This window comes from Massilia sp. Root335 (genome assembly GCF_001425685.1).
GTDB classification, from domain to species: Bacteria; Pseudomonadota; Gammaproteobacteria; order Burkholderiales; family Burkholderiaceae_D; genus Telluria; species Telluria luteola.
Genome location: NZ_LMCY01000003.1, coordinates 203,555 through 250,810, shown reverse-complemented (window position 1 = coordinate 250,810; position 47,256 = coordinate 203,555). Strand labels below are relative to the sequence as shown.

Sequence of the window (47,256 nt, the reverse complement as noted above, 5' to 3'; positions counted from 1 at the left end):
CAGCGCCCGCCGCAAGTCGTCCACGCTGGCCGGCTTGGTCAGGTGCAGGTCGAACGCGGCCGCGTCGTCCGGCGAGTGGGCGACGACGCCGGCCTGGCGGCCGTAGCCGGTGAGGGCCGCCAGCCGCAGCGGCCGGTGCGCCGCGCGCCGCATGGCGGCGGCGAGGGCGTAGCCGTCCAGGTCGGGCAGGCCGATGTCCAGGATCGCCGCGTCCGGCGGCCAGGCGGCCTGCACGTCCAGCGCGGCCAGCGCCGTATGCGCCGTCCTGACGTCGTGGCCGAGCTGGCGCAGGACGGCGGCCGTGAGCGTGGCCGCGTCCTCGTTGTCGTCCACCACGAGCACGCGCAGCGGCCGGCTTTCGGCGCGCACGGCGGCCGGCGCGGGGGCGGCCGCGGGCGTGCCCAGCGGCAGCCGGATCTCGAAGCGGCTGCCCATGCCGGGACCGTCGCTGTGCGCGCTCACGCGGCCGCCGTGCAGCTCGACGATGCGGTGCACGATGGCGAGGCCGAGTCCGAGGCCGCCGTGGCGCGCCAGCGGCTGCGGCGCCTGGTAAAACGGTTCGAACACGCGCCCGGCGAGCCCGGCCTGCATGCCGACGCCGTTGTCGCTGACGACGAGGCGCGCCGCGCCGTCGGCGCCGTCGAGGACGACGTGCGTGTCCGTGCTGCCGAAGCGGGCCGCGTTCGACAGCAGGTTGCCGAGCACCTGCGCGAGCCGGTGTTCGTCGCCGTCGACCCACAGCGCGTCCGGCGCCTGCAGCCGGATGGGCTGGTCGGGCAGGGCGGCGACGGCGTGGCGCGCGACGGCCGCGAGGTCCACCGGCGCGAGGTCGATGCGCAGCTTGCCGGACGCGATGCGGGAGACGTCGAGCAGGTCGTCGACGAGGTGCTTGAGGTGCGCGACCTGGCGCCGCATGATGCCGCGCTCGCGCCGGCTGCCCTCGTCGTTGCGCAGGTCCATCAGGTCGAGCGCGCCGGCGATCGGGGCCAGCGGATTGCGCAGTTCGTGGCCCAGCACGGCGAGGAATTCATCCTTGGCGCGGCCGGCCCGGCGCGCCTGCTCCAGCGCTTGCTCGCGCGTGGCGAGGGCCTGGGCCAGCGTGTCCATCAGGCGGCCGCGTTCCTGTTCGTGCGCGGCGCGGTGCCCGGCCGCCGCCCGCAGCGCGGCGCCCATCGCGTCGATTTCGCGGATGCGCGAATGGGGTACGGCGAGATCGGCACCGGCGCCCAGCGCGGCGGCGCCCGTCTCGAGGGCGGCGATGCGGCGCACGATCCGCCGCGCCAGCATGGACGCGAGGCCGATGCTCAGCGCCAGCGACAGCACGATGCCGGCCGCGTACCAGATGAATCCCTGCGCGGCGGCGCCGGCCCAGCCCGCGGGCGGCGCGCCGACGGCGACCGTCCAGCCGTAGCGCGACAGCCGGGTATAGGCCGTCGTCAGCGCGTCGCCCTCGATGGTGACGGTGGGCCCGACGCCTTCCGGGCCGTTCAACCGGGCCAGCCGCGCCAGCGTCGGGGCCGGCGCGGCGCCGACGTCGTCCTGGCCGCGCGAGCGGGCGACGAGCGTGCCGTCGCTGTCCAGCACCGTGATCATCGAGCCGGCGGGCACCCGCTGCCGCTCGACCACGCGCATGATGCGGTCGGGCCGGACGACGGCCGTCAGCACGTAGGAATGGCCGGCCGCGTCGCTCACCGGATAGCGCACGGGCACGGCGGGACGGCCGCCCTTGCCGCGCGCGACGTGCCCGATCACGGGACGGCGCAGCGCGAGCGCCAGGTGCAGGCTGGAGGGATCGGCGATGGGTTGCGCCGGCGCATCGAACGGCGCCGTCGTGCGGAACAGCATGCGGCCGGTGCCGTCGGCCAGGATCACGCCCAGCCATTCCTGCTGCGCCAGGGCCTGGTCGCGCGCGATGGGGTAGAACGCGCGCACGTCGCCGGTGTCGAGCGCCGGGGTGCGCGCCATGCTGGCGAGCGTGGCGACGGTGCCGTCCAGTTCCGCGTCGACGGCGCTCGACAGCGCCCGCGCCAGGTCCAGCAGCGCGCGTTCCTGTTCGCTCTGGTGGTATTCCGCGGCCAGGTGCACGCTCCAGGCGCCGAGCGCGGCCAGCGGCAGCAGGCCGATCGCGGTCAGCAGGATCAGCAGGTGGCGCAGCGACAGCGTGGGCCCGTGGTGAGCGCGCATGGGGGTGTCCGTCAATACCAAGTGATCCATTATACGTGCGGCAGCGTCCGGCCGGACGGCCGCCGCCGCTTGCACATCCCGCGCCGCGGCCTATGCTGCAAGAGGGCGCGGGCCGGATGGCGGCCGCCATCCGCCGGGCGCGCCGGTCGGAGGCCGCGATGATGCAGTTGAAACCTGAAGTGCTGGACGGCCTCGCGGCCGCCCTGCGGGGACCGGTGCTGCAGCCGGGCGACCCGGACTACGACGCCGCGCGCCGGATCTGGAATGCGATGATCGATCGCCGGCCGGCGCTGATCGTGCGCTGCGCCGGCACAGCCGACGTGTGCACGGCCGTCGCGTTCGCGCGCGACCACGGCCTGCCGCTGGCCGTGCGCGGCGGCGGCCACAATATCGCCGGCAACGCCGTCTGCGACGACGGCCTCGTGATCGACCTCTCGGGCATGCGCGGCGTGCACGTCGATCCGGACGCGCGCCTCGCCTACGTCGACGGCGGCGCGCTGCTGTCCGACGTCGACCACGAGACGCAGGCGTGCGGACTGGCCGTCCCCCTCGGCATCAATTCGACGACGGGCGCGGCCGGCCTCACGCTGGGCGGCGGCTTCGGCTGGCTGTCGCGCATGCTGGGGCTGACGGTGGACAGCCTCGTCGGCGCGGAAATCGTCACGGCCGACGCCCGCCGCCGCCACATCGGGCCGCGCCAGGAACCTGACCTGTTCTGGGCGATCCGCGGCGGCGGCGGCAACTTCGGCGTCGTCACGCGCTTCGAGTTCGCGCTGCACGCCGTCGGGCCGCAGGTGACGGCCGGGCTGCTCGTGTTTCCGGCGGCGCAGGGCCGGGATGTTTTGCGCCAGTACCGCGATTACGTCGACACGCTGCCGGCCGACGTGTCGATCTGGGCCGTGCTGCGCCAGGCGCCGCCGCTGCCGTTCCTGCCGCCGCCCGTGCACGGCCAGGACATCGTCGCGCTGGCCGTGTGCTCGCCGCGCACGCCGGAAGACGCGGCCTCCGTGATCGCCCCCGTGCGCGCGTTCGGGCATGTGCTGGGCGAACACGTCGGCGCCATGCCGTACGCGGCGTGGCAAAAGATCTTCGACCCGCTGCTGGCCCCGGGCGCGCGCAATTACTGGAAGTCGCACAACTTCACGACCCTGTCCGACGATGCGATCGACGTCGTGCTGCGCTATGCCGCCAGCGTGCCGACGCCGCAGTGCGAGATCTTCATGGGCCTGATCGGCGGCCGCGCCAACGAACCGGCCGCCGATGCGACGGCCTACCCGCACCGCAACGTGACGTATGCGATGAACGTGCACGGCCGCTGGAACGATGCGGCCGACGACGCCCGCTGCGTGGCCTGGGCGCGCGAATTCTTCGCGGCCGTGACGCCGTACGCGGCGGGCAGCGTGTACATCAACTTCCTCACCCAGGACGAGACGTCGCGCATCCGCGAGGCATACGGGCCGAACTGGGACCGGCTCGTGCAGGTCAAGCAGCGCTACGACCCGGACAACCTGTTCCGCTTCAACCACAACATCGCGCCGGCCGGGTGAGCGTCAGCCCAGCGCCAGCTCGACGGCCGCCGCCGCGTGCAGGCCGGTCGTGTCGAACAGCGGCACGGGGCTGTCTGCCGGCGTCACGAGCAGTACGAGTTCGGTACAGCCGAGGATGACCGCCTCGGCGCCGGCGGCGACGAGCCGTTCGATCACGCCGCGGCAGGCCGCGCGCGACGCCGCTTCTATCCGGCCTTTTACCAGCTCGTCGTAGATGATGCGGTGGACCGTGGCGCGGTCCTCGGCGTCGGGCACGAGCACGTCGAGGCCGTGTTCGTCCGCCAGCCGGCCCTTGTAGAAATCCTGCTCCATCGTGAACGCGGTGCCGAGCAGGCCGACGCGCCTCAAGCCTGCCGCTCTGATGCGTTCGGCCGTCGGGTCGGCGATGTGCAGCAGCGGCAAATCGACGGCGGCCTGCAGCTGCCCGTAGGCCTTGTGCATCGTGTTCGTGCAGATGATGAGGAAGTCGGCGCCGCCCCGTTCCAGCCGCTGCGCCGCCTCGATCATCAGCGCGGCGGCGGCGTCCCAGCGGTCGCTGCGCTGCAGCACCGCGATGTCGTCGAAGTCGAACGACCACATGAGGCAGCGCGCCGAATGCAGCCCGCCGAGGCGGTCGCGCACGCCCTCGTTGATGAGGCGATAGTATTCGGCCGAGCTGGCCCAGCTCATCCCGCCCAGCATACCGATGATCTTCTGCGTCATGCACGCCTCCTGTCGATGTCGAGCCGTCCAGTATAGCCAGAATGTCAGCGGATCACCGCCAGCGCCGCGAATTCCGCCACCGCGAAATCGACGAACGCGCGCAGCCGCGGCGCCATGTGGCGGCTGCTCGGCAGCACGAGGTGCACGGGCGCCGGCTCCGGTTCGTAGTCGACGAGCAGGCGGCGCAGCAGGCCGGCCCGCAGGTCCGGCTCGACCTGGTACGACATCGCGCGGGCGATGCCGAAGCCGTCGCGCGCGGCCGCCAGCACGGCCTCGACGTCGTTCATGCGCAGGCGCGGACCGTAGCGCACGACGTGCTCGCGGCCGTCCGCGCGGAAGCGCCACTCGGCCATGGTGCGCACGGACGTCGACATGATCAGCTCATGCCCCGCGAGGTCGGCGGGCACGTGCGGCGTGCCGCGCCGGTCGAGGTAGGCGGGGCTCGCGACCGTCACCTGGCGCACCTCGCCCAGCCGGCGCGCGACGAGGCTCATGTTGGACAGGGCGCCGATGCGCAGGCCGGCGTCGATGCCTTCCTCGATCAGGTCGACGTTGCGGTCCGAGAGCGTCAGGTCGACCTGGATGTCCGGGTGGAGCGCGAGAAAGCGCGTGACGACGGGCGCCACGTGGCGGCGGCCGAACACGGTCGGCGCCGTCAGCCGCAGCAGGCCGCGCGGCGCGCCGGCGCCCGGCGGCTGCAGCGCGGCGTCGTAGTCGGCCAGCAGGCGGCGCGCCTGTTCCGCCAGGCGCAGGCCAGTCTCCGTCGGGGTCAGGCGGCGCGTGCTGCGCTCGAACAGGCGCGCGCCGGCGCGGGTTTCGAGCAGGGCGAGGATGCGCGTGACGGCGGCCGGCGAGCGCCCCAGCTTGCGCGCGGCGGCGGCCATGCTGCCCGCGTCGAGGATGGCGATGAACACGTGCAGCTCGTCGAGTCGGTCCATGATTATTTCGAAAACTGAAATGCTGAATTGCCATTATGCCGGATTCCGGTGTGAATGGAATCGCATTACGATGCAAGCAATCCCCACCCACCACGAGACGACCATGCCCCAGACCCGCATCCTCCACGGCACCCGCCTGTCCGGCCACACGCACCGCGTGATGCTGTTCCTGCACCTGCTCGACCTGCCGTACGAGTTCGCCGACAGCCCGGCCGACGTGCGCCGCGCGCCGGCGTTCCTGGCGCTCAATCCGCTGGGCCAGATTCCCGTGCTGCAGGATGGCGACGTCGTGCTGGCCGACAGCAACGCCATCCTCGTCTACCTCGCGAAGCGCTATCCGGCCGGCGCGGCCTGGCTGCCGGAAGACCCCGTCGGCGCGGCCCGCGTGCAGCGTTGGCTGTCGCAGGCGGCGGGCGAGATCATGTTCGGGCCGGCCGCCGCGCGCGTCTCCGCCCGGTTCTACGATACCGGCGTGCCGGCGGGGCTGTCGCAGGCGCTGGCCGCGCGGGTGCTGGGCCTGATGGAAGGCGAGCTGGCCGCGCGCGACTGGCTGGCGGCGCCGACGCCCACCATCGCGGACGTCGCCTGCTACAGCTACGTCGCCCACGCGCCGGAAGGCGGCATCGCGCTCGATCCGTATCCGCGTGTGCTGGCCTGGATCGGCCGCGTGCAGGCGCTGCCGGGTTTCGTCGCGATGCCCGCCGAGTGAGGCGATCATGGACGGAGACCGCATTCCCATGCCGTTCCACGCGGGCGAGCTGCGGGCGCAGGAACTGGCGGGCATCGAGCCGTTCAACGCGCCGATCCGCAACCGCATGCCGGACCAGCACCGCACCTTCTTCCCGCTGCTGCCGTTCGTCTGCGTGGCCGTCGCGGATGCCGACGGCTGGCCGCTGGCGACCGTCGTGCAAGGCCCGCCGGGCTTCGCCAGCTCGCCCGATCCGGCGCGCCTGGACGTCGCGGCGCTGCCGCCCGCCGACGACCCGGTGCGCGCGCGCATCGTCGATGGCATGGCGACCGGTGCAGCGGTCGGCTTGCTCGGCATCGACCTCGGCACGCGCCGGCGCAACCGCCTGAACGGCTTCCTCGCGCAAGTGGGCGATACCGGGTTCGGCGTCGACGTCGCGCAATCGTTCGGCAACTGCCCGCGCTACATCCACGTGCGCTCCCTGGCGCCGGTGGCGCGCACGCCGGGACCGGCGACGGCGTTCGGCGCCGACCTGCCGCCACGGGCGCGCGCGCTGCTGGCGGCGGCGACGACGCTGTTCGTGGCCAGCGCGAGCGGCGCGGACGCGCCCGATGCCGCGGCCGGCCTGGACATCTCGCACCGCGGCGGGCCGGCCGGCTTCGCGCGGCTGGACGGCGACGTCCTGTGCGTGCCGGACTACGCGGGCAACCGCTACTTCAACACGCTGGGCAACTTCGTCGCGGAGCCGCGCGCGGCCATCGTGCTGGCCGACGTGGCGACGGGCGACGTGCTGCAGCTGCAGGGCATCGTGGACATCGACTGGACCGCCGCGGACCCGGACCGCGTGCCGCCGGTGGAGCGCATGTGGCGCTTCCGGATCGTGCGCGGCTGGCTGCGTCCCGGCGCGTTCGGGCTGGCGGAGCGCGCCGCGTAGTCAGGCGGCGCGCCGCTTGACCGCGAGGTCGGCGTGCGCCGTCTCCTGCGCGAGGCGCCGCTCCAGCATCGCGAGCACGGCCGCTTCCTCGGGTTCGAGCTCGCGCAGGTCTTCGACGAGGCTTTCCTCGGCGCGGGCGCGCAAGCCTTCGAGCATCGTGCCGTCCAGGTAGGCGTCCAGCACGGCCGGGTGCACGTAGCACTTGCGGCAGACGGACGGCGTGTTGCCGAGCCGCTGCGCGACGGACTCGATGGCGCGCACGATGTTCTTCTTGGCCTGGGCGTCCGAATCGACGGCTTCGAATTCCTGCAGCGCCATCGCCGCCAGCACCGTGCCGGACCACGTGCGGAAATCCTTCGCGGTGTAATCCTCGCCGGTGATCGTGCGCAGGTAGTCGTTGACGTCGCTCGACCCGACCGTGTGCCGTTCGCCGGCCTCGTCGAGGTACTGGAACAGGTCCTGGCCGGGCAGGTCGCGCGTGCGCTGGATGATGCGCGCCAGGCGCCGGTCGTGCACCTTGACGTCGTGGTACACGCCGCTCTTGCCGCGGAAGCGGAACTCGACGTCGCTGCCGTCGATCTTGACGTGACGGTTGCGCAGCGTCGTCAGGCCGTAGGACTTGTTCTCGCGGGCGTATTCGTCGTTCCCGATGCGCATCATGGTCGCTTCCAGCAGGTAGACGATCGTCGCCAGTACCTTGTCGCGCGGCAGGCCGGGGAGGGCGAGGGCGCGGTCGACTTCCTTGCGGATACTGGGCAGCGCCTTGCCGAAGTTGATCATGCGCTCGTACTTCACCTCGTCGCGCACTTCGCGCCACTTGGGGTGGTAGCGGTATTGCTTGCGGCCGCGCGCGTCGCGGCCGGTCGCCTGCAGGTGGCCGTTGGCCTGCGGGCAGATCCAGACGTCGGTCCACGCGGGCGGAATGGCGAGCGACTTGATGCGCTTGAGCGTGGCGTCGTCGTCGACGGGCGCGCCGCCGGCGTCGAGGTAGCGGACACTGTCGCCGGCCGCCTCGCGGCGGATGCCGGGACGGTCGTCGTGGACGTAGCGCAGGCCCGCGGCCTTCGCGGCGGCGGGCGGATCGGTGTTCGGCACCGGACTCGCCGGCGCGGGGTCTTCGCTCTTCATCGGGTGCTCGTCGTTCGCAAGAGTGGGCTGGCGCCAGTCTACGCCGGCGCCCGGCGCGCACCGTTCGGGAACTAACGTTGGCCGCGCCCGTTACAATGGCGCCATGCCCGGCAAATCACCCATCTTCCCCGGCCCGCGCACCGCGCGCGGCATCGTGCTCGCCGTCCTGCTGTCGAATGCCGACCAGGCGGGCGCCGAACCGTTGCGCGGCCGCGTGACCCTGGCGGCCATCGTCCGCGCCCTCAAGCGTAAATATCACTGGCCCATCGAGACGACGAGTTTCCCGTCGAACGCCGCGGACGGGCGCGCGACGTGGGCCACGGTGTACAGCCTGCCGGCCCACGTCATCGACAAGGCGCTCGATGCGCGCGGGCGCGACTGGCTGCGCAGCAGCCTGGGGGGCCAGGCTGCCCGTTGAGCCGTCAGTGCACGGCGACGTAGCGGACCGCGCCGCTGGCAAGGACGTCGTACACCGATGTATCGACCGTGTGCGTGCCCGCAATGCGGGGCGCGCCCTGGATCTTCTTGAGGTCGATGACGGCGAGCCAGCTCGGCGTGCCGGTCGCCCAGTCGGCGATCACGCCATAGGCGCGGCCGTCGTTGGGGCTCGTGTAGGCCGTGATGGTGTGCGGGTCGAAACCGGCCGTGAAGGACGCGCCGTCCGGCGTGTTCGGCAGGGTGTTGACGACCGCGTAGTCGACGAGGGCCGGGACCGTGCCGCCCGTGGCCGGCGTGGCCGGCAGCTGGAACACGGCGAAGCTCTGGCCGCCGAACTCGCCGGTCAGGATCCCCATGTGCTGGCCGCCCGGCGCCACCGAGATGCCGGAGATGCCGGCCGCGAAGGAGCCGTCGAGCGTCACGACGTTGTGCGGCGACGTCCAGCTGCCGATCCCGCTGCCGGAACCGGGTATGAAGCTGGCCTGGTTCAAGTCGGCCATCGACACGTTCGACGTGAACTCGTTCGACGCGAGCGCGATGCCGGTCGTGCAGTCCGATGCGCTCGAGTCATATTCGCCGCCGCCGCCGATCGTGCTGTTCTCGAATTCCGTCAGCAGGTCGCCCGCGCTGGAGAGCCGCACGAGGCCATAGCTGTTGTCCTCGCCCGGGGTCAGCAGCAGGTTGCGGCCGGCGTCGACCGAGATGTTTTCGGAGACGATGTGGCGCAGGCGCAGCGGCGTGCCGAACGCGTTGGTGGCCAGGTTCAGCGCCTGGATGCCCGAGCCGGACGCGCTGTCGGACAGGCCCACCGTGATGTAGGCGGTATTCGTCAGGCCGTTCACGGCCACGCCGCAATTGCGGCAGCCGCCGCCGGAGAAGAACGCGTTGCCGGTGGCGCTGCTGAGCAGGGTATTGGTCAGCGTGTGGCCGTTGATCAGGTACACGTCGTTCGTGTTGGCGGTGCACACGGCCTGGCCGGTGCTCGGGTTGGACGAGCAGGAATTCACGATGCCGGCCGTGGAAATCGACGTGGGTGCGCCGGCGCCTTCGATCGGTACGACCTGGATGCCGGTCGCGCCGCCGCCCCACCAGCCGTTCGGTACGTAGGCGGTGACCGTCGGGCCGAGCGCGACGGCCAGTGAGCTGGTCGGCAGGCACGAGTTGAGCGTCGTGTTCGACGTCGTCACGTTCAGCACGGAGCAGTTGGTGCTGGCGAACGCCCCGGCGCCGCTGCCGCCGGACAGCGAGACGTAATACGTGCCCTGGTTGAGCGCGGCCGGGATCTGGAAGCGGACCTGGGACGTGCTGCCGATCACGGGAATGATGGACGACGCCGGCGTGATCGCCTGGCCCGCCACCGGGCCGCCGACGGCGCAGGTGGGGGCGATCGTCACCATCACGCCGGCGGGCGCCACGGCGGGCAGGCCCATCGCCGTGACCTTCACGAACGACACGCCGACGACGCCGCTGCTGGGAATCGACGCGGCCGCGAGCTTGACGGGAATCGCGGCCGACGCGGTGCCCGCGCCGGCGAGCAGGGCGACCAGCGCGGCCGAGCGGGCGCGCCGGCGCAGGCCGAACGCGGCGGCGCCGATCAGGATGAGCCAGGCCGACGACGGTTCCGGCACGGTCACGGTGCCCGGTTCGTGGACGTAGATGACGCCGAGCGCGCCGTCGTCCAGCGCCGGACCGTGGATGTCGCCGAGCATCACGGGGCTGAAGGCGGCGTCGATGTCCATCATGGTGCCGGTCCCGGGATCGATCGAGGTCGGACCGACCAGCCCCGACAGCGTCGCCGCCACGGGCAGCGTCGTCCCGCCGATCGCGACCGTCGGACCGTCGAGCGACATGCCGTCCACGCTGAGCGTGAAGTCGGACAGGCCGAACGTGTGGGTGGTGCCGTCCGAGAAGGTGACGAGCAGGTTCAGCGCGTTGAAAGCGAGCGGCGTGGCGACCGGGAAGTCCGGGGCGAGCGCGTTGGGACCGGTGAGGTTGGCGATGTCGAACTGGGCCGTGGTGCCCGAGGTGACGTCGAACGACATATAACCGATTGCGATGGGGCCGGCCGCGGCCCACTGCGAGAACAAGAGCACGACGAGCGCGCCCAGCCATCTGACGCTAAGACTGAGTTTCCCAAACATAGTGATCTCCCTATTTATTGGTATGAGCGAAATCAAAGACTTGGTACGGTCCTGCGGTTAATTATTGAGCAAGATTCACACCATGTTGGATAACTGAATGTAATCAGCGTCTTACAAATATCGGAAATGTGCGTTGTAAAGACAGCCGACAGTGCGCCATGCGGGCAGGGTCGCAGCGAGGCCGGGGCGGTTCAGTCCAGCTGGTAGCGCGCTTCCAGCAAGTCGATCTGGCGCAGCAGCTTGCGCGCCGTCTCGTCCGAGATGTCCATGCGGCGCGCGAGGCGCAGCACGGTGTCGCGCTCGGCGTTCAGCGCGAGCAGCCGGTAGGCGCGTTCCGTGCGCAGCTGGGCCTGGGCATCGCCATTGCCGCCCGCCGCGCCGGCCGCGTCCAGGCGGTGCCGGTACAGCCGCAGCACGTGGCCGACGGCCTGGTCGCGCGCAGCGGGAGCGGCATCCGCGCCGGTCCGGCCGTCGGCCTTTTGCGCCTGTTCCAGCGCGGCGACGGCGGCCAGCGTGGCCGCGCGGCGGGCGTCGTCCTCGCTGCACGGCGCGTCCGGTTCGTCCGGCATCCTGAGGCCGCGCAGCAGGGCGGGCAGCGCGGCACCGGCGACCAGCAGCGAGACGACGATCACGCTGGCGGCGAGGAAGATCGCCAGCTGGCGCGCGGGGAACGGGGCGCCGTCCGGCAGGGCGAGCGGCAAGGTCATCACGCCGGCCATCGTCAGCGCGCCGCGCACGCCGGACACGGACGTCGCCAGCATCACGCGCAGCTTCGGCGCAAACGCCTGGCGGCCGAGGCGGCGCCGGTTCAGGAGGGTCAGCTGCAGCGAGATCCACACCCACGCGAAGCGCAGCAGCAGGAGGCCCAGGCTGAACGCGAGGGCGCGGCCGGCGAGCCACCACGGGTCGAACGGCTGGCCGCCGTCCGGGTGGAGGGCGCCGCGCGCGATGTCCGGCAGTTGTTCGCCCAGCAGCACGAACATGGTGCCGTTCAGGGTGAATTGCAGGGCGTCCCAGATGACGTTGCGGCGGATGCGCGTGCCGGGCGTGGCGCCGCCCGACAGTTCCAGGTAGCTCATCGTGACGCCGGCCGCGACGGCCGCCAGGATGCCGGACGCGTTCAGCCTCTCGGCCACGAGATAGGCGCCGAACGGCGTCAGGAGGTTGATCAGCACCGGCACGCCGTCCTCTTCGCCGAAGCGGCGCTGCAGGATGCCGTGCGCGCGCGTGATGGCGAACGTGATCGCCACCCCGGCCGCGATGCCGGCCAGCGCGATCCACAGGAACGACAGGCCCGCCCGCGCCAGCGAGAAGTGCCCCGTCACGGCGGCGGCGACGGCGAAGCGGAAGCAGACGAGGCCACTCGCATCGTTGAGCAGGCTCTCGCCCTCGATGATGTGCTGCAGGCGCGGCGGCATGGGCACGCGCGCCGTGATCGACGCGACGGCCACGGGGTCGGTCGGCGCCACGATGGCGGCCAGCGCGAACGCCACCGCGAGCGGCATCGCGGGGATCATCCAGTGCAGCAGGTAGCCGGCGCCGACGACGGTGAACACGACGAGGCCGAGGGCCAGCTCCAGGATCGTGGCCTTGTCGCGGAACAGGCCGATCTTGGGGATGCGCCAGCCGTCCACGAACAGCAGCGGGGGCAGGAACAGGAGGAAGAAGATGTCCGGGTCGAGCGCGACGCCGTGGCCGAAGACGCCCGCGATCACGGCGCCCAGCACGATCTGGATCAGCGGCAGGGGCAGGGCCACGGGCAGCACGCGCGCCACGTAGCCGCTGGCGATCACGGCGACGAGCATCGCCAGGACGACTTCGACGGTCTCCATATCATCTCCTCGGTCAGGGCCGATGATAAGGGATGGGGCGGATGAGCGCGGCACGGCAGGCCGGCGAACCGGCGTATAGTTGCCGGTATCGTTGTCGGATCAACCGACCGGAGAACGACCATGGACATCCGCATCGCCGCATTGCTGGGCATGGGCCTCGTGGCCGGCGCAGGCGCCGCATCGGCCGCCGTCACCGTCCACTACGTCCAGCCCGAACGCTTCACCGACCTGCCGCGCGCGCCGTGGCAGCGCACGCAGGCGCTCGACGATTTCAGGAAGCATTTCGAGACGCTGGGCGCGGCGCTGCCGCCCGGGCAGGACCTCGCCATCGACGTGCTCGACATCGACCTGGTCGGACGCGAGGAGCCGAATGGCCTGGGCAGCGACGAGCTGCGCATCATGCGCGGCGGCGCGGACTGGCCGGCCATGCGCCTGCGCTACACGCTCAGCGAGGGCGGCAAGGTCGTCGCGAGCGGCACCGCGCAGCTCAGCGACAAGGGGTACGCGGACCACATCAACACGTATCCCCGCGACGCGCGCTGGCCGTACGAGATGCAGATGATCGACGAATGGTGGAAGAAGACGTTCGGGGCGCCGCGGCGGTGACGTGCGGAAGCCGCCCGCCTGCGCGATTTACGTAACCGTAGGGTGGGCACCCCGTGCCCACATGACGCCGGCATCCCGCGCACCTAGCGCCGGATGTTCGCCTCCGCGGCGGCGGCCAGGATATCCGCCAGCTGCGTCGTGTTCACCGGCTTGACGAGGTAATGGTCGAAGCCGGCCGCCATCGACGCGTCGCGGTCCTGCTGGCGGCCGTAGCCGGTCATCGCGATCAGGGTGGCGCCGGCGGCCTGCGGCAGCAGGCGCAGGCGGCGTGCCAGTTCGTTGCCGTCGAAGTCGGGCAGGCCGATGTCGAGCAGGCAGACTTCCGGCACGAACGACTTCGCCAGTTCCAGCGCGTCCGTGGCGGAATACGCGACTTCCACGCGGTGGCCGCCGGAACGGAGGAACAACTGCAGCGTGTGCACGGCGTCCACGTTGTCGTCCACGAGCAGGATGCGCAGCGGTACGGCGCCGTCGCCATGCGGTCCGCCGACGATGGGCGCCGCCGCCAGCACGACGTCCTGCGTGTAGCGGGGCAGGCGCACGGTGAACGTGGACCCCTTGCCCAGGCCGGGACTGTACGCCCTCACTTCGCCGCCATGCAGCTCGACGAGGCTTTTCACGAGGGCCAGGCCGAGCCCGAGGCCGCCCTGCGAACGGTCCGGCGTGCGCTCGGCCTGGGTGAACAGGTCGAACACGCGCTCGACGAGCGCCGGCTCCATGCCGATGCCGTCGTCGGCCACTGTCAGCACGTAGTCGTTGCCGTCCGCGTCCACGCGCAGCTGGATGGTGCCGCCTTCCGGCGTGTACTTGGTCGCGTTGTTGAGCAGGTTCGCGCACACCTGCACGAGGCGCTTGTGGTCGCCCTTGACGTAGGCCGGCATGGGCGGCAGTTCGATCACGACGCGGTGGCGCCGCGCCGCGATCAGCGGGCGGATCTGCTCGGCCGCGTCGTCGACGACGCGCTTGAAATCCAGCACCTGGGTCGACAGCGAGACGAGGCCGCGCGTGACCCGCGACACGTCCAGCAGGTCGTCGACGAGACTCGTCATGTGGTCGACCTGGCGCACGATGATGGAACACGTCTGCGTGATCTGCGCATTGTCCGAGTGCAGCAGCTTGAGCAGGTGGGCGCCCGTGCTGATCGGCGCCAGCGGGTTGCGGAGCTCGTGCGCGAGCATGGCGAGGAATTCGTCCTTGCGCTGGTCGGCGGCGCGCAGTTCGCGCTCGGCCAGCGAACGGGCCGTCTCCTTCTTCTGCAGCGCGGCGGCCATGCGGTCCAGCGCCTGGGCCAGGTTGCCGATCTCCTCGTGGCCGTAGGCGATGCCGGAGCGCGCTTCCAGGTCGCCGGCGGCGATGCGCTCGGCGGTGCCCATCAGCTTGCGCACGCGCTGGACGATCAGGACGTCGCCCACGAGCCACGCGGCCAGCATCGCGAGCAGCGTGGTCGCCGCGAGGCCGAGCAGGGACATGATCTGGTCATGGCGCGCGGCCGAGAGGATCGTCTCGGTGGGGATGCCGATCGTGACCGTGTAGTCGGTCAGCGCGGGCGCGCCCACGCGGGCGAAGGTGTGCAGGCGCTCGACGCCGTCGTCGCCGCGGATCGTCACGGCGCGCTGGCCGGCCGTGTTCAGCGCGTCCAGCGTGGCGGGCGACAGCCTGGTGCCGAAGAAGCGTTCGGGATCGGGGCGGCGCGAGATGATGGTGCCGCGCGCGTCCGCCGTCGCCAGCACGGAGCCGGGCGGCAGGTTGATGTCGTTGATGAAGGTGTCCAGGCCTTCGAGGTCCATCGCCGCGAACACGACGGCCAGCACCTTGCCGCTGCGGTCGATGACGGGGTAGGTGAGGTTGATCGTGTGCTTCTTGATGACGCGCCCGAACACGTAGTCGCCGGCAATGAAGCGGCGTTCCGAGATGGCGCGGCGGAAGTGGCTGCGGTCGCCCAGGTTGACGGGGTGCAGCAGCGGCACGGCGCTGCAGGTGACGTCGCCGTTCAGCTGGATGAGGCCGAAGTTGACGAAGCCCTCGTTGCGGTCGAGGACGTCGGACAGCAGCGACGTGCACTTGGCCGTGTCGCCCATCAGGTCGGGGACGCTGGCCAGGTCCACGAGGATCTGGCGCGCGCCCTCGATCGACTGGGCTTCGTTGGCGGCCGCCATGCCCGTCAGGCGGCGCAGGTTTTCTTCCGATGCCTTGATGGCATGTTCGCGTTCGCGGATCCCGGACAGGATCGTCATCACCGCCAGCGGCGTGATCGCCAGCGCGACCAGCAACATGAGCCGGCTGCGCAGGCTGTTCAGCCGGAAGCGGCTCAAGCCAGATGTCATCTTATCTATCTTCTATCTGCCGCCTTGTGGGCGGCAAACGCATCACCAAATTCGATTATCCTGCGGATGCCTTCGCGCAATGTCGCCACGTCGTCCGAAATATAGCCGAGCCGGATATGGCCCGGCACGCCCAGCGCCTCGCCCGGCATGACGGCCACTTTATGTTCCTCCAGCAGCGCATCGGCAAAGCCGACGGTGTCCAGCGTCAGGCTGCGCACGTCTCCCCACAGGTACGGACCGGAGGCCGGCGCGTGCATGACGATCCAGGGGACCTCGGCAAACAGCCGCACCACCAGGTCGCGCCGTTCACGGTAGTCCGCCATCATCGCGCGCGGCGCACCGGTCGCGAATGCGACCTCGAGAGCGACCTGCGACAAATGGGGGGCGGCAGCCGTGATCGGACCTTGCAGCGTCTGCATCGCGTTGACCACTTCGGCGGGCGCCAGCGCAAAGCCGACCCGCCAGCCCATCATGGCATAGCTTTGCGAGGCCGAAAACAGCGTCACCACGCCGATCTTCCGCCAGTCGCACAATGCCGCCAGGCTGGTGTGTCCGCCGTCGAAGATCAGGTGTTCGTAGCTTTCATCCACGATCACCCGGGCCCCGATGCGCTCCACCCATGCACGAAGGTGTTCCAGTTCCCGGCGAGTGTACACCTTGCCGGTGGGATTGTGCGGGTTATTGATGATGACGATGTCGGGTTTGCCCAGCCCGTCCAGCAGCGCGGGCGTGATTTCCTCGGGGAGGTCGACGAGGATGGGGCGCAGGCCCAGCAGTTGTGACGTAGCAACATAGGCCGGCCAGTGCGGCTTGAACACGAGCACGGTGTCGCCGGGGTCGCTCAATGCATACAGCGCTTCGTACAACCCCTGCTTGGCGCCATTGGTGACGATGATCTCGTCCGTGTGGACCTCGAGGCCGTTTTCCTTGCGCAACTTGTCCGCCAGGCTGACGCGCACGTCGAGGGCGCCGACCACGCTCGTGTACGGCATGATGCGGCGGCGCTCGATCGCCGCGGCCACCGCGTCCAGCACCGGCCGGGGCGCCGGGAAGTGCGAGATCGCAATCGAAAAATCGATCACTGACTGGCCCTCGCTGCGCAGCGTTTCCACGCGCCCGTGCATGGCGGTGGTGGCGAGGGGGCGGGATGAAGCAATCCGGGCTGAAATTTTCATTTTATTCTCTTGGGAGTGATGTTATTGAAAAGTCATGAAGCGCGGTGCTACGGCTGGGGTGTTGCCAGATTGTACTAAATTGGCGGAATCATGCCGCACGTGTGGAAAATAGCGCGGGAGAACCTACGATTGAGACAGGGTACGACATCCGGGCCGGTCGCGGCGGGCGCCGTGCGCCACGGGATTCTGGTACGGTGATTGCAAGCGCATATCATGCAGGAGGACACCATGCAGCAAGCCATCATCCGCACGTTCAAGCACGTCACCGTCGCCGAGGCGGCGCGCATCGAGCTGCTGGCCGCCGGCATCGCGGCGGACGATGTCGCGATCGACGTCCGCGTCGACGAAAGCGGACCTGTCCAAGGCAATTTCACGGTCGGCGACGCGCCCTCGGTGACGGGCAAGACCGCCTATTCGCACACCTACGCGCCCGTCGCGCAGGACGACGTGCGCGACTGCCAGGTCACGGTGAACGCAGCCGACGCCGCGCTGGCCGAACGGGCCGCGGCCATCCTCGACCGGCTCGGCGGGCACGATCCGGACCCGGCCGCCGCCGCCGCCATCGCCGCGCGGGAGACGCGGCACTGAAGTTTGCGCGACAATAGGGCATCGCGGCTCGCCCGCTTTATCTGGAGAACAGCATGAGTGCGATCCACCTCGACAAGCGCGACGCCTTGCTCGTGATCGACATGCAGGCCGATTTCCTGCCCGGCGGCGCGCTCGGGGTGGCGGGCGGCCACGAAGTCGTCGCGCCCATCAACCACCTGATCGAGCTGTATCGCGCGCAGGAACTGCCCATTTTCGCGTCGCGCGACTGGCACCCGGGCGACCACTGCTCGTTCCAGGCCCAGGGCGGACCGTGGCCGCCGCACTGCGTGGCGGACACGCCGGGGGCCGCATTCGCGGCCGAACTCGCGCTGCCGGACGACGCCGTCGTCATCTCCAAGGCCGCCACGGCGGCGGCCGACGCCTATTCCGCGTTCGGCGGCACCGACCTGGCCGTGCAATTGCGCGAGCGCGGCGTGGAGCGCGTCACGGTGGTGGGCCTGGCCACCGACTACTGCGTGCTGAACACCGTCACGGATGCGCTCGAAGAGGATTTCACGACGCTGGTCGTGCCGGAAGCCATGCGCGCCGTGGACGTGCGGCCGGGCGACGGCCGCCGCGCGCTCGACCGCATGGTCGCGCGCGGCGCCGTGCCGGTGCGGCTCGGCGAGTTCGGGATGGTGGCGTTGTCGGTCGCGTAGGGTGGGCACCCTGTGCCCACGCGGTGATACGCGAGGCGCGATATATCGTGTCCGCGCCGGCCGGAGGGTAAAGATACGTCGTGTCCGCGCCGGCGCATGCTGAACGCGTGGGCACGGCGTGCCCACCCTACGACAGCAAGATCAGGTAACCAGGAACGTCGCGTCCATGGTCGCGGCGCAGCGTCGCCGCTTCGGTCGCAATGACGTCGAACCCGGCCGCCCGCGCGGTGCGCCGCACGTAATCCGGCGCATGCGCGAACCGGTTCGACGGCTGGAGCGCATAACCACGGCCGCCGCCGCCGCCCAGCGCCTCGCAGGAAAACGCGAACAGCCCGCCCGCGCGCAGCACGCGCCGCACGCGCGCGAACAGCGGCGCCAGGTCCCCGATGTACACCAGCACGTCGGCCGCGACGGCGAGGTCGCACGACGCGGGCCGCTCCGCGAGCCAGTCGACGATGTCGGCGCACGCCAGTTCATCGTACAGGCCCAGGTCCGCGGCCTTGTCCAGCATGCGCTGCGACAGGTCGATCCCGGCGAGATGCCGCGCCAGCGGCCGCAGGAACGGCGCGCACAGGCCCGTGCCGCAGCCGAGGTCCAGTACCGATGCCAGCGGCGGCGCCGCCAGGCGCGGACGCAGCAGCGCCTCCAGCAGCGCCGGCGTGCGGTAGGCGAGCACGTCGACGAGGTGGCGGTCGAACCGTCCGGCATACTGGTCGAACAGGCTTTTCACGTAATCGGCGGGCGCGGCGTCCGGCTGGTCGGCCTCGCCCAGCGCGGCCAGCGCGAAGCGGATCTCGTTCGCGTCCGCACCGAGCGCGAGGGCGCGGCGGTACGCGTCGACGGCCGCGTCGCGCTGGCCCAGCGCGCGCAGCGTGTTCGCGCGGTACTGCTCGGCCAGCGCATAATCGGGACGCGCGGCCAGCGCCCGCTCGTAGCTGTGCAGCGCGCCGGCGAGGTCGCCAGATTTTTTCAACGCCGTGCCGCGCGCGCACCACGTGTCCGCCGCCTGCGGGGCCAGCGCGAGCGCGCGGTCGTAGGCCTCGACGCTGGCCGCGTGGTGGTCCAGCGCCTGCAGCGCATGGCCCAGCGCGACGAGGGCGTCCGCGTGCGCGGGCCGCGCCGCCAGCGCCTGTTCGGCGCTCGCCGCCGCGTCGGCGTGGCGGCCCAGGTCGTGCAGCACGATGGCCCGGTGGCACCACGCATCCGCCATCGCCGGGCTGATGCCGAGGGCGCGCTCGTAACTGTCCAGCGCTTCCGGCAGGCGGCCGAGCCGGCGCAGCGTGTTGCCGCGGTTGTCCCACGCGAGCGCATAGCCCGGATCGATGCGCAGCGCGGCCTCGTAGCTGGCCAGCGCCGCGTCGACGCGGCCGAGGTCCTGCAGCGCGGCCCCCAGGTTGCAGTGGGCGCGCGCCTGGTGCGGATCGGCGCGCAGCGCTTCCTGGATGAATTCGACCGCGCGCGCGGGCTGGCCGCGCTGGCGCTCGATCACGCCCAGCAGGTGCAGCGCATCGAACTGGCGCGGGGCCGCCGCCAGCACGCGCCGGTACAAGGCCTGCGCGTCCTCGAGCCGGCCCTGCTGGTGCAGCCGGACGGCCTGGCCCAGCAGGTCGGACACGTCGCCCGTCGTCACGCCGTCAGCTCCAGGACAGGTCCGCCTTCGCGAGCGGCAGTTCGCGCACGCGCTTGCCGGTGGCGGCGAAGATCGCGTTGCAGACGGCCGGCGCGAGCGGCGGGAACGCGGGCTCGCCCAGGCCCGTGACGGGATAGGCGGTCTTGAGGAAGTGCGCCTCGACCTTCGTCGGCGTATCGGGCATGCGCAGCAGCGGATAGTCGTGGAAGTTGCTCTGCACGACGCGGCCCTTGTCGATGTCGAGCGCCGGATACATCAGGGTCGACAGGCCGTCGATCACGGCCCCCTGCACCTGGTTCTCGGCGCCGGACAGGTTGACGACCTGTGCGCCGATGTCGGCGACCACGACGACGCGGTCCACGCGCAGCCGGCCTTCCTTCGACACCGTCACCTCGGCCACTTCGGCCACGTAGCCGCGGTGGCTGAAGTGGAACGCGACGCCGGCGCCCTGGCCGCGCGCGAACGTGCGCTGGCCCCAGCCGGATTTCTCCGCGACGGCTTGCAGCACGGCGCGCATGCGCCGCACGTTGTACGGCACGCCGCGTTCGCCGGTGCCGGCCACGAGGTCCTTGTCGCCCAGCAGGTCGAGGCGGAACGCTACGGGATCGCGTCCGGCCGCATGCGCCAGCTCGTCGATGAAGCTGTGGAACACCCACGCGAACACATTGCTGCCCGGCGCGCGCCACGGTCCCATCGGGATGCGGCATTCGAGCGGCGTCTGTTCGATCAGGCAGTTGGCGAGCCAGCGGCCGGGGAATTCGTCGCCGGACAGGTTGGCGCCGCTGCCCGCAAGCAGCACGCTGGCCGTGCCGCCGTCGCTTTCCTTCCTGTCGACGCGGTTGGCGAACGTGACGAAATGGTCGTGCCAGGCGACGACCTTGCCCTGCGCATCGACGCCGCCGCGCAGGAAGTGGAAGCCGCCGGCGCGGAAGTGGTCGTGCTGCAGGTCGTCCTCGCGCATCCACGTCAGCTTGACGGGCGCCTTGACCCGTTGCGCGATCGCCGCCGCCTCGACGATGAAGTCGGACGACAGCCGCCGCCCGAATCCGCCGCCGCTGCGCGTGATGTGGAGGGTGATCTTGTCCTTCGGGATGTTGAAGGTGGCGGCCGCGAGGGCCTGGCCCGCGCCCGGGTTCTGCGTCGGCGCCCACAGCTCGAGCGTGCCGTCGGCCGGCTTGAACCACGCCGTGCAGTTCTGCGGTTCCATGCTCGCGTGCGAGATGAACGGATAGACGTAGTTCGCCTCGACGGTGCGCGCGGCGCCGGCGAGGGCGGCATCGACGTCGCCGTCCTTGCGCAGCACGGCGGCGCCGGGCTGGCCGCTGGCGGCCTGCGCCTGGGCGACGAAACCCGCCCAGCTGTGGCGCGCGCCTTCGCCTTCGTCCCACGTCACCTGTAGTTTTTTGCGGGCGCGGAAGGCGTTCCACGTCGAGTCGGCGACGATGGCGACGCCGGGCCGCAGCCCGTTCAGGTTTTCCGTGCCCTCGACGATGAACGCCGCCTTCACGCCGGGCATGGCCTTGACGGCGGCGAGGTTGGCGTCGACGGGACGGCCGCCCGGCACGGGGCATTTCACGTACGTCGCATACAGCATGCCGGGCAGGCGCGTATCGATGCCGAACAGCGGCCGGCCGCTGACGACGAGCGCGTTGTCGACGCCGCCCACGCGCGTGCCGAGCAGGCGGTACGTGGCCGGATCCTTCAGCACGACGCCGGCTGCGAGCGGCACGGGCAGCGCGGACGCGGTGCGCACGAGCGCGCCGTATCCCAGCGTGCGGCCGCTGGCGCCGTGCACGACGGCCCCGTTCTCCGCGCGGCACTCGGCCTCCGCCACGTTCCACGTCTGCGCGGCCGCGCGTACCAGCAGCGTGCGCGCGGTGGCGCCCAGGCGGTGGAAGTTGTCGTAGTTGGCCGGCGTCGACGTCGACCCGCCGGCGCCCTGCGACCCGTAGATCGGATTCAGGTCGCCCTGCACGACGCGGACCGATTTCCAGTCGACCTCGAGTTCCTCGGCCAGCACCATCGGCAGCGACGTCTTGATGCCCTGGCCGATTTCCGGCTGCTTGGAGACGAGCGTGACGCGCCCGTCCGTGCCGATGCGGATGAAGGCGTTCGGCATGAAGTCGCCGGCCGCGGCGCCGGCCTGGCCGTCGTCGGACAGCGCGGCGACGGCGCCGTCGGCCTGCACGCCGAGCAGCAGGGCGACGCCGGCGCCGGCCGAGCGGCCGAGGAAGCGGCGGCGCGCGGGGGAGGCGGGCCGGCTCATGCCTTGCCCTTGCCGGCGCCGGCGATGTCCGCCGCCCGGTGGATGCCGGCACGGATGCGCACATAGGTCGCGCAGCGGCACAGGTTGCCCGCCATCGCGTCGTCGATCTGGGCGTCGGTCGGACGCGGATGCTGTTTCAGCAGCGCGCATGCCGTCATGATCTGGCCGGCCTGGCAATAGCCGCACTGCGGCACGTCCAGTTCGGTCCAGCCCTGCTGCAGCGGATGCATGGCGCGCGCGTCCAGCCCTTCGATGGTGGTGATGCGGCGCTTGCCGACGCTGCTCACCGGCAACTGACAGGCGCGCGCCGGCTGGCCGTCCACGTGCACGGTGCAGGCCCCGCAGGCGCCGACGCCGCAGCCGTATTTCGTGCCGACGAGACCGAGGGTATCGCGCAGCGCCCACAGCAGCGGGGTATCCGCCTCGACGTCGACGGCCTGGGCCTTGCCGTTGACGTGCAGTGTGTATTTACTCATGTCCTCGCGGGATCGTTATCAAGTTGCCGGGCCTAAAGTGCAATGCTAAACCAATCCGCCCGGTCAAGAGCAAGGGAATTGATGTTTTGCTTCGTATTAGTAGAAATTCAAGCGGTATGACATACTGGTACGGCCCGATGCGTAGCGGTGCACTCACCCATGATGCGACGACCCATCTCTTTTCCGACCACCCTGCGCAGCCGCCTGGCCGGCGCCGTCGGCGTGCTGGTGCTGGGCGCCACGCTGCTGGCAGGCCCGCTGGCCGTGGACGTGGCCGAACACGACCTGCGTGCGGTCCTGGGCGGGCAGCAGTATGCGCTGCTGTCCGGCGCCGCCGCCTTCCTCGACGACCAGCTGGAAGCGCGCCTGCGCCAGATGGCCGCGCTGGCCGCCGCGTTGCCGGTGGACGCCCGCCACGACCCGCGCCGCCTGCAGGCCTGGCTGGCCGAGCGCACGGCCGACGCCAGCGAGGACTTCGTCAACATCGCCGCCTTCACGCGCAACGGCGAACTGGTCGCGTCGGGCGCGACCATGCCGAGCGCCCAGCCGCTGACGGCCGCCGGCCGCCCGTATTTCGAAGAAACCCTGCTGCGCGGGCGCGGCATCGTCTCCGACCCGTTCCAGAGCCGCCTGTCCGGCGCGAAAGTGGTGGTGGTGACGGCCCCCGTGTTCGACGACCACGGCGAGATCCTGTACGTGCTGGCCGGCCGCATCGACCTGCAGCATGCGCGGTTTTTGCGCCAGGTCGACGCCCTGCGGCCGGGCGGCGGCTACCTGTTCCTGATGTCGGCCGACGGCGTGCTGATCGACGCGCCCCCGAAGGCGCGTGCGCCGGAGCGCCTGGACGAGAGCCCCGGCACCCAGCCCGGCCTGGCGCGCGCGCTGCACGGGTTCGAGGGCTGGCTGTACGGCGACGACCGTGAAGGCCCCGCCATCGTCACCTACCGGCGCCTGGCCACGACGGGCTGGATCCTCGGCGCGCGCAACCCGGAGGCCGCGGCGTTCGCGCCGCTGGCGCGCGTGCGCCGCACGGTGCTCGTCGTCGCGGCGGTGCTCGCGCTGGTGGCGGGCATCCTGGCGTGGTGGCTCGTGCGGCGCGGCCTGCGCCCGCTGGACGCGCTGCGCCGCAACGTCGCCGCGGTCCGCCACGAGGGCGTCGACATCGACGTGCTGGCGCTCGCCCGGCATGACGAGGTCGGCGAACTGGGCCGCGCCTTCCACGACCTCGTGCACGCGCGCGAGCGCGCGAGCGCCCGCATGCGCGCGATCGCCGACAATGTCCCGGCCGTGATCGCCTACGTCGACCGTGACGAGCGTTTCGAATTCACCAACGCCGGCTTCGACCGCATGATCGGCACGCCGCCGGACTGGGCGCTCGGGCGCACGGTGCGCGAGGCGCTGGGCGAGGCCGGCTACACCCGCCTGGAACCGCTGATCCGCGCGGCCCTGCGCGGCGAGCGCGGCCACATCGAGGACGTGCGCAGCGACGACGCGTCGCGCCACCAGATGATCGACACGATCCCGGACGTCGACCAGGAGGGCCGCGTCGTCGGCTTCACCGTCATGGCGATGGACATCAGCGAGCGCAAGGAAGCGGAGCTGGCCCAGGCCGCGAGCGAGCAGCGCCTGCGCCTGATCGCCGACAACCTGCCCGTGCTGATCTGCTACATCGACCGCAACCACCGCATGGGCTTCGGCAACGCGACGTTCCAGGCCTGGCTGGGGCTGGAACCGGTCCGCCTTCCCGGCATGCACCTGGCCGAGGTCCTCGGCAAGCCGGCCTACGACGCGGCGCGTCCGCGCCTGAAGCAGGCGTTCGAAGGCGTCGGCGCCACGTTCGAGATGCCGTTGCAGGCGCAGGGCCGGCACCGCATCCTCGAATGGACGTTCGTCCCGGACGTGCAGGCGCAGGGCCGGGTGACGGTCGCCGTCGCGGGCGTGTATGCGCTGGCGCACGACATGACCCGCGTGAAGGAGGCGGAAAGCCGGCTCGTGCAGATGGCCCGCTTCGACAGCCTGACGGGCATCGCCAACCGCCGCCTGTTCGGCGAGCTGCTGGGCCTGGCCCTGGAGCGCGTGCGCCGCCAGCGCCAGGTGCTGGGCGTGGCCTATATGGATATCGACCACTTCAAGACCATCAACGACACCTGGGGCCACGGCGTCGGCGACGAGGTCCTGAAGGAGTTCGCCCAGCGCCTGGCCGCCTGCGTGCGCGTGACCGACACGCCGGCCCGGCTGGCCGGCGACGAATTCGTCGTGCTGCTGGAAGACGTCAAGGGCCTGGAAGAAGCCGAGCGGATCGGCGCCAAGATCGTGGCCACCATCCGGCGGCCCTTCGCGACGGGGGCGGGCGAGCTGGCCGTGACGGCCAGCGTCGGCATCGCGCTCGTGCGCGGCACGGATGGCCCGCTGCCCACGCAGGACCAGGTGCTGGGCTGGGCCGACGGCGCGCTGTATGCGGCCAAGCACGGCGGAAGGGACCGCTGCGTCGTGCGGGCGGCGGGCGATGCGCCGGCCGCGGCCGCGCCGCGGGCCGACGCGCAGGTCCGCTGAGACGCTGGCTTACCGCGGTGCCGGCTGCGTCGCCACCAGCGTGCGCTGGACCCAGCCGCCCGACACGTTTTCGCCGTCGATCTTGACGAAGCCGTCGCGTTCTTCGCCGGTGGCGATCGCTTCTTCCGCGCGCTTCAGCGTCCCCATCACCTTGCTGCCGGCGCGTGGTTCCGTGTACACCTTGACGGTCGCGAGGCGCGCATACACGCTGGCGCCGGCCGACACCGGCACGCCCTCGCGCGTGGACGCCTGCGCATTCGCCTTGCCGGCCGCGCTGGCCGTGCGCACGAGGCTGGGCTCGTTGCGGATCTTGAGCACGATGCGGTTGTAGTTGTCGAGCAGGCTGGCCGCGACCATCTTGCCTTCCGGCGTATTCGTATAGCCGCCCAGGCGCGAGTAATCGCCGCCGCCCCAGCTCCAGCCGGAAATGCCGAAGTCGGTCTTCGTCGCGACGCCTTCTTCCGCCGCGACCTGGATGCCGGAACGGACATCCGCGATCAGCAGGCTGGTCTGTGCTTCCTTGAATTTCAGGTTGCCGGCGATGCCGCCCGCGATCCGGCCCAGCCCGCCGAGCAGCCGTCCGCCGTAGTCCGAGATCGCGCCGCCGATGCCGCCCGTGTTGTTGGCGGCGAATTGGACGTTCGGCGTCATCACGAAGTCCGCCGCCTGTAACTGGCCCTTGCCGACATTGCTGCCGGCCAGCGTCTCGCCATTCGCGGCCAGTGCGCGCTCCTGCTGCAGGTTGGCCATCGCGGCACCGCGCTCGACGACCTGGAAGCAGTTCGATTGCTGCACCATGATGCGCAGCAGCGCAACCGGCGAGCCCAGTCCATAGCTCTGCAGCGCGTGCGCGCTCTCGCTCTGGGCTTCGGTCACCGCGAGTGTGCCGAGCGGACGGTCGCAATGTTCCACGTTGGAATTGGTTTCCTGCGCGTGCAGGCCGGCGCTGCCCGCGAGCAGGGCAGCAAGAATGGATACCCGGATTGGTTTCATAGCCCTCGATGAGTGAACAAATGACTGTTGACGATTGCACGGTTGCGCGACCGACTCATGACGGCGCGCAACACTCGCAAGACATTTGTTCATTTTACAATTGTGCAGGCCGTTGCATTCTCGCCAATTTTCACATTGACGCGCCTGGGATACACAATTGTCGATACATGACCGGGGGGCTTAGATACCGGTCGGATAAGTTTCCGGCGGCTCGTCCGAATGCCAGCCGCCACCCGGATCGAGCGGCTGCACTGCCGTCGTGTGGTCGATGTGGATCACGGCATCGAACTGGCGCGCCATTTCGGCCGCAAAATAATGGCTGTGGCGTTCTGTGCGCGGCAGGTAGATGACGCCGATGGCGCGTTCCAGCTTGCGTTCCAGCATCGTGTCGCGCACTTGATCGTCGCCGTCGCGCAGCGGCAGCAGGAAGCGGGGGATGCCCGTCGCGTGCAGCAGCTCTTCGTAGCTGCCCGGCATGCCCGGCCTGACGCGCTTGTGCTCGGCCGGCGCGTCCCATTCGGATGCGGCCGTGACGAAGCCGTCGTAGGTGGAAAAGCCGATCAGACGCGTCTGCCCGTCATATTCCTTGCGCGCCAGTTCGCCGACGTTCCACTCGCCCATCTCGCCCATCTCCGTCGCGCGCGCGTCGCCGATGTGGGAATTATGTTCCCAGACGATGATTTTGCTGGGCGGTTCGTCATCCTTCGACAAGTGGCGCGCCAGCGCGTCCAGGGTCTCTGCCATATGGCTGTCGCGCAAGTTCCAGGACGACACACGACCCCGGAACATGGTCCGGTAGTATTCCTCGGCATTCTTGACGAGCCGCGCGTTCTGCTCGGCATAGAAGAACGCTTCCTCGTCGCCGTCCCGGTACATATAGTCGGCGGCGCGTTGCTGCAGCTGCTTCAATTGTTCGAGGACGCCTTGCTCGCACGACGCGGACAGGTCGAGGCTCGCCGTGTAGCCGTAGTGCTGGCTGTCCTCGTGGTAATGGTCGAAGCAGGCATAGCGTTCGCGGGCCTGGCGCGCCGCGTTCGGGTCGACCTCGTCGAGGTAGCGCAGCACTTCCTCGATCGACGAGAACATGCTGTACAGGTCGAGTCCGTAGAACCCGACCTGCTGGCCCGCCGCGCGCGCATTGTGGTGGCGCAGCCACTCGACGAAGCCGGCGACGTCGGTGTTCCGCCACATCCAGTTCGGGAACCGCTTGAAGCCGGACAACGCATCGTTGGCGTCGCGGTCGGCGCCGCGGCCGCGCACGTAGCGGTTGACGCGGTAGGCATCCGGCCAGTCGGCCTCGACCGCCACGGCGTGGAAGCCCTTGTCCTCGATCAGGCGCCGGGTGATGCGCGCGCGTTCCTCGTAAAACTCGTGCGTGCCGTGCGTCGCTTCGCCCAGCAGGACGAAGCGCGCGTCGCCGACGAGGTCGAGCAGGGCGTCGTAATCGCGTTTGCCGCCCGTCAGCGGGCGGGCGGCGGCGCGGATCGCGGAAACGGCATGCGGGGTTGCCATGACGGCCTCAGTGCAGCCAGCGGCTGCCGGCGCGCGTGCGCGCGGCGTCGCGCGGCACGGCGCCCCGTTCGATGAAGGCCTTCATGCGCGCCAGGTCGTCGTCCATCTGGGCCTTGGGATCGGAGCCGAGCAGCGTCGCGAGGCCGTGGCCGAGGACGCCCGCCGGCGGCGTGTACGACATGTGGACGGTGACGAGCGTGCCGCCGCGCTGCGGTTCGAACTGGATCGAGCCGCTTTGCGGGATCTCGGCGCCGGCCTCGCTGCGCCAGGCCAGGCGGTGCGGCCGGCTCTGCTCGGTGAGCACGGAATTCCATTCGAACTCGCTGCCGCCCGGTCCGCGCACGATCCAGTGCGAGCGCCCGCGCCCGAGGTCGCGCACCTCGACGACGTGGGACATGAAGTGCGGGAAGTTCTCGTAATTGGCCCAGACGTCGTACACGTCGTCCGGCGCGGCGTCGATGACGATGGACTTGCTGAAGTCGATGGTCTGGTCCAGGCCCATGCCGCGCCCGCGCAGCATGCCCGTCAGGGGCTGGTTGGCGGCGCCCCGCGCCAGCAGCGCGGCGCCGGCCAGGCCGAGCAACAGGCCCAGCGGCGAGCGCCGCGTCAGGGCATACAGCGCCAGCAGGCCGCCGCCGGCCAGGGCCGAATTGCGCGCGGCCGGCGTCCATTCGCCGTCCGGCCCCGCCTGCAGGGCGTCGCGCATGCGCGCGCGCAGGCTGCGCGCGCCATACGATTCCTCGATCGCATCGCCGGCCTTGTCGAGGCCGTTCCCGATGCCTTGGCCGCCGCGGCTCAGTGCACTCCTGGCCTTGTCCATGCCGTCTTTCGCCTTGTCGAGGCCGGCGTCGAGCGCGTCGCTGGCGGCGCGGCCCATGCGCTCGATCGCCGAGCCCGTCGCGGCTCCCGCGCCGTCCGTCCGGAGATCGTCCGCCAGGCCGGCCGCGCCGTCGCGCAGGGTGTCGGCGGCAGCGCCGATGCGCGCGCCGGCGCCGTGCCACACATTGCCCAGCGCACTGGACGTGCGCGACCCGGCGTTGCGCACCGCCGCGGCCGATTGGGCGCGCCGCGCGCCGCCGCGGTCGGGGTCGAGCATGTACATCAGCAGGGCGCCGGCGGCGGCGCCGCCCAGCCATTTCGCGATTTCAAAGCCTGTGTCGGTCGTTTGTCTCATGATTCGCTCCTCCGGTTGGTCTGGCCCCGGCCATCGCCTCGTCGTGCCAGGCGGTGGCCAGCAAATCCTGCACTTCCTCGTCGCTGGTCTGGCCGAACGTGTCGTACCACTGGCCGACCGAGCGGAATTGCGGCGGGGTCGACAGGCAGACGAGATCGTCGACGCGCGCCGCGAGCGCGGCCGCCGTGTCGGGCGGCGCGACGGGGACCGCCAGCACCAGCGTGCGCGGCCCGAGCCTGCGCGCCACTTCGATCGCGGCCAGCATCGTGGAGCCCGTCGCGACGCCGTCGTCGACGAGGATCGCGCTGCGCCCCGCGAGGTCGAGCGGCGCCCGGCCGCCGCGGTAGGCGCGCTCGCGCCGCTGCAGCTCGGCCAGTTCGCGCGCCGTCACGAGGTCGACGTCGTGCGCGCTGACGCCCATCAGGCCGGGCACGCCGGACTGGAGCACGCGCACGCCGCCGCTGCCCACCGCGCCCATCGCGAATTCCTCGTGGCCCGGCATGCCGAGCTTGCGGACGATGAGGATGTCGAGGGCGATCCCGAGCCGCTGTGCGATCGCGAACCCCACCGGCACGCCGCCGCGCGGCAGCGCCAGCACGACGGCATCCGGGCGCCGGGCGTACTCGCCGAGCCGCTTGGCCAGCAGGCGGCCCGCCTCGGTGCGGTCCTTGAAATGTCGGATGTCGGCCATGATGCACGGTTCCTGAGGTTCACCGCGTGGCGGCGGCGCGAGCGCGGCCACGGGCGGCCAGCGGGCCGCCGGGCCACGTACGCGTGCCGCGCGCGCTGCGGCTTACTGGATCGTCAGCTGGCGCGCCGTGCCGCCCTGTTTCTTGGGCAGCGAGAGCACCAGCACGCCGTCCTCGAGGCGGGCCTGGGCACTGGCATCGTCGACCTCGGCGGGCAGCGTGAAGCTGCGCTGGTACTTGCGTGTCGAGCGCTCAGAATACACCACCTGTTCGCCCTGGCGCTGTTCGTTTGCCTGCTGACACTCGCCCTCGATGGTGACGCGCTGGCCGTCGATCGAGACGTGCACGTCGTCCTTCTTGACGCCCGGCAGCTCGGCCCGCACCTCGAAGGTTTTTTCCGTCTCGCTGACGTCCAGGCGCGGCATGCCGACGTCGTCGCCGGACCAGCGGCCCTGGGCGAGCGGGGCGAAGAAATCCTGGAACATGTTCTCGACCATGCGTCCGAACTGGTCTTCCATGGCGCCGGGACGGTAGGTGGAGAGCGGCGTCGCGCCTCTTCTGATCAGGTTCATGATGGACCTCCCTTTTAACAAGACAGACGTTCAGGAATGGCGTTCGGCGACGCACCGGACGCCGCCAATCCCATTTATAGGGCGGGCGAAACGGGTTTGCAAGGGGCGTCCCGATACGTGCGCGGGTGGCCGGACGGGACGTTTGATCCGGGCCAGCACGCGCGGGAAAACGGGGAATTTTACGGAACCGCCCGGGTCCATGACAGTGTGGCCCACGTCGTTTCGCATGACGCGACGGGACGTGGACCGGGGCGGCGTCAGCCGAGGTTGCGGCGGTGGAAGCGCAGGTGGTCGTCGACGAAGGTCGAGATGAAGTAATAGCCGTGGTCGTAGCCCGGATGGCGGCGCAGTTCGAGGGGCTGGCCGACGGCGCGGCAGGCTTGCGCGAAGGCGTCCGGGTACAGCTGCTCGGCCAGGAATTTGTCGTCCAGGCCCAGGTCGATCAGGATGCCTTTCGGGAACGGAGGCGCGTCGGCGCACGCCATCAGCTCGGTCGCATCGTAGGCGCGCCACGCGTCGCGATCGGGGCCGAGGTAGCCGCCGAACGCCTTTTCGCCCCACGGGCAGCGGGACGGCGCGGCGATGGGCGCGAAGGCCGACACGGACCGGAACAGGGCGGGATTGCGCAGCGCCAGCATCAGGGCGCCGTGGCCGCCCATCGAGTGGCCGAAGATGCCCACGCGCGCCGGATCGGCCGGCAGTTCGGCCAGCACCAGTTCGCGCAGTTCGAGGATGTGGCTGTACATGCGGTAGTGGGTAGTCCACGGTTCTTGCGTGGCGTCCACGTAGAAGCCGGCGCCGGCGCCGAAGTCCCAGCTGTCCGTCTCGCCCGGCACGCCGGCGCCGCGCGGGCTCGTGTCCGGCGCGACCAGGATCAGGCCTTCCTGCGCGGCCACGCGCTGGGCGCCGGCCTTGGTCATGAAGGTCTCTTCGGTGCAGGTCAGGCCGGCGAGGTAGAACAGCACGGGCAGGCGCTTGCCGTGCGCGCCGGGCGGGAGGTACACGGAAAAACGCATCGGCAATCCGATGGCGGCGGAATCGTATTTGTAGAAGCGCTGGACGCCGTCGAAACAAATGTGTTCGCTGAGGAGTTCGGGCATGGCTCGGTCCGTCGGAAGTATGGATGATCAAAAACGCAAGTATGCCCGGTCCGAGGCCGGGTTGCCAATGCGCTTCAGATCAGGCCGAGGGCCCCCAGCACGGCGCCCGCCGCCAGCAGCCACAACAGGTGGATGCGCGTGCGCCAGATGACCAGTCCGCTGACGATGACCGTGAGCCACAGGGGCCAGTGCGCCAGGAGCTCGCGCGCGGCACCCGCAACGGCTTCGACGCCGCTGGCCGCGGCGGGCGGCGCCACGGCGCTGGCGGAACTGGCCATGATCCAGGCCGTCGACAGCAGCAGGGCGATGACGATGGGCGCCATGCCCTGCTTGAAGGCGCGGACGGCGCGCAGGTCGCGGTTGCGGTGGCCCCAGCGGGCCGCCGTGTAGGTGACGATCGTGGAGGGCGTCATGATGCCGACCATCGTCACGAGGACGCCGAACAGGGCGGCGCCCGTGCTGCCGGCGTTCATGCCGACGTGCCACCCCATCAGGGCGACGAACAGGACGTTCGGCCCGGGGGCGGCTTGCGCCAGCGCGATGGACTGGTTGAATTGTTGCTGGGTCAGCCAATGATGTTGTTCGACGAGGAAGCGGTGCATCTCCGACGTCGTCGAGATGGCCCCGCCGACCGACATCATCGACAGGGTGAGGAAATGGCCGAACAGGTTGAGCCAGTCGGCCCCGTCCAGCGTGAGGTGCAGGGGCGCGCTCATGCTTTCAGGCGGCGGTAGGTGAGAACGCAGCCCAGGCCGCCGAGGCCGAACAGCACCCAGGCGAGCGGACACTTCAGCAGCGCCACGAGCACGAAGCCGGCCGCGCTGATGGCCACGCACCAGGACAGCGGCATCGGGCTCTTCTTCAGCGCGCTCACCAGGCGCAGGCCGGCCGCGCCGATCAGGCCGGCACAGACGGCGGCCATGCCGTGCAGCGCGCCCGCCACGACGGGGCTGGCGGCGAAGCGGTCGTGCAGTATCACGAGCCCGAGGACGAGCACGAGCGGCACGGCCAGCAGTCCGGCCAGCGCGGCCAGGGCGCCGGCGATGCCGAAATAGCGGCCGCCGATCATCAGGGACAGGTTGACGACGTTCGGCCCGGGCATGATCTGGGCGACGGCCCAGTCTTCGATGAATTCCTCCTGGGTCAGCCAGCCCTTGCGGTCGACCACTTCGCGCTGGACGATGGCCAGCACGCCGCCGAAGCCCTGCAGGGCCAGCAGGGTGAAGGACACGAACAGGTCGGTGAGCGAGCGGGGACGGGGGCGGTCGGGCAGGGCGGCGCTGGCGGAACTATCGGGGGTATCGGAACTATTGGAACTATTGGAACTATTGGAACTACTGGAACTACTGGAACTATTGGAGCGGAGCGTGTTCATCTCCCGATTATCGCGCCGCCGCCCGGGTCTGTCCATGCTGGACGGGCGCCGCGCGGGCGGGCGCGATGGCGGACGGCATCAGCCGCCGCCGATACCCCGCACCACGCGTCCCGTCCCTTCGCATTCGGGACAGGTCTTGCCGTCGGCCAGCTTGCCGCTGCCGCCGCAGGTTTCGCACAGGTCTTCGCCTGCGCCGGGCGTGCCGGGTTCGGCTTCGTCGCCGGGTTTCAGGTCGGGATCGGGCATGGCGCTCATGGATTCCTCGTGACGGTTGGATGACGGGGCCATTCTAGGCGCAGCGGCAAGCGGGTGGCGCACGGCGCGGGACAGTTGGCATACCATGAAGATTAAAAATAAACTTGACTTTGGCCAAAGGTGGGAAATACTCGTTAGACGGCAATCCCTTTCAATCCATCAAAGTCAGGAACTGCGATGAACCAAGACTCCCCCGAGCTCGAAGACGGTCAGGCGACCGTCCCCTATCAGCGGCGCGATGCCCAACAGACGGACATCGTCGACCTGGGTATTGCGCTCCAGCAGCGCAGCAATACGATGTCGGCCGTGGAATACATGCGTTCGCAAAACGTCGGCAACGACGTCATCGAACGCGTGCTGACGGAGCCGGGCCGCAGGCGTTCGTGGTGCAGGTAAGGGAGGAGGCGCAGGACACTTATGCACGATATTTTCTTTCTTTTCATCTTGCATATTGTGTCGATTTATGTTCCGCTTGACCTCGTAAGCCATTGATTTTGCGAAGGTTGAGTTCTGCCCACGCAACGGGCAAATTGTTGAAACCCGCATTCCAGCTTGGTTTTGACATGTCAAGAGGGTGTTTTTCCACAACCTTATGCACAGATTTTGTGGATATCTGAGCAAGCTTTGATAATCAGGCAAGTAAAGCGGGCGCGGTCGCCATGCCGTACGCCCGCTTTCTTTTTGCCGGCGACATTGACGTGGTTTTGCTACATCGACATCATCCCGCTTGCATTTAGATACTGGACAAATGTACAGTTGAGCATCAACGCTCAACCGCCATGTCCAACGCCGCCACCGCCATCCCCGCCGCCGCCATCCCCGCCGCCGCCACCCCCATGTCGAGGCCATCCGCGCCCGCCGATCCGTTCGCCGGTCTGAACCCCGAGCAATTGGCTGCCGTCGAGCACGACATGGGCGTGGACCCCGTGCGGCCGCTGCTCGTGGTCGCGGGCGCCGGCTCGGGCAAGACGAATACGCTGGCGCACCGGGTCGCGAAGCTGATCCTGGCGGGCGGCGATCCGCAGCGCATCCTGCTGCTGACCTTTTCGCGCCGCGCCGCGGGCGAGATGGGCCAGCGCGCGGCCGGCGTGCTGCAGCGCGTGCTGGGCACGTCGTCGGCGGCCGTGGGCAGCCTGCCGTGGGCCGGCACCTTCCACGGCATCGGCGCGCGCCTGCTGCGCGAGTACGCCGGGCGGATCGGCCTGGAAGCCTCGTTCACGATCCACGACCGCGCGGATTCCGAAGACCTGATGGGCCTCGTGCGGCAAGAAGTCGGCCTCGGTGCCGCGTCCGGCCAGAAGCGTTTTCCGCTCAAGGGCACGTGCCTGGCGGCCTACTCGCGCGTCGTCAACAGCCGCGAGCCGCTCGCCGACGTGCTGCAGTCGACCTTTCCATGGTGCAGCGAATGGGAAGAGCAGCTCAAGCGCCTGTTCGGCGCCTACGTCGACGCCAAGCAGGAGCAGAACGTGCTCGACTACGACGACCTGCTGCTGTTCTGGGCCGAGATGGCGTCCGACCCCGAGCTCGGGCCGGAACTGGGCGCGCTGTTCGATCACGTGCTCGTTGACGAATACCAGGACACGAACCGGCTGCAGGCCGCGATCCTGCAGGGCATGAAGCCGGACGGACGGGGCGTGATGGTCGTCGGCGACGATGCGCAGTCGATTTATTCGTTCCGCGGCGCGACGGTGCGCAACATCCTCGATTTCCCGCAGCAGTTCGCGCAGCCCGCCCGCATCATCACGCTGGACCGCAACTACCGGTCCACGCAGCCCATCCTCGACGCGTCGAATGCCGTCATTGGCGCCGCGCTGGAGCGCCACGCCAAGACGCTGTGGACGGACAAGGTCGCGACCGCCAAGCCGCAACTGGTGCTGATCCCGGACGAGGCCGAGCAGGCGCGCTGGGTCTGCAACCGCGTGCTGGAGCAGCGCGAGGCCGGCATCAAGCTCACGCAGCAGGCCGTGCTGTTCCGCGCCGCCAGCCACAGCGCGGCGCTGGAGCTGGAGCTGGTGCGGCGCAACGTTCCGTTCGTCAAATTCGGCGGCCTCAAATTCCTGGAAGCGGCCCATATCAAGGACGTGCTCGCCATGCTGCGCTTCGCCCAGAATCCCGCGGGGCGGGTGGCGGGCTTCCGGGTCGTCCAGCTGATTCCCGGTATCGGTCCCGCGACGGCCGCCCGTTTCCTGGACGCGGTGGCGCAGGCGGCCGAGCCCGTCGCGGCCGTCGACGCGTTTCCCGCGCCCGCGCGCGCGCAAGGCGAGTGGGACCAGTTCACGGCGCTGTTCCGCACCCTGCGCACGACCGGCCTGCGCTGGCCGCTGGACGTGGAACTCGTGCGCGACTGGTATGCGCCGCACCTCGAACGCCTGCACGACGACGCGCCCGTCCGTGCCGCCGACCTCGACCAGCTCGTACAACTGGCCGCCGGCTATGGCTCACGCGAAAACTTCTTGACCGAACTGACGCTCGACCCGCCGGAAGCGACGAGCGACCGCGCCGGCCCGCCGCTGCTGGACGAGGATTACCTGATCCTGTCGACGATCCACTCGGCCAAGGGCCAGGAGTGGAAGGCCGTGCACGTGCTGAACGTCGTCGACGGCTGTATTCCGTCCGACATGGCGACGGGGAGCGCCGAGGACATCGAGGAAGAGCGCCGCCTGCTGTATGTCGCCATGACGCGGGCCAAGGAACACCTGCACCTCGTCGTCCCGAACCGCTTCTTCATCAAGCAGCAGGCGCAGATGGGCGACCGCCACGTGTACGCACAGCGGACGCGCTTCGTGACGCCCGTCATGCTCAAGCATTTCGAGGAATGTGTCTGGACGAATGCCGATACGTTGCAAACCCGCAAGCCGATGCCGGACAGCGTGCGGATGCTCGTGCGCGACCGCGCGCGCAATGCCTGGAAATGACGCACCGGGCGAAAATGACGGCAAGATGACAGGAAAAGTGGACAGAAGCGGAACAGCGGGGCAAAGTTATCCCCGCCACGGCGGTTTTGTAGGAATTAGCCCCGTTTCCAGTTCCTGCTTAAAACACGAGCAACTGTAAGTCCTTGATTTTAAGGGGATTCGTTTTTGCCTGTTCAACGGGCAGTTTGTTGAAACCCGCACCAATACTGCGCTTCCGGCTTGTCAAGAGGCGCTTGTCCACACAGTTATCCACATTTCTTGTGGATATTAAAATTAATCCCGTCGAATCAACATCTTAGGTCATTGAGTTGATACGTCGTCGAGTATTTTCGCGCCGCGCAGGGCCGGTTTGCGCAGGTAAATACTGCCCGGCGGGTGCGTCAGTCCAGCAACGCACGAAGGGTGAGCAAGGCCTCCAGCGCGCCAAGCGCGATGCCGGCACCCTGGCCCGGCGCGACGTGCGGCGCGCGCGGATTGATGCGGATCAGCGGCGCGCCCTGTCCCTCGCACATGCGCCTGACGGAAGGCACGTCGGTGCCGGCGCCCAGTTCGATGACGACGGGCTTGCGCACCTGCGCGCGCCAGCGCCCGAAGCGGGCGTACTGGTCTTCCGTGCGCGCGTCCAGCCAGCGGCCGTCGCCGAACATCAGGATGTTCGGCCGCGCCAACGCGCCGCAGCGGGGGCAGCGCGGCAGCGGCGGGGCCATCAGGCAGGACGCCGGATCGACGATGGGATCGACGGCGCCGGCCGGCCAGATGGCGTCGCCGCACGGGCGCGTGCATTGCAGGTGATGAATGGACCCGTGGCATTCGACGATCTCCCCGTCGCCGAAGCCCGCGCGCTGGAACTGGCCGTCGACGTTGCTCGTGAAGACGAATGCGCCGTGCGGCAGACGCGCGCCGATATCCCGCAGGACCGCGAAGCCCGCGTGCGGCACCGTGTTCCGGTACAGGGCGAGCCGGTGGCCGTAGAAGCCCCAGGCCAGCGCGGGATGCGTGTCGAAGCTGTGCGGATTCGCGATCTCGACGAAGCGGATGCCGGCGGCGGCGAGGGGCGGATAGGCGCGCCAGAAGCCGTGGTCGCCGCGGAAATCGGGCAGGCCGGAATCGACGCCGATGCCGGCGCCCGCGCCGATCAGCAGGCCGTCCGCGGCGCGCAGCAGCGCGGCGGCCCGGGCGAGCGCGGCATCATGGTCCGGATTCACGCGGCGTCGCCTTCGTCGATCCGCCGTTGCAGATGTTCCAGTTCGCCCAGGAAGCGTTCAGCGGCCAGGCCCGGCGGCCACGGTTCCCAGGGCGGGCAGCCGTAGGCGTCGACCAGCGGATCGCGTTCCAGCACGGGCGAGCGGATCTTGAGCGTCGTGCGCACTTCCTGCTCCGACCAGCCGGCCACGTGCACGGCCTCGCTGGCCGCGGCCAGGCGGTCGGCCCGTTTGTGCAACTGGTGTTCGGCCGGCGTCCAGGCGGGCAGGCGGTAGCGCAGGAAGACGGCCTGTTCCAGCCGGCGGGTGAGGGCGCGGAAACCGTCGCCGAGGAAGGGTTTGATGGGCGAGACGGCATCGAAGCCGAGCAGGCCTTCCTCGGCGTCGTGCAGCAGTTCGCGCAGTTCGGCGACGGGGGCCAGCTGGACCGGCGCCGCGGCGCGGCGCAACAGCATGACGGCGATCGAGTGCTGGGCGACGGACAGCGGCAGCGGCCAGGCCGAATGTCCGCCCCAGCGGTAGGTGCGGGCCAGGCCGAGGGCAAGGTCGCTGTCGTCCCAGTCGAACGGGGTCGGATTCAACAGGTCGAGCCGTTTGCCGGACGGCATGCGTACCCAGGCGCGCATATCGGGCGCCATTCAAGGATCTCGGGAAACAGTCGTCATGGTCCGATTCTACACGGCCCACCGGCCGACCCCGGCCGGATTGACGTGGCCGAACACAGGGCCCCGTTCGCGGATTATAGTAGGCTGCGGCCGGACGCGGGTCCGGGCGAACAGGAGTGTGGTGGACATGGGAGAACTTGCCAAACGTATCGATTGCGACGTCCTCGTCGTGGGCGGCGGCATCAACGGCGCCGGGATCGCGCGCGACGCGGCCGGGCGCGGCCTGCGCGTCGTCCTGTGCGAAAAGGACGACCTCGCGCAGCACACATCGTCCGCTTCCAGCAAACTGATCCACGGCGGGCTGCGCTATCTCGAGCAGTATCACTTCGGGCTCGTGCGCAAGGCGCTGGCCGAGCGCGAAGTGTTGCTCAAGAGCGCGCCGCACATCATCCGCCCGCTGCGTTTCCTGATGCCGCAGGCGGCCGGCGCGCCGGGGCAGCGTCCGGGCTGGATGATCCGCGCCGGCCTGTTTCTCTACGACCACCTGGCGCCGCGCGATTTCCTGCCGCCGTCCGGCACCGTCTCCCTGCGCGGGAGCCCGGCCGGGGCCACGCTGCAGCGCCAGTTCGTGAAAGCGTACGCGTATTCCGACGCCTGGGTCGACGACGCGCGCCTCGTCGTGCTGGCGGCGCTCGACGCGCGCGAGCGCGGCGCCACCATCCTCACGCGCACGCGCTGCGTGCGGGTGCGGCGCGAAACGAAACGCTGGGAGGCCGACCTCCAGGGGCCGGGCGGCGACGTCCACGTGCACGCGCGCTGCCTCGTGAACGCGGCCGGGCCGTGGGCGGCCAGCTTCCTGCAGGCGGCCGGCGCGGGCCCGGCCCGGGCCATGCGTCTCGTGAAAGGCAGCCATATCGTCGTGCCGCGCCTGTTCGACGGCGACCACGCCTACCTGCTGCAGCAGCCGGACGGCCGCATCGTGTTCGCGCTGCCGTACGAGGGCGCGTTCACGCTGGTCGGCACGACCGACGTCGACCACGATGCGAAGGACCTCGACCGGGTCGCGATCAGCCCCGCCGAGACAGCCTATCTGTGCGATGCCGTGAACCGCTGCTTCGAGCGCCGCATCGGACCGGAGGAAGTGGTGTGGAGTTACGCGGGCGTGCGGCCGCTGATCGGCGACGAAGGCGGCAGCGCCTCGTCGGCCAGCCGCGACTACCGGTTCGAACAGGACACGGCCGGCGGCGCGCCGCTGCTGTCCGTGTTCGGCGGCAAGGTCACCACGTTCCGCAAGCTGGCCGAGCAGGCCGTCGACTGGATCGGCCCCGTCCTCGGCCGGCGGGTAGAAGCGTGGACCGCGCACGCCTGCCTGCCGGGCGGCGACTTGTACGGCAAGGTGCCGATCGCGCGCGCGGTGCTCGAATACGACGCGTGGGTGCGCACGCGCCGCCAGCAATTCGCCTGGCTGCCGGAAGGCCTGTTGACGCGTTATGCCCGCAGCTACGGCACGCGGCTGTCCGCGCTGCTGGCCCATTGCCGCACGCGCGCCGACCTGGGCGCGGAAATCGTGGCCGGGCTGTACGAGGTCGAGGCCGACTACCTCGTGCGCCAGGAATGGGCCACGTGCGCCGACGACATCCTGTGGCGGCGCACGAAGCTCGGCCTGCACGAGGCGCCGGGTGCGGCCCGGCGCCTCGATGCGTGGCTGGCCGCGCGCCGCCGCGGCACGGTCACCGTGCCCTGAAGCCTGGCGTCATTCGGCGTTCTTCGCCAGCCACGCATCGATCTCCGGCAGGCGCGCCGCATTCACCTGGATGCGGTCCTTGATGGAGGCGACGGCCGCCTCGACGTCGCCGCGCGAGCTCGGCGCCAGGTTCGCCTGCGCATAGGCCTCCAGTTTGCCGACCATGGCCGGATCCGACGAGCCCATCGCGAGGCGCGCCAGGTAGCGGCTGCGCGAGCTGGCGTCCACCCGCTCGTTGATCCGGGCGAGGTTGGCGAGGGCGAAGTCGAACGCCATGTCCGGATAGCGCCGTGCGACTTCCGAGATCATCGTCGCGCTGATCGTCAGGCCCGGCTCGTCCGTGAGCGCGAGTTGCAGTGCGCGCATGGCGAGCGCGCGGTCGTCCGCCGCGGCCAGCAAGGTGTAGCGCTGGTCGCGCACGAGCGGGTTCGTCTCGCTGCGGGCGGCCGCGTGCAGCTGGTCCCACATGGCGGCGTCGGCGTGCTGGGCGACGACGCCCATGACGGTCTTGCGCAGCGGTCCCGGCACGGCGTTGGCATCCGTCGCCAGCGCGGCGTAGCGGCGGCGCGCTTCGGCGATGGTGGTCGCGTCGCCCAGGTCGCTCAGCACGACGATCAGCTGGCCGCGCAGGTTCGCCACGGCCGACGGTTCGCCCGGCCGCGCCGTCCAGCCGACCTGCGCCATCAGCGGGGCCAGGCGCGCGATCGCGAAGGTGTCGAAGCGCCGCATGCGCGTCGTGTCGCCGCCGGCGGCCTGGTCGCGATAGCGCGTGTGGAGGTCGGCCAGCATGCCGCCGATGCGCGACCACACGGCCGGATCGGCGCCGGCCGGCGTCGCTTTCACGAGGTCCATCACGTCGGACGCCGGTTGCTGGCCCGCCAGGCCGAGCGCGCCGCTGTCGGCCAGCAGGCCGATCTGGTCGATCGGGGCCAGGCTCGCGAACCGCTGCGCCAGTTGCGCGAAGTCGGCGGAGGTGTACAGCGTGCGGTAGTAGCCGGTCTGGCCGGCGTTGACGATGACGGCGCCGCAGCCCGGCACGGTGATCGTGCCCTTGCCGCCGGTGACGAGCGTCGTCGCCTGCTTCGCGTTGCCGGCGATTTGCGCGATGACGGGCACGCGCCACGCGAGCGGCGCCTTGCCGGCCCGGTCGCGCGTGAATTCCGCCTGCGTCAGCGCCACGGTCGTCGCGCCGTTGCGGCACGCCGGCTCGCCCACCTTGATCAGCGGGATGCCGGGCTGCAGGGTGAAATCGTGGGCGATGGCCGTCACCGGCTTGCCGGCCGCCTTCTCGATCTGCTTCCACAGGTCGTCCGACACCGTGTTGCCGTACGCATGCGCCTTCATGTACGCGCGCACGCCGCTCCTCCAGGCGTTCTCGCCCACATAGGCTTCGAGCATGCGGATCACCGATTCGCCCTTCGAATACGTGATCTCGTCGAACGCCTGGTTGGCCTGCTCGACGGTCTCCACGTGCTGCACGACCGGGTGCGTGCCGGCGACGGAATCGCGGCGCATGGCGCGCTCGCGCGTGGCGACGGCGCCCAGGTGGGTGTTCCATTCGGGATGCAGGCGGGCGGTCGTGCGGCTCTCCATCCACGAGGCGAAGCCCTCGTTCAGCCACAGGTCGTCCCACCAGCGCATCGTCACGAGGTCGCCGAACCACTGGTGCGCCATCTCGTGCGCGGCGGTCTCGAAGATCTCTTCGCGGTCGTGCTGGGTCGCGATGGCCGGGTCGAGCAGCAGCGCGTATTCGAACGTGAAGATCGCGCCCCAGTTTTCCATCGCGCCGAAGAACTGGCTGCGGCCGGCGCCGGCCACGTTGTCCAGCTTGGGCAGCGGGTAGCGCACGCCGAAGTAATCGTTGTATTCGCGCAGGATCGACTGCTGGGCGTCGAGCGCGAACCGCGCCTGCGGCAGCGCGCCGCGGCGGGTGACGACGCCGACCTCGGTGCCCTCGACCTTCGCGGCCGCCCGTTCGAAGTCGCCGAGGGCGAAGAACAGCAGGTAGGTCGACATCTTCGGCGTCGTCGCGAAGCTGATGTGGCGGCGGCCGTCCGGCAGCGTCGCCGTGGCCGTCGCCGGCATGTTGCTGACGGCCATTTGGCCGGCCGGCACGACGACGTCCAGCGCGAAACTCGCCTTGTACGCCGGCTCGTCCCACGAGGGGATCATGCGGCGCGCATCCGAGTTCTCGAACTGCGTGTACAGCGCGCGCTGCTTCTTGCCGTCGGCACCCGGGTAGTCCAGCGAGAACAGGCCCACGGCCTGGGTGCCGATCACGCCCGTGTAATCCATCGCCAGGTGGTACATGCCAGGCGCGACGGGCTGCGCGAAGGTGAACGTCGCGGTCTGCGCGGCGGCGTCGACGGCCACCGTCGCATCGCGCGCGGCGCCGCCGGCGGCCGGGGCCAGCGTCACGTGCGCGAACTTCAGGTCGGCCGCGTTCAGCGTGATGCTGTCGGTGGCCTTGGTGACGTTGATCGTGACGACGGCGCGGGCGCCGAACGACGCGGCGGCCGCATCGGGCGTGAGCGAGATCTGGTAGTGGGTGGGGATGACGTTGCGCGGCAATTGCGTCGTGGTGTCGACGGCGGCCGCCGCGCCGGCGTGGGCGCGGGTAGGCGCGGCGCTGGCGTGGACGATGGGCAGGGCCGCCAGGGCGAGGATGACGGCGGCGGAGATCAGGCTGCGTTGCATGGGATTCCTATCGAGTATGTACGTCGAACGCGCGCGATGGTTGGGGTAGTGCGCGCGGCCAGTCTGGCAATCTACGGTCAAACGGCGCGGCCTGTCAAATGAACAAGTGGACAGAAGGGGTCGCGGCGTGGAGTATGATCGGCGACGCATGACGAGACGAGGAGCAGACGCATGAAACTGTACACGAGCAGCCGGGCGCCGAACCCGCGCCGCGTCCTGATGTTCATGGCCGAGAAGGGCATTTCCGGCATCCACACCATACAGATCGACCTGGGCAAGGGCGAGCACCGCGGCGCGGCGTTCATGGCCCTCAATCCGATGGCCCAGGTGCCCGTGCTGGAACTGGACGACGGCCGCACGCTGGCGGAGACGCGCGCCATCTGTACTTACCTGGAGGGGATGTTCCCGCATCCGAACCTGATGGGCGAGGGCTTCGAGGAACGCGCCTTCATCGAGATGATGGACCGGCGCTGCGAGCTGCAGCTGTTCCTGCGCATCGCCAACTGCGTGCGCCACACGCACCCTGGCCTGGCCGCGCTGGAGCAGCCGCAGTTCGGCGATTTCGGCGCCGCGCAGGGCGCCAGGGTGCGCGAGTCGGCGCGCTGGCTGGACGGCGTGCTGGCGGACCGCGACTACGTGGCCGGCGACCGCTTCACGATCGCCGACATCACGGCATTCTGCGCGCTGGAATTCGCGCGCGGGCTGATGCGGTTCCGGCCCTCGGATGAGGGGTTGGCGAATTTGCAGGGGTGGCGCGACAGGATTGCGGAGCGGCCGGGCGCGCAGGCGGTCTGAATTACCCGACCCGCTTGTACCACGGCCGGTCGCCTTCGATCGCCTGGTACGTCCCCGCATAGGCATCCGACACGGACAGCGGCCGGTCCAGGCACAGCACGCCGAAGCGCGCCAGGCTGTCGTGGAACAGCCGCAGCACGCGCTGGCGCAGCACGGGCCCGAAGTCGGACAGCGCGCTGCCGCACAGGATCGCCTGGAACTCATTGAACGAGGCATCCGTCACGAGGCTGTACTGCGACCACGTGATGCGCCGGCGCAGGTGCGGCTGCAGGCGCGCGCGGCCGTCGCGCACGTCGAAGTACGACGGCAGCGCCGCCTGGCCGCCGCCGGCCGCGTAACGCGACTGCGCGGCGTCGAGGTCGGCCACGGGCAGCCATGCGTCCTGGTGCTGCGCCACCAGATCCTCGTTGGCGAGCGTCGCGTGGATGTCCAGCTTGCCCAGCACGCCTTCTTCCGCCAGCACGACGGCGAGCGTCCACGCTTCGCCCACGCCCGCGCATTCCGCGATCCACACCCGGGGCAGGGGCGAGGCGCGCAGCGACGGCGCCAGCACGGTGCGCAGGCGCTGCGTGTGGTCCGGATCGTCGAACAGTGCGGCAGGCTGCGGCGACAGCATGCGCAGCAGCGCGGCCGACGCGGCCGGATCGTGCAGCACCTTTTCCTGCAGGCCGGACAGCGTGGCGGCGCCCTGCGCGCGCATGGCGTCCGCCAGCCGCATGCGCAGGACGTGGCGGTCGTAGGCGCGGAAATCGTGGCCGAAGCGCTGGAACAAGGCTTCCAGCAGCAGCTGCGTTTCCAGTTCCTCGATCGCCAGCCCGGCCGCCAGGCCGGTCCACGCATTCGATGTGCCGATTACCGCGGCCATCAATGCAACCACACCCGCATCATCGACAGCAGCTGGGCCACGTCGACCGGCTTGGTGATGTAGTCGGACGCGCCGGCGGCGATGCACTTGTCGCGGTCGCCCTTCATCGCCTTGGCGGTCAGCGTGATGATCGGCAGCGACTTGAACTTCGGGATGCGGCGGATGGCGCGCATCGTGTCGTAGCCGTCCATCTCCGGCATCATGATGTCCATCAGGACGATCTCGATGCTCGGGTCCTTTTCCAGCACCTCGATGCCGTCGCGGCCGTTCTCGGCGAACAGCACCTGCATCTGCTGGCGCTCCAGCAGCGAGGACAGCGCGAAGATGTTGCGCAGGTCGTCGTCGACGATCAGCACCTTGCGTCCCGCGAGGCCGGAATCGAGCGCGTGGATCTCTTCCAGCATCTTGCGCTGCGTCTCCGGCAGGCTGGCCTGCGAGCGGTGCAGGAACAGCGCCGTCTCGTCGAGCAGGCGTTCGGGCGAGCGCGCGTCCTTGACGACGATGGTCTTGGCGTAGCGCTTGAGTTTCGTGACCTCCTTGCGCGACAGTTCCTGCGCCGTGTAGATCACGATCGGCAGGTCGCGCAAGGCCTGCTGCTTGCCGATCTGGTCGAGCAGGTCGAAGCCCGAGATGTCGGGCAGCGTCAGGTCCAGCACCATGCAGTCGAAGTGCTGCTGGGCCAGCGCGTCCAGGGCCGCCTTGCCGTCTTCCGCCGTCACGATGCGCACGTCGGAGTCGCCGATCAGGCCCACGATCGATTCGCGCTGCGCCATGTCGTCCTCGACGACGAGCAGCGAACGCTTGCCGCCCATGAGGAATTTCTGGATGCGCTTGAATTCCTCCTGCAGCATCTCGCGGCTCACGGGCTTGTTGATGTACGAGATGGCGCCCTGGCGCAGCGCGCGCTCGCGCTCGCGCAGCGACGACATCACGTGCACCGGGATGTGGCGCGTGCTCGGATCGCGTTTCAGGCGGTCGAGCACCGTGAAGCCGTCGATGTCGGGCAGGTCGATGTCGAGCAGGATCGCCGACGGCAGGTAGTCGCGCGCCAGCGACAGCGCGGAATCGCCGCGGTGCGTGACGATGCCCTTGAAGTTCTTTTCGCGGGCGAATTCGAGCAGGGTCTTGGCGAAGCGCTCGTCGTCCTCGACGATCAGCACGGACGGGTCGCCCGGCACGATCAGGCCGCGGTCGTCCAGCATGGTCGCGTATTCGACGAGGCTGCCGGACGGATCGGACAGCGCAAGGCTCGTGACGGCATTGCCGGCATCGGTATCCGTCTCGGCCTCCAGCAGCAAGGTGCGCGCAGGGACGACGGACGATTGCGACGGCGGCGGCGCCAGGCGCGCCGGTTGCGGCTGGCGGGTCTGCTCGTAGTTGATGAAGCCGGCGCGGTTGTACGGCAGGTACAGCGTGAACGTGGAGCCGATGTTGACTGTCGACTCTACCCTGATTTCGCCGCCCAGCAAGCGCGCCAGTTCGCGCGAGATCGACAGGCCCAGGCCCGTGCCGCCGTATTTGCGGGCGGTGGAACCGTCGGCCTGCTGGAAGGCCTCGAAGATCAGCTGCAGCTTGTCGGACGGGATGCCGACGCCCGTGTCGCGTACCGAGAACGCCAGCACGGCGTCCGCATGCAGGAGGTGCGGGTGGTCGGCCGTCCAGCCGCTCGTCACGAGGCTGATCATCAGCGACACGTTGCCGTGGCTGGTGAACTTGAACGCGTTCGACAGCAGGTTTTTCAGCACCTGCTGCAGGCGCGTCGTGTCGGTCATCACGGCGGTCGGCAGGTTGTCCGCCAGCTCCACCGTGAAGCCCAGGTGCTTCGCCTCGGCCATGTGGCGGAACGTGCGGTCGACGTAGTTGCGCAGGTTCGAGAAGCGGTATTCCGAGACGTCCAGCGTGACGGTGCCGGACTCGATCTTCGACAGGTCGAGGATGTCGTTAATGAGCGTCAGGAGGTCGGAGCCGGAGCCGTGGATCGTCTTCGCGAATTCCACCTGCTTGGACGACAGGTTGCCCTCCGGGTTATCGGACAGCTGCTGCGCGAGGATCAGGAGGGAGTTCAGCGGCGTCCTCAGCTCGTGCGACATATTGGCCAGGAACTCGGACTTGTATTTCGACGACAGCGCCAGCTGCGTGGCCTTTTCTTCCAGCGCCAGCTTGGCCTGTTCCACCTCGCGGTTCTTGCGCTCCACCTCGATGTTCTGCTCGGACAGCAGGCGCGCCTTTTCCGCCAGTTCCTGGTTGGTCTGCTGCAGTTCCTGCGCCAGCGATTGCGACTGGGTCAGCAGCGATTCCGTGCGGCTGTTCGCCTCGATGGTGTTCAGCACGACGCCGATCGATTCCATCAGCTGGTCGAGGAACGACAGGTGCGTTTCCGTGAAGCGGTCCAGAGACGCGATCTCGATGACGGCCTTCACCTGCTGTTCGAACAGGATCGGCAGCACGACGATGTTGGTCGGCGGCGCCGAGCCGAGGCCGGACGACACGACGATGTAGTCGCGCGGGACGTCCGTCAGCCAGATGCGGGTCTTCTCCAGCGCGCACTGGCCAACTAACCCTTCGCCCGGCAGGAACGACGTCGGCAGCTTGCGGCTGGAGCGGTAGCCGTACGACGCGATCATGCGCAGGCGCGCGTCGGCTTCCTGCGAATCCATCATGTAGAACACGCCGTGGTGCGCCGACACCAGCGGCGCCAGTTCGGACAGGATCAGCTTCGTCACGGCCTGCAGGTCGCGCTGGCCCTGCAGCAGTCGCGTGAAGCGCGCCAGGTTGGTCTTCAGCCAGTCCTGCTGGGCGTTCTTCTGCGTCGTCTCCTTCAGGTTGCGGATCATCTCGTTGATGTTGTCCTTCAGGTAGGACACCTCGCCGCGCGCTTCCACCTGGATGGAACGGGACAGGTCGCCGCGCGTCACCGCCGTCGCCACTTCGCCGATCGCGCGCATCTGGTTGGTCAGGTTCGCCGCGAGCTGGTTGACGTTCTCCGTCAAGTCCTTCCACGTGCCGGCCACGCCGGACACGTTCGCCTGGCCGCCCAGCTTGCCTTCCGTACCCACTTCGCGGGCCACGCGCGTCACTTCCGATGCGAACGACGACAGCTGGTCGACCATCACGTTGATGGTGTCCTTCAGTTCGAGAATCTCGCCCTTCACGTCCACCGTGATCTTCTTCGACAGGTCGCCGCGCGCCACGGCGGTGGTCACCGCCGCGATGTTACGCACCTGGCCCGTCAGGTTCGACGCCATGAAGTTCACGTTGTCGGTCAAGTCCTTCCACGTACCGCCCACGCCCGGCACGTACGCCTGGCCACCCAGCTTGCCTTCCGTGCCGACCTCGCGCGCGACGCGGGTCACCTCGGATGCGAACGAGGACAACTGGTCCACCATCACGTTGATGGTGTTCTTCAGTTCCAGGATCTCGCCTTTCACGTCCACCGTGATCTTCTTCGACAGGTCGCCGTTCGCCACGGCGGTGGTCACTTCCGCGATGTTACGCACCTGCGCCGTCAGGTTGCCCGCCATCGAGTTCACGCCGTCCGTCAGGTCTTTCCACGTACCCGCGACGCCCGGCACGTTCGCCTGGCCGCCCAGCTTGCCTTCCGTACCGACCTCCCGCGCCACGCGGGTCACCTCGGACGCGAAGGAGTTCAACTGGTCCACCATCACGTTGATCGTGTTCNNCAGTTCGAGGATCTCGCCCTTCACGTCCACCGTGATCTTCTTCGACAGGTCGCCGTTCGCCACGGCGGTCGTCACGTCCGCGATGTTACGCACCTGGCCCGTGAGGTTGCCCGCCATCGAGTTCACGGAGTCGGTCAAGTCCTTCCACGTGCCCGCGACGCCTTTCACCACCGCCTGGCCGCCGAGCTTACCTTCCGTACCGACCTCCCTTGCGACGCGCGTCACCTCCGATGCGAACGACGACAACTGGTCCACCATCACGTTGATGGTGTTT

General features: G+C 69.8%; 36 protein-coding genes and 2 pseudogenes. 12 read left to right on the top strand and 26 right to left on the bottom strand.

From position 1 onward, the window contains the following. Positions 1-2,184, bottom strand: a 2,184-nt coding sequence (locus tag ASC93_RS01550) for an ATP-binding protein (protein WP_056436850.1), incomplete at its 3' end; no start/stop codon positions are given. Between the two features lie 158 nt (positions 2,185-2,342). Between ASC93_RS01550 and ASC93_RS01545 the strand changes: the two genes are divergently transcribed. Further along, on the top strand, positions 2,343-3,731 hold the full coding sequence (locus ASC93_RS01545; RefSeq protein WP_056436847.1) for an FAD-binding oxidoreductase: 1,389 nt from the start codon (positions 2,343-2,345) through the stop codon (positions 3,729-3,731). A gap of 3 nt (positions 3,732-3,734) precedes the next feature. On the opposite strand, the gene ASC93_RS01540 is transcribed toward ASC93_RS01545, so the two are convergent. Both ASC93_RS01540 and ASC93_RS01535 read right to left on the bottom strand, forming a co-directional pair. Further along, positions 3,735-4,433 (bottom strand): aspartate/glutamate racemase family protein, encoded by a 699-nt coding sequence (locus tag ASC93_RS01540; RefSeq protein ID WP_056435929.1) that lies wholly within the window; start codon positions 4,431-4,433, stop codon positions 3,735-3,737. A 44-nt stretch (positions 4,434-4,477) separates the two neighbouring features. Continuing rightward, positions 4,478-5,371, bottom strand: a complete 894-nt coding sequence (locus tag ASC93_RS01535; protein ID WP_056435922.1) for a LysR family transcriptional regulator — start codon at positions 5,369-5,371, stop codon at positions 4,478-4,480. A 103-nt stretch (positions 5,372-5,474) separates the two neighbouring features. On the opposite strand from ASC93_RS01535, the gene ASC93_RS01530 reads away from it, so the two are divergent. Next, positions 5,475-6,080, top strand: coding sequence for a glutathione S-transferase family protein (locus ASC93_RS01530; protein WP_056435920.1), 606 nt, complete (start codon positions 5,475-5,477; stop codon positions 6,078-6,080). 7 nt (positions 6,081-6,087) lie between these two features. Beyond that, on the top strand, positions 6,088-6,993 hold the full coding sequence (locus ASC93_RS01525) for a pyridoxamine 5'-phosphate oxidase family protein (RefSeq protein WP_056435917.1): 906 nt from the start codon (positions 6,088-6,090) through the stop codon (positions 6,991-6,993). Here the strand turns inward: ASC93_RS01525 and ASC93_RS01520 are convergent, their stop codons facing one another. Further along, positions 6,994-8,121 carry a DNA topoisomerase IB gene (locus tag ASC93_RS01520; protein ID WP_056435914.1) on the bottom strand — a complete coding sequence of 376 codons (1,128 nt, stop codon included), beginning with the start codon at positions 8,119-8,121 and terminating at the stop codon, positions 6,994-6,996. A 103-nt stretch (positions 8,122-8,224) separates the two neighbouring features. Between ASC93_RS01520 and ASC93_RS01515 the strand changes: the two genes are divergently transcribed. After that, complete coding sequence (locus ASC93_RS01515; RefSeq protein ID WP_056435909.1) at positions 8,225-8,539, top strand: hypothetical protein; 315 nt, start codon at positions 8,225-8,227, stop codon at positions 8,537-8,539. A 4-nt stretch (positions 8,540-8,543) separates the two neighbouring features. Here the strand turns inward: ASC93_RS01515 and ASC93_RS01510 are convergent, their stop codons facing one another. Continuing rightward, positions 8,544-10,700, bottom strand: coding sequence for a PEP-CTERM sorting domain-containing protein (locus ASC93_RS01510; protein ID WP_082547694.1), 2,157 nt, complete (start codon positions 10,698-10,700; stop codon positions 8,544-8,546). Between the two features lie 191 nt (positions 10,701-10,891). Further along, positions 10,892-12,532 carry a Na+/H+ antiporter gene (locus ASC93_RS01505; protein WP_056435903.1) on the bottom strand — a complete coding sequence of 547 codons (1,641 nt, stop codon included), beginning with the start codon at positions 12,530-12,532 and terminating at the stop codon, positions 10,892-10,894. Positions 12,533-12,652: 120 nt separating this feature from the next. Here ASC93_RS01505 and ASC93_RS01500 point away from each other — a divergent pair, with 120 nt between their 5' ends. Beyond that, a complete protein-coding gene (locus ASC93_RS01500) occupies positions 12,653-13,138 on the top strand; it encodes a DUF3016 domain-containing protein (protein WP_056435898.1) in 486 nt (161 codons plus the stop codon). An 83-nt stretch (positions 13,139-13,221) separates the two neighbouring features. Here the strand turns inward: ASC93_RS01500 and ASC93_RS01495 are convergent, their stop codons facing one another. Together ASC93_RS01495 and ASC93_RS01490 are read right to left on the bottom strand one after the other, a co-directional pair. Further along, positions 13,222-15,462 (bottom strand): ATP-binding protein, encoded by a 2,241-nt coding sequence (locus tag ASC93_RS01495; RefSeq protein WP_056435894.1) that lies wholly within the window; start codon positions 15,460-15,462, stop codon positions 13,222-13,224. Positions 15,463-15,467: 5 nt separating this feature from the next. After that, positions 15,468-16,637 (bottom strand): pyridoxal phosphate-dependent aminotransferase, encoded by a 1,170-nt coding sequence (locus ASC93_RS01490; protein WP_056435891.1) that lies wholly within the window; start codon positions 16,635-16,637, stop codon positions 15,468-15,470. Positions 16,638-16,865: 228 nt separating this feature from the next. On the opposite strand from ASC93_RS01490, the gene ASC93_RS01485 reads away from it, so the two are divergent. Continuing rightward, positions 16,866-17,225, top strand: a complete 360-nt coding sequence (locus tag ASC93_RS01485; RefSeq protein ID WP_157201704.1) for a hypothetical protein — start codon at positions 16,866-16,868, stop codon at positions 17,223-17,225. A 53-nt stretch (positions 17,226-17,278) separates the two neighbouring features. After that, positions 17,279-17,884 carry an isochorismatase family protein gene (locus ASC93_RS01480; protein WP_056435885.1) on the top strand — a complete coding sequence of 202 codons (606 nt, stop codon included), beginning with the start codon at positions 17,279-17,281 and terminating at the stop codon, positions 17,882-17,884. A 127-nt stretch (positions 17,885-18,011) separates the two neighbouring features. Here the strand turns inward: ASC93_RS01480 and ASC93_RS01475 are convergent, their stop codons facing one another. The 3 genes from ASC93_RS01475 to ASC93_RS01465 are packed head-to-tail and all read right to left on the bottom strand — an operon-like array spanning position 18,012 to position 22,256. After that, positions 18,012-19,514, bottom strand: coding sequence for a tetratricopeptide repeat protein (locus ASC93_RS01475; RefSeq protein WP_056435880.1), 1,503 nt, complete (start codon positions 19,512-19,514; stop codon positions 18,012-18,014). Between the two features lie 4 nt (positions 19,515-19,518). Next, entirely contained in the window at positions 19,519-21,780 is a 2,262-nt protein-coding gene (locus ASC93_RS01470; RefSeq protein ID WP_056435877.1) for a molybdopterin cofactor-binding domain-containing protein, read from the bottom strand. Continuing rightward, a complete protein-coding gene (locus ASC93_RS01465) occupies positions 21,777-22,256 on the bottom strand; it encodes a (2Fe-2S)-binding protein (RefSeq protein ID WP_056435873.1) in 480 nt (159 codons plus the stop codon). The genes ASC93_RS01470 and ASC93_RS01465 overlap by 4 nt, the downstream gene beginning before the upstream one ends. 159 nt (positions 22,257-22,415) lie before the next feature. Between ASC93_RS01465 and ASC93_RS01460 the strand changes: the two genes are divergently transcribed. Further along, positions 22,416-24,809, top strand: coding sequence for a diguanylate cyclase (locus ASC93_RS01460; protein ID WP_056435869.1), 2,394 nt, complete (start codon positions 22,416-22,418; stop codon positions 24,807-24,809). Between the two features lie 9 nt (positions 24,810-24,818). Here the strand turns inward: ASC93_RS01460 and ASC93_RS01455 are convergent, their stop codons facing one another. The 9 genes from ASC93_RS01455 to ASC93_RS31570 all read right to left on the bottom strand — a co-directional run bounded on the left by ASC93_RS01455 (position 24,819) and on the right by ASC93_RS31570 (position 32,479). Then, complete coding sequence (locus ASC93_RS01455; RefSeq protein ID WP_056435865.1) at positions 24,819-25,802, bottom strand: CsgG/HfaB family protein; 984 nt, start codon at positions 25,800-25,802, stop codon at positions 24,819-24,821. A 180-nt stretch (positions 25,803-25,982) separates the two neighbouring features. Next, positions 25,983-27,314 (bottom strand): erythromycin esterase family protein, encoded by a 1,332-nt coding sequence (locus ASC93_RS01450; protein ID WP_056435862.1) that lies wholly within the window; start codon positions 27,312-27,314, stop codon positions 25,983-25,985. Between the two features lie 7 nt (positions 27,315-27,321). Beyond that, entirely contained in the window at positions 27,322-28,488 is a 1,167-nt protein-coding gene (locus ASC93_RS01445) for an SRPBCC family protein (protein ID WP_056435859.1), read from the bottom strand. Continuing rightward, positions 28,460-29,179 carry a phosphoribosyltransferase gene (locus ASC93_RS01440; protein WP_056435856.1) on the bottom strand — a complete coding sequence of 240 codons (720 nt, stop codon included), beginning with the start codon at positions 29,177-29,179 and terminating at the stop codon, positions 28,460-28,462. Before ASC93_RS01440 ends, ASC93_RS01445 begins: the two co-directional genes overlap by 29 nt. Before the next feature lie 102 nt (positions 29,180-29,281). Further along, positions 29,282-29,749, bottom strand: a complete 468-nt coding sequence (locus tag ASC93_RS01435) for an Hsp20/alpha crystallin family protein (RefSeq protein WP_082547693.1) — start codon at positions 29,747-29,749, stop codon at positions 29,282-29,284. A 257-nt stretch (positions 29,750-30,006) separates the two neighbouring features. Further along, positions 30,007-30,849: an S-formylglutathione hydrolase gene (fghA, locus tag ASC93_RS01430; RefSeq protein ID WP_056435849.1), complete on the bottom strand. Its 843-nt coding sequence runs from the start codon at positions 30,847-30,849 to the stop codon at positions 30,007-30,009. A gap of 74 nt (positions 30,850-30,923) precedes the next feature. Further along, the gene (locus ASC93_RS01425) at positions 30,924-31,565 is read right to left on the bottom strand and encodes a chromate transporter (protein ID WP_056435846.1); all 642 of its coding nucleotides are present in this window, start codon (positions 31,563-31,565) and stop codon (positions 30,924-30,926) included. Beyond that, positions 31,562-32,224, bottom strand: a complete 663-nt coding sequence (locus ASC93_RS01420; RefSeq protein ID WP_082547692.1) for a chromate transporter — start codon at positions 32,222-32,224, stop codon at positions 31,562-31,564. Before ASC93_RS01420 ends, ASC93_RS01425 begins: the two co-directional genes overlap by 4 nt. A gap of 78 nt (positions 32,225-32,302) precedes the next feature. Continuing rightward, positions 32,303-32,479, bottom strand: coding sequence for a hypothetical protein (locus tag ASC93_RS31570; RefSeq protein WP_200958253.1), 177 nt, complete (start codon positions 32,477-32,479; stop codon positions 32,303-32,305). Positions 32,480-32,656: 177 nt separating this feature from the next. Here ASC93_RS31570 and ASC93_RS01415 point away from each other — a divergent pair, with 177 nt between their 5' ends. Further along, on the top strand, positions 32,657-32,875 hold the full coding sequence (locus ASC93_RS01415) for a hypothetical protein (RefSeq protein WP_056435843.1): 219 nt from the start codon (positions 32,657-32,659) through the stop codon (positions 32,873-32,875). Positions 32,876-33,315: 440 nt separating this feature from the next. Continuing rightward, the gene (locus ASC93_RS01410; RefSeq protein ID WP_056436841.1) at positions 33,316-35,394 is read left to right on the top strand and encodes an ATP-dependent helicase; all 2,079 of its coding nucleotides are present in this window, start codon (positions 33,316-33,318) and stop codon (positions 35,392-35,394) included. Positions 35,395-35,774: 380 nt separating this feature from the next. Here ASC93_RS01410 and ASC93_RS01405 read toward each other — a convergent pair whose 3' ends face one another. Then, positions 35,775-36,599, bottom strand: coding sequence for a Sir2 family NAD-dependent protein deacetylase (locus ASC93_RS01405; protein ID WP_056435840.1), 825 nt, complete (start codon positions 36,597-36,599; stop codon positions 35,775-35,777). Continuing rightward, a complete protein-coding gene (locus ASC93_RS01400; RefSeq protein ID WP_056435837.1) occupies positions 36,596-37,234 on the bottom strand; it encodes a hypothetical protein in 639 nt (212 codons plus the stop codon). The genes ASC93_RS01405 and ASC93_RS01400 overlap by 4 nt, the downstream gene beginning before the upstream one ends. Before the next feature lie 154 nt (positions 37,235-37,388). On the opposite strand from ASC93_RS01400, the gene glpD reads away from it, so the two are divergent. Further along, positions 37,389-38,945: a glycerol-3-phosphate dehydrogenase gene (gene glpD / locus ASC93_RS01395; protein ID WP_056435834.1), complete on the top strand. Its 1,557-nt coding sequence runs from the start codon at positions 37,389-37,391 to the stop codon at positions 38,943-38,945. Between the two features lie 9 nt (positions 38,946-38,954). Here the strand turns inward: glpD and ASC93_RS01390 are convergent, their stop codons facing one another. After that, complete coding sequence (locus ASC93_RS01390) at positions 38,955-41,642, bottom strand: M1 family metallopeptidase (RefSeq protein WP_056435831.1); 2,688 nt, start codon at positions 41,640-41,642, stop codon at positions 38,955-38,957. Between the two features lie 171 nt (positions 41,643-41,813). On the opposite strand from ASC93_RS01390, the gene ASC93_RS01385 reads away from it, so the two are divergent. Further along, on the top strand, positions 41,814-42,437 hold the full coding sequence (locus ASC93_RS01385) for a glutathione S-transferase family protein (protein ID WP_056435828.1): 624 nt from the start codon (positions 41,814-41,816) through the stop codon (positions 42,435-42,437). A gap of 1 nt (position 42,438) precedes the next feature. On the opposite strand, the gene ASC93_RS01380 is transcribed toward ASC93_RS01385, so the two are convergent. The 3 genes and pseudogenes from ASC93_RS01380 to ASC93_RS32695 form a co-directional block, all read right to left on the bottom strand. Continuing rightward, a complete protein-coding gene (locus ASC93_RS01380) occupies positions 42,439-43,302 on the bottom strand; it encodes a protein-glutamate O-methyltransferase CheR (RefSeq protein ID WP_056435825.1) in 864 nt (287 codons plus the stop codon). Continuing rightward, a pseudogene (locus tag ASC93_RS01375) lies at positions 43,302-46,980 on the bottom strand (response regulator); the annotation flags it as partial. The gene ASC93_RS01380 and the pseudogene ASC93_RS01375, both read right to left, overlap by 1 nt. A gap of 2 nt (positions 46,981-46,982) precedes the next feature. Then, positions 46,983-47,256, bottom strand: a pseudogene (locus ASC93_RS32695) (HAMP domain-containing protein); the annotation flags it as partial.

Coding starts and splice junctions, on each gene's coding strand:
- ASC93_RS01400 (WP_056435837.1), bottom strand. CDS start 37,234: ATGGCGCCCGATATGCGCGCCTGGGTACGCATGCCGTCCGGCAAACGG.
- ASC93_RS01420 (WP_082547692.1), bottom strand. CDS start 32,224: ATGAACACGCTCCGCTCCAATAGTTCCAGTAGTTCCAGTAGTTCCAAT.
- fghA (WP_056435849.1), bottom strand. CDS start 30,849: ATGCCCGAACTCCTCAGCGAACACATTTGTTTCGACGGCGTCCAGCGC.
- ASC93_RS01455 (WP_056435865.1), bottom strand. CDS start 25,802: ATGAAACCAATCCGGGTATCCATTCTTGCTGCCCTGCTCGCGGGCAGC.
- glpD (WP_056435834.1), top strand. CDS start 37,389: ATGGGAGAACTTGCCAAACGTATCGATTGCGACGTCCTCGTCGTGGGC.
- ASC93_RS01495 (WP_056435894.1), bottom strand. CDS start 15,462: ATGACATCTGGCTTGAGCCGCTTCCGGCTGAACAGCCTGCGCAGCCGG.
- ASC93_RS01425 (WP_056435846.1), bottom strand. CDS start 31,565: ATGAGCGCGCCCCTGCACCTCACGCTGGACGGGGCCGACTGGCTCAAC.
- ASC93_RS01385 (WP_056435828.1), top strand. CDS start 41,814: ATGAAACTGTACACGAGCAGCCGGGCGCCGAACCCGCGCCGCGTCCTG.
- ASC93_RS01445 (WP_056435859.1), bottom strand. CDS start 28,488: ATGAGACAAACGACCGACACAGGCTTTGAAATCGCGAAATGGCTGGGC.
- ASC93_RS01520 (WP_056435914.1), bottom strand. CDS start 8,121: ATGAAGAGCGAAGACCCCGCGCCGGCGAGTCCGGTGCCGAACACCGAT.
- ASC93_RS01465 (WP_056435873.1), bottom strand. CDS start 22,256: ATGAGTAAATACACACTGCACGTCAACGGCAAGGCCCAGGCCGTCGAC.
- ASC93_RS01500 (WP_056435898.1), top strand. CDS start 12,653: ATGGACATCCGCATCGCCGCATTGCTGGGCATGGGCCTCGTGGCCGGC.
- ASC93_RS01435 (WP_082547693.1), bottom strand. CDS start 29,749: ATGAACCTGATCAGAAGAGGCGCGACGCCGCTCTCCACCTACCGTCCC.
- ASC93_RS01470 (WP_056435877.1), bottom strand. CDS start 21,780: ATGAGCCGGCCCGCCTCCCCCGCGCGCCGCCGCTTCCTCGGCCGCTCG.
- ASC93_RS31570 (WP_200958253.1), bottom strand. CDS start 32,479: ATGAGCGCCATGCCCGATCCCGACCTGAAACCCGGCGACGAAGCCGAA.
- ASC93_RS01460 (WP_056435869.1), top strand. CDS start 22,416: ATGATGCGACGACCCATCTCTTTTCCGACCACCCTGCGCAGCCGCCTG.
- ASC93_RS01440 (WP_056435856.1), bottom strand. CDS start 29,179: ATGGCCGACATCCGACATTTCAAGGACCGCACCGAGGCGGGCCGCCTG.
- ASC93_RS01535 (WP_056435922.1), bottom strand. CDS start 5,371: ATGGACCGACTCGACGAGCTGCACGTGTTCATCGCCATCCTCGACGCG.
- ASC93_RS01510 (WP_082547694.1), bottom strand. CDS start 10,700: ATGTTTGGGAAACTCAGTCTTAGCGTCAGATGGCTGGGCGCGCTCGTC.
- ASC93_RS01450 (WP_056435862.1), bottom strand. CDS start 27,314: ATGGCAACCCCGCATGCCGTTTCCGCGATCCGCGCCGCCGCCCGCCCG.
- ASC93_RS01545 (WP_056436847.1), top strand. CDS start 2,343: ATGATGCAGTTGAAACCTGAAGTGCTGGACGGCCTCGCGGCCGCCCTG.
- ASC93_RS01505 (WP_056435903.1), bottom strand. CDS start 12,532: ATGGAGACCGTCGAAGTCGTCCTGGCGATGCTCGTCGCCGTGATCGCC.
- ASC93_RS01380 (WP_056435825.1), bottom strand. CDS start 43,302: ATGGCCGCGGTAATCGGCACATCGAATGCGTGGACCGGCCTGGCGGCC.
- ASC93_RS01490 (WP_056435891.1), bottom strand. CDS start 16,637: ATGAAAATTTCAGCCCGGATTGCTTCATCCCGCCCCCTCGCCACCACC.
- ASC93_RS01485 (WP_157201704.1), top strand. CDS start 16,866: ATGCAGCAAGCCATCATCCGCACGTTCAAGCACGTCACCGTCGCCGAG.
- ASC93_RS01530 (WP_056435920.1), top strand. CDS start 5,475: ATGCCCCAGACCCGCATCCTCCACGGCACCCGCCTGTCCGGCCACACG.
- ASC93_RS01515 (WP_056435909.1), top strand. CDS start 8,225: ATGCCCGGCAAATCACCCATCTTCCCCGGCCCGCGCACCGCGCGCGGC.
- ASC93_RS01540 (WP_056435929.1), bottom strand. CDS start 4,433: ATGACGCAGAAGATCATCGGTATGCTGGGCGGGATGAGCTGGGCCAGC.
- ASC93_RS01390 (WP_056435831.1), bottom strand. CDS start 41,642: ATGCAACGCAGCCTGATCTCCGCCGCCGTCATCCTCGCCCTGGCGGCC.
- ASC93_RS01415 (WP_056435843.1), top strand. CDS start 32,657: ATGAACCAAGACTCCCCCGAGCTCGAAGACGGTCAGGCGACCGTCCCC.
- ASC93_RS01410 (WP_056436841.1), top strand. CDS start 33,316: ATGTCGAGGCCATCCGCGCCCGCCGATCCGTTCGCCGGTCTGAACCCC.
- ASC93_RS01525 (WP_056435917.1), top strand. CDS start 6,088: ATGGACGGAGACCGCATTCCCATGCCGTTCCACGCGGGCGAGCTGCGG.
- ASC93_RS01480 (WP_056435885.1), top strand. CDS start 17,279: ATGAGTGCGATCCACCTCGACAAGCGCGACGCCTTGCTCGTGATCGAC.